At 57.0% G+C, this 52,804-nt stretch carries 27 protein-coding genes (1 of these 27 cut by a window edge); 12 read left to right on the plus strand and 15 right to left on the minus strand.

The window, feature by feature from the left end:
• The 5 genes from HQL44_16065 to HQL44_16085 form a co-directional block, all read left to right on the plus strand.
• Positions 1-1,650, plus strand: the 3' portion of a protein-coding gene (locus HQL44_16065) for an autotransporter domain-containing protein (GenBank protein MBF0270100.1). It extends 669 nt beyond the left edge of the window; the window shows 1,650 of its 2,319 coding nt (coding positions 670-2,319); its start codon lies off the left edge, out of view; the stop codon is at positions 1,648-1,650.
• 90 nt (positions 1,651-1,740) lie between these two features.
• The gene (locus HQL44_16070) at positions 1,741-2,247 is read left to right on the plus strand and encodes an invasion associated locus B family protein (GenBank protein MBF0270101.1); all 507 of its coding nucleotides are present in this window, start codon (positions 1,741-1,743) and stop codon (positions 2,245-2,247) included.
• Between the two features lie 243 nt (positions 2,248-2,490).
• On the plus strand, positions 2,491-5,580 hold the full coding sequence (locus tag HQL44_16075) for a PAS domain S-box protein (protein ID MBF0270102.1): 3,090 nt from the start codon (positions 2,491-2,493) through the stop codon (positions 5,578-5,580).
• 14 nt (positions 5,581-5,594) lie between these two features.
• A complete protein-coding gene (locus HQL44_16080; protein ID MBF0270103.1) occupies positions 5,595-6,728 on the plus strand; it encodes a response regulator in 1,134 nt (377 codons plus the stop codon).
• Between the two features lie 53 nt (positions 6,729-6,781).
• On the plus strand, positions 6,782-7,852 hold the full coding sequence (locus tag HQL44_16085; protein ID MBF0270104.1) for a response regulator: 1,071 nt from the start codon (positions 6,782-6,784) through the stop codon (positions 7,850-7,852).
• A 223-nt stretch (positions 7,853-8,075) separates the two neighbouring features.
• Here HQL44_16085 and HQL44_16090 read toward each other — a convergent pair whose 3' ends face one another.
• Positions 8,076-9,221, minus strand: a complete 1,146-nt coding sequence (locus tag HQL44_16090) for a GGDEF domain-containing protein (GenBank protein ID MBF0270105.1) — start codon at positions 9,219-9,221, stop codon at positions 8,076-8,078.
• A 217-nt stretch (positions 9,222-9,438) separates the two neighbouring features.
• Between HQL44_16090 and HQL44_16095 the strand changes: the two genes are divergently transcribed.
• Together HQL44_16095 and HQL44_16100 are read left to right on the plus strand one after the other, a co-directional pair.
• On the plus strand, positions 9,439-9,642 hold the full coding sequence (locus HQL44_16095; GenBank protein MBF0270106.1) for a hypothetical protein: 204 nt from the start codon (positions 9,439-9,441) through the stop codon (positions 9,640-9,642).
• 7 nt (positions 9,643-9,649) lie between these two features.
• Positions 9,650-9,838 (plus strand): hypothetical protein, encoded by a 189-nt coding sequence (locus HQL44_16100; protein MBF0270107.1) that lies wholly within the window; start codon positions 9,650-9,652, stop codon positions 9,836-9,838.
• 70 nt (positions 9,839-9,908) lie between these two features.
• Here the strand turns inward: HQL44_16100 and HQL44_16105 are convergent, their stop codons facing one another.
• Entirely contained in the window at positions 9,909-11,036 is a 1,128-nt protein-coding gene (locus tag HQL44_16105; GenBank protein MBF0270108.1) for a helix-turn-helix transcriptional regulator, read from the minus strand.
• A gap of 278 nt (positions 11,037-11,314) precedes the next feature.
• On the opposite strand from HQL44_16105, the gene HQL44_16110 reads away from it, so the two are divergent.
• On the plus strand, positions 11,315-26,821 hold the full coding sequence (locus HQL44_16110; protein MBF0270109.1) for a FecR domain-containing protein: 15,507 nt from the start codon (positions 11,315-11,317) through the stop codon (positions 26,819-26,821).
• A 372-nt stretch (positions 26,822-27,193) separates the two neighbouring features.
• Here HQL44_16110 and HQL44_16115 read toward each other — a convergent pair whose 3' ends face one another.
• From HQL44_16115 to HQL44_16140, 6 genes are all read right to left on the minus strand, one after another.
• Positions 27,194-27,628, minus strand: a complete 435-nt coding sequence (locus HQL44_16115; GenBank protein MBF0270110.1) for a hypothetical protein — start codon at positions 27,626-27,628, stop codon at positions 27,194-27,196.
• Positions 27,625-28,797, minus strand: a complete 1,173-nt coding sequence (locus HQL44_16120) for a ThiF family adenylyltransferase (GenBank protein MBF0270111.1) — start codon at positions 28,795-28,797, stop codon at positions 27,625-27,627. The genes HQL44_16115 and HQL44_16120 overlap by 4 nt, the downstream gene beginning before the upstream one ends.
• Positions 28,772-29,518 carry a multiubiquitin domain-containing protein gene (locus HQL44_16125; GenBank protein MBF0270112.1) on the minus strand — a complete coding sequence of 249 codons (747 nt, stop codon included), beginning with the start codon at positions 29,516-29,518 and terminating at the stop codon, positions 28,772-28,774. Before HQL44_16125 ends, HQL44_16120 begins: the two co-directional genes overlap by 26 nt.
• A gap of 82 nt (positions 29,519-29,600) precedes the next feature.
• Positions 29,601-33,002, minus strand: coding sequence for a UvrD-helicase domain-containing protein (locus HQL44_16130; protein ID MBF0270113.1), 3,402 nt, complete (start codon positions 33,000-33,002; stop codon positions 29,601-29,603).
• A gap of 1 nt (position 33,003) precedes the next feature.
• Positions 33,004-33,582: a hypothetical protein gene (locus tag HQL44_16135; GenBank protein MBF0270114.1), complete on the minus strand. Its 579-nt coding sequence runs from the start codon at positions 33,580-33,582 to the stop codon at positions 33,004-33,006.
• Positions 33,579-34,442, minus strand: coding sequence for a DNA-binding response regulator (locus tag HQL44_16140; protein ID MBF0270115.1), 864 nt, complete (start codon positions 34,440-34,442; stop codon positions 33,579-33,581). Before HQL44_16140 ends, HQL44_16135 begins: the two co-directional genes overlap by 4 nt.
• A gap of 1,314 nt (positions 34,443-35,756) precedes the next feature.
• Between HQL44_16140 and HQL44_16145 the strand changes: the two genes are divergently transcribed.
• Complete coding sequence (locus tag HQL44_16145; protein ID MBF0270116.1) at positions 35,757-37,328, plus strand: hypothetical protein; 1,572 nt, start codon at positions 35,757-35,759, stop codon at positions 37,326-37,328.
• A 41-nt stretch (positions 37,329-37,369) separates the two neighbouring features.
• Here HQL44_16145 and HQL44_16150 read toward each other — a convergent pair whose 3' ends face one another.
• Genes HQL44_16150 through HQL44_16175 form a run of 6 tightly spaced genes read right to left on the minus strand, consistent with a single transcriptional unit; the run spans position 37,370 to position 48,185 of the window.
• Positions 37,370-39,442: a biotin/lipoyl-binding protein gene (locus tag HQL44_16150; GenBank protein MBF0270117.1), complete on the minus strand. Its 2,073-nt coding sequence runs from the start codon at positions 39,440-39,442 to the stop codon at positions 37,370-37,372.
• A 14-nt stretch (positions 39,443-39,456) separates the two neighbouring features.
• The gene (locus tag HQL44_16155) at positions 39,457-40,806 is read right to left on the minus strand and encodes an HlyD family efflux transporter periplasmic adaptor subunit (protein MBF0270118.1); all 1,350 of its coding nucleotides are present in this window, start codon (positions 40,804-40,806) and stop codon (positions 39,457-39,459) included.
• The gene (locus tag HQL44_16160; protein MBF0270119.1) at positions 40,803-41,612 is read right to left on the minus strand and encodes an efflux RND transporter periplasmic adaptor subunit; all 810 of its coding nucleotides are present in this window, start codon (positions 41,610-41,612) and stop codon (positions 40,803-40,805) included. The genes HQL44_16155 and HQL44_16160 overlap by 4 nt, the downstream gene beginning before the upstream one ends.
• Positions 41,609-43,249 (minus strand): TolC family protein, encoded by a 1,641-nt coding sequence (locus tag HQL44_16165; GenBank protein ID MBF0270120.1) that lies wholly within the window; start codon positions 43,247-43,249, stop codon positions 41,609-41,611. Before HQL44_16165 ends, HQL44_16160 begins: the two co-directional genes overlap by 4 nt.
• Positions 43,250-43,260: 11 nt before the next feature.
• Positions 43,261-47,469: a DUF4347 domain-containing protein gene (locus HQL44_16170; GenBank protein MBF0270121.1), complete on the minus strand. Its 4,209-nt coding sequence runs from the start codon at positions 47,467-47,469 to the stop codon at positions 43,261-43,263.
• Positions 47,466-48,185: a hypothetical protein gene (locus HQL44_16175; protein MBF0270122.1), complete on the minus strand. Its 720-nt coding sequence runs from the start codon at positions 48,183-48,185 to the stop codon at positions 47,466-47,468. Before HQL44_16175 ends, HQL44_16170 begins: the two co-directional genes overlap by 4 nt.
• A 287-nt stretch (positions 48,186-48,472) precedes the next feature.
• Between HQL44_16175 and HQL44_16180 the strand changes: the two genes are divergently transcribed.
• Complete coding sequence (locus tag HQL44_16180) at positions 48,473-49,129, plus strand: hypothetical protein (GenBank protein MBF0270123.1); 657 nt, start codon at positions 48,473-48,475, stop codon at positions 49,127-49,129.
• A gap of 51 nt (positions 49,130-49,180) precedes the next feature.
• The gene (locus tag HQL44_16185) at positions 49,181-50,329 is read left to right on the plus strand and encodes a hypothetical protein (GenBank protein ID MBF0270124.1); all 1,149 of its coding nucleotides are present in this window, start codon (positions 49,181-49,183) and stop codon (positions 50,327-50,329) included.
• A gap of 3 nt (positions 50,330-50,332) precedes the next feature.
• On the opposite strand, the gene HQL44_16190 is transcribed toward HQL44_16185, so the two are convergent.
• Positions 50,333-51,415, minus strand: coding sequence for a hypothetical protein (locus HQL44_16190; protein MBF0270125.1), 1,083 nt, complete (start codon positions 51,413-51,415; stop codon positions 50,333-50,335).
• Between the two features lie 216 nt (positions 51,416-51,631).
• Here HQL44_16190 and HQL44_16195 point away from each other — a divergent pair.
• Positions 51,632-52,804, plus strand: a 1,173-nt coding sequence (locus HQL44_16195) for a type IV secretory system conjugative DNA transfer family protein (protein MBF0270126.1), incomplete at its 3' end; no start/stop codon positions are given.

Genomic DNA, 52,804 nt, shown 5'->3' on the forward strand with positions numbered 1-52,804 from the left:
GTCGGCGCCGGCGCGGCTGCTCTTAAGAACATCACTGTTACCGGAGGCAGCAATACGGCAGGCGTTCTTGGCACGATCACGGGCGCGGTGAACGCCTATACCTTTACGCTTGGCACCAATACGCTGAACGTTACCGGCGCCCTGACATTGGCAGACAGCACGACAAACGGCGTGATCAACACAACCCTGGCCAGCTCAACCGTCTACGGTAATATCCGTCCGACAGGCGCTACGAATCTTGGCGCGTCGTTGACGATCAACGTAACGGTTCCCACCTCCGCAACATTCCCCGTTGGCACAATATTTAACGTTGTGCAAACGAGGTCAGGAACTGCCCAGAGCGGTACTGACGGATCGGTCGTCACAGTGACAGTCGTTGGCGGCACAAATCCTCTGTATACTTTCGAACCCATTCCAGCAGCAGGAACGGCGATTGGTTTGGTTGCATTTAAAGTTACTGGAACGCCATTGACGGCTTCGGTAACGCCACCGGCTGGAGTTGTTCTACCTGCCACGCAGCCTATAGCGGCAGCAGCAGCAACCGCCCTCGACGAAGCAACGCCGACAGCAGACATATTGACCGTTCAGGCGGCCATCAACGCCATGACCGACGCGTCTGCGATTGTGGATGCAGAGGCTCAACTTGCGCCCTCGGCCCCAGCGGTGGCAACGCCGCTCTTAACTTTCAAAGCATCTCAGCAGTTTCAGAACCTCTGGCTGTCGCGGCTTGATGAAATCATGTGCAATCAGGTCAGCCAGAAATTAAGCGACGAGCAAAAGGCGCTCTGCGCCCAGAACGCCAACAAAAGCGGCTGGTGGGTGAAAGGGTTTGGCGTTTTTGCATCGCAGGAAGAAAGCAAAACATTCGTTGGGTATAATTCAAGAATTCTTGGAACCATGCTTGCTTACGACATGCCGCTGAACAAATACACCCGAGTCGGCCTGGGCGCAGGATATGCTCAGACCGAAATCGAGGGGGACAGGTATGACGCGCGTGTGGATTTCAATACCTACCAGGGAACGGCCTACATCGCCTATGAACCTGCCTCGTTCTTCGTCGATGCCAGCGCCTCTTTCGGTTGGAGCGACTATAAAGGCGAAAGGCATATCGCCTTTCCCGGGGTGAACCGCGTTGCGGAATCTGAATATAGCGGGCAGAACTATACGGGCTTCGTTACGTCGGGCTATCACTTTTTCGGTCCTCGCGGCTTTACGATGACGCCGCTTGCGTCCTTGCAGTACACGCATATGGATATCAGCGGATACAAGGAAACAGGAGCGGGCGACGTAAGTCTTGATGTGAAACATCAGAGGTACAATTTCCTCGAGTCAGGCCTTGGCGCCAAGCTGGCACGACCTATTGCCGTGGGCAACAAAGCCTTTGTGCCAGAGATACATGGTAGATGGTATTATGAAATCCTAAATCCATCGCTTAAGAGCGAGGCAGAATACACAGGCGGCTCTCCGAAGTTTTCAACGCCAGGCTTTAGCCCGGAAAGAAACTTGTACAATGTCGGCGGTGGGCTTACGCTTCTGTCATGCGCTTGCACCGACAAAGTATGGTCGCTTGAGGCTGTCTACGATTATGAGTGGGCGGCCAGCAATTATTCTGCACACGAAGGCATGCTGAGATATTCAGGGAGATTCTAAAGCCGAATCTGAGAGCCCTTAAGCATGCGGGATGCAGAGCGGTGCGTGAAATCACTACCCCGTAGCCTGAACCTTGACTGGAACAAATGCATGAAGATGACGATAATTGCCGCAACCGCAACACTGTCGCTGGCGGCGCCAGCCGTTATGGCCGCTGATCCCTCCGCTCCCGCAAAGCCGCAGCAATTCGAGAAATGGGAAGTCACATGCGAAAAGCATGCTGTCGCCAAGGTTGAGCGCTGCATTGTCACGCAGGTCCAAACCCTAAAGGCGGGTGGACCCAAGTTGATCCAGGTGACTATCGGAAGGCTTGGGCCGCAAGGAGAGCCTGTCATAGTGACGGCTTTGCCGCTTGGCATTTTCATCCCTGGTGGCGCTACGTTGAATATCGAAGGCATGGCGCCAATCCCCTTAACAATAACTCAGTGCACGGCGGTTGGCTGCATGGCGCAGGCGCAGCTCTCCGACCAAACGTTGGCTACCATGTCTGACGCCAAACGCATGGTCGTGAGCGTGCAGCCGGTAGGCGCAGTCCAGCCGCTTGACATCAATTTGCAGACAGAAGGCATGAAAGCCGCCCTGGCAAAACTTAAGTAGTTTTCACCGTCTTATAATAATCACGAATTGACGTGCTTAACGTGCGCTATCGCACGGTGAGAATGGTTGACATTGGGTAAGCTGTGACATGGGTGAAGCCGCCGCCCCATTAATCGGTCGACAGATTGGCTGTCAGCGACAAGCTGTATCGTTCGCAGCCATCCATTGTGTGACAATGGACTTTGGTTAGCGCGGTCGCCTCTCGTCAGCGGGTAAAACCCTAAAATCGAAAACGAGAATCATATGAAAGAGGCATATAAACTATTCGCTTCACTCATTGGCGCCCTCCTCTTAGCGTCACTGGGAATTGAGATTGCCGTTGTGTCGTTTCGGTCAATCGAGATCGCGGCTGAGGAGCGAAACAACACGACTGCATTGCTGAGTGCGGCGACCCACTGGCTTTCAAAACTGAAGGACGCGGAGACAGGCGAACGTGGCTACTTGCTGACGGGCGATGATATGTACCTGGAATATTACTCATCAGCGCGCAGTAGCCTCGGTTCAGACCTGGAGAACATGCGCATGCACACACATGTTCCTCAGGCGCAAAAACGTCTGGACGCCCTTGTTCCCCTAATGAACAGCAAGCTTGCCCACATGGAAAAAAACATTGAACTCCGCCGTGCGCGTGGGCTGGCCGCCGTTATTCCGGATCTGCGAAGCGGCGTCGGCAAAGACATTATGGATGCAATTAGGGACGAGGTGGACGGCTACGTTGACTCTGAGAGAGATGCTCTAAGCGCGCGCGAGCAGAAATTTGAAGAAAATATGCGCAAAATGCTTGCGGTGATCATAGTCTCGAGTGTGCTGGTCTTGCTGCTCTCGCTATTAATCGCCTATGCGACCTATCGCGCGTCGCGTCGAAGAATCGATGAGTATACTATTCAGCAAGCGCGCGATTCGCTTGAATTCCAGACGGAAGCGAACAAGAAGCTGCAGCAAGTCAACGACACCTTGCAGATCAGCGAAGATAAGCTGTCAGTTACGTTGAATTCCATCGGGGACGCAGTGATCGCGACGGACAAGGATGGAAATGTAACGCTGCTGAATCCGCTTGCCGAGCATCTAACCGGTTGGACGCATGCAAGCGCCAACGGCCTGCCAATCGGTGACATATTCAACATCATCAATCAAGAAACGCGCAAGCCATCCACGATTCCGGTTATTGACGCGCTGGCTAAGGGGTCGGTGCAAGGTTTGGCAAACCACACCATTTTGATCTCTCGCGATGGGTCTGAGCGGATAATCGCCGATAGCTGCGCTCCAATCCGTGATCGTTCAGGAGAGGTCGTTGGCGCTGTCCTGGTGTTTCGCGACGTAACGGACGAGTATAATGGTCAGCAGGATGCGCGTGACAGTGCGGCGCTGATCAAGACGATTTTGAATACGGTTGTCGATGGAATCGTAACACTTCACGCGGGCACTGGCGCCATAGAAACTGTAAATCCAGCTGCTGAGCGGATGTTCGATTACACCCTGGACGAACTAATTGGAAAAAACTTTAGCCTGCTTATACCTGAGCTGAACCAGGGTCAGCAGGATGGGGCTTTCGAGACCTTCAGCGAAGGCGATGAGCGCAGCGTCATTGGCATTGGGCGCGAAGTCGTCGGCAGACGCAAAGACGGAAGTGTTTTTCCTTTGGAGATTGCCGTCAGCGAAATGTGGCTTAACGAGCAACGTCACTTTACCGGGGTGTTGCGGGATATCACGGAAAGAAGACTTGTCGAGGCGGAGCAGAAGAAGCTCGACCAGCGCTTGCATGACCTGCAATTCTACACACGCTCTCTTATTGAATCGAGCATTGACGCCCTAATGACGACGGATCCGGCAGGGATAATCACGGACGTCAATATGCAGATGGAATCTTTGACTGGATGCACGCGCGATGAACTGATAGGAACGCCCTTCAAGAACTATTTCACAGATCCAAGCCTTGCGGAAGCGGGCGTCAAGCGCGTGCTTGTTGAGAAAAAGGTTACAAACTACGAACTTACGGCAAAGTCGAGGGACGGAAAGGAAACCAACGTATCGTACAACGCGACGACTTTCTATGACCGCGATCGAGTTCTGCAGGGAGTGTTTGCAGCGGCGCGCGACATAACAGAGCGCAAGCGTCTTGACCTCGAGTTGAAAGAGAAGAACCTTGAGCTTGAGAGCGCAACGGGGTTGGCAGAAAAGGCCAATCTGGCTAAGTCTGAATTCTTGTCGAGTATGAGTCACGAGTTGCGAAGTCCGCTTAATGCCATACTGGGCTTTGCGCAGCTGATGGAATCCGACCCGCTGCCGCCAACAGATCCTCAGAAGGAAAGCATTGCTCAGATTCTGCAGGCAGGCTGGCACTTGCTGAAGCTGATCAACGAAATACTTGATTTAGCAAAAATAGAATCAAGGCAGGTTCCCATGTCAAAGGAACCTGTGTCATTGGCTGAAGTGCTGATTGAATGTCAAAGCATGATCGAGCCGCAAGCGCAGCAGCGCGGCATTGTAATGACCTTTCCACAATTCGAAACCCCTTGCTTCGTTACGGCCGATCGCACGCGCGTAAAACAAGTCATCATCAATCTTCTTACTAATGCGATTAAGTACAATGTTAGGCATGGGCTGCTTAACGTCAAGTGCGATGAATCCGATCAAGATCGCATTCGCGTCAGCATTGTCGATACTGGCGTCGGAATGACTGAGGCTCAGATGGGACAGCTGTTTCAGGCGTTCAATCGTCTTGGTCAGGAGGCTGGGGGCGAGGAGGGAACGGGCATTGGTCTTGTCGTTGCCAAGCAACTTGTCGAGCTTATGGGTGGGGTAATCGGTGTAGAAAGCACGGTTGGCGTTGGAAGCGTATTCTGGTTTGAACTCCCGTCCTCTGCCGCGCCACTAGTTATCGTTCCGGATGACAGTGCGGTTAATCCGCTTTTGAGGCATGTTGCGCAAGGGTCATTGCAGCGCACATTGCTGTATGTCGAAGACAATCCCGCAAATTTAAAACTTGTTCAGCAGATTGTGGCGCGTCATCCAGAATTGAATCTTTTGACGGCGATTGATGGAAATTTGGGCGTGGCATTGGCCCGCTCGGCGCTTCCAGAAGTCATTCTGATGGATATCAATTTGCCGGGAATTAGCGGAATTCAAGCACTGGAGATGCTGAAGGCCGATCCCCAAACGGCCCATATTCCAATTATCGCCATTAGCGCCAACGCCATGCCACGCGATGTTAAGCATGGCATGGACGTCGGATTCTTTCGCTACCTTACAAAGCCAATCAAACTGAACGAGTTCATGGATGCGCTGGATGCAGCTCTGGAGTTTGTGCAGAGTGGCAGCAATCTGGAAAGATAGGGAGGAATGAGCATATGGCAAGTTCCGAAGCCATTTTCAGCGCCAAGATACTGATTGTCGATGATCTGGATGCAAATATACTGCTCCTGAAAAGAATGCTGGTTTCGGCCGGATATTCCTCTGTCACGTCTACCAGCAATCCCCAAGATGTTTGCGATTTGTACAGCAAGAATCGCTATGCACTGATCTTGCTTGACCTTCAGATGCCAGAAATGGACGGCTTCGAGGTCATGGAGAAATTAAAAATAGCCGAGCCTGAAGGCTACCTTCCAATTCTGGTTATTACTGCGCAGCCTGAAAACAAACTGCGTGCGCTGCGGGCCGGCGCAAAGGATTTTATCAGCAAGCCATTTGAGCTGGCCGAGGTATTGGCTCGCGTTCAGAATATGCTGGATGTCCGCCTGCTGCACGATGAGGCCATTGAGCACGGAAAGAATTTGGAGCTGAAGATTCAGGAAGTAAATGCAAGCCACGAAGTGATACGCCGAAAAAATGAAGAGGTCACATTTCTTTATGAGAAAGTCCTGGCTGAGCAGAAGAGATCAGCAGAGCTAAGCCTTCTGCCTGGCGCCATGGTGGGCGTTGAGAAAGAAGAACGCCTTTCCACGAAATGGATTCGCAGCCTTTGGCTTCGTCACCCCTGGCTGCAAATTAATCTTCTGACAGCTTTTGCCGCTGGCGCTGTGGTCAGCCTGTTTCAAGGCACCATAGATAGGCTTTTGATTCTTACGATCTTCCTGCCAGTTTTGGCAGGGCAATCTGGCAATACCGGCAGTCAGGCCTTGGCGATCACGTTGCGTGGTTTCACCTTGGGTGACATGCAGCCAGGAAGAGAGCTTGTCCTGGTAAGAAAAGAGGCCCTGCTTGGCCTGCTTAACGGCGCGCTGGTTGGATTTGTCGCGGCAGTCGGCATGTATCTTGTCGCCAAGACACAGAATTCACCCAATGCCTTTATGTTGGCTTTCGTTGTCCAACTTGCCATGATTGGCAGCTGCGTCATCAGCGGAATTTGTGGGGCTATCGTACCGCTCGTACTTAGACGGTTCGGAGCCGATCCCGTCACCGCTTCAAGCATCTTCCTTACGACAGCCACGGATATCGCGAGCATGGGAATGCTCTTGGGATTGGCAACGCTGATTGTGAAGTAAACGTCGAGAGCCGATGGATGGTCGCCAGAGGTATGAGAAGGACAGAAACCTGCATGTTAAGCTCATCAGACATTCTTATGGGAAATATACTTGTCGTCGATGACATTCCGGCAAACGTTCAGCTGCTTACGCGCATGCTGACAGCGGCGGGATATTTGCGCGTTTCGTCAACAATGAATTCGCAGGAAGTGTGCGCCCTACATTCATTGAACCGCTACGATCTAATTCTTCTCGATCTTCAGATGCCTGTCATGGATGGGTTCGAAGTAATCGAAAAGCTCAAGCTGGTTGAACCAGGTGGATATCTGCCGGTGCTCGTAATCACCGCTCAGCCCAGCCATAAACTTAGGGCGCTACAAGCTGGGGCAAAGGACTTCATCAGCAAACCATTCGATCTAGCCGAAGTGCTGGCGCGCGTTCAGAACATGTTGGAGGTTAGACTCCTGTACACGGAACTGCACAAATTCAGCGATGAGTTGGAGCAGCGCGTCAAGGATAGAACATCCGACCTAAGGGAAAGTTATCTGGAAACGATTTTCACAATGACCAGAGCCGCCGAGCATAAGGACGAAGATACGGGGGCGCATGTTCAACGAATTAGTTATTACAGCCGCGACCTTGCCGTGATGCTAGGAATGGATGAGGGTTTCGTCAATAATGTTTTCTTTGCCAGTCCTATGCATGATGTCGGCAAAATTGGCATACCAGACCAAATATTGCTAAAGCCGGGCGGACATACGCCGGCAGAGTGCGAGATCATGAGAACGCACGCGGCTATGGGCGCCAAAATTCTTGGCAACAGCAAGTCGGTATATTTGAAAATGGGCGCCGAGATTGCGCTTAACCATCATGAACGATGGGATGGTGGAGGTTATCCGAATCGAAAGTCGGGCGATGAGATCCCCCTGGCGGCACGCATCGTGAATATCTGCGATATCTATGACGCGTTAAGAAGCAAGCGCTCGTACAAACCCGCATTCGATCATTTCAAAACCATGGAAATTCTGATTCGCGGTGACGGCAGAACGCAACCCGAGCATTTCGATCCAGCCGTCTTTGAAAAGTTTACCCTAAACCATGCGCTCTTTTGCGATATCTTCGAGAAAAATTCGGGACACCCTTAAGGTTCGCAAGAAACTCAGGGCAATGAGCGGCATGCTCAGGCCGCCATGAGCGCAAACAGAGACAAGTTCCACCTTCGCCCACAAGCAATGCCAATGGTGTGGCCTCCAATCTCTGCCGAGAGCTATGAAGTGGCGCGCTTTACTGGAAAATGATGGCGCTGCCCGTGAGATGTGCCCCCCCCTGCGCAGGGGTTGGACTCAACGCGAACCTTCTCCTGAATTATCAGGCCGTTTCAAGCCCTCTTGGTGCCGCGTTCGCTGCCGCCGCCACTCGTTCTTCCCCCAGTTTGTCAAGGCAGGTGACGCGGTTGCGGCCCTGGCGCTTGGCGACATACATGGCTTGGTCTGCCTGACGTTGAACGTCGGCCACGGCCTTGTGCTGCGGCCCTGCGGCGGCGACGCCGATGCTGGCCGTGATCGGCAGGCGCTGTTCTCCAATGTCCGGCATCAAACCTTCGATATCCTGGCGCAGTTTTTCGGCCAACTGCCTTGCCCCTTCCTGGTCTGTGTCGGGCAGCAGAACGGAAAATTCCTCGCCGCCGATGCGCCCGACGATGTCGCTTTGCCGGACGCTGGAGCCCAGGCAGGCAGCGACGTTTTTCAGAACGGCATCTCCCGCCTCGTGCCCGAAACGGTCGTTGATGCTTTTGAAATGGTCGAGATCGACAAACAGCATGGCGAAATAGTTGCCAGAACGCCTAGCCTGTGACAACGCGTTGTCGCAAAGGGCGTAGTAAGCTCGGGCGTTGTACAGTCCGGTCAGCGGGTCTCTTGCCGCCATGTCAAACAATTTTTGGTTGGCTTCGACCATCGCGTGGTGGAACGAGATCGATCTTGCCGCAAAGGTGTGGAAGAAGACGCTGATATATACCATGCCCAGGCAAATGGTAACGATGGCGTTGATGGAATAGGGCTGTTCGAGATGGGCATTGGCGATGGTGACGAACAGGATCGAAACCACGGTCACCGCGATGCCTGCTATCTGCCCCAGAATCAGATAGACGCCTGGCAGGTTGAGGGCGAACCAGACGATCCGCAATTCGTCCGACGGGTTTAGGAAGAAGACGGCGGCGAATTGCAGCAGCGATTCCGCAGCATAAAGAACCGTGATCGGCGTCATCCAGGAAGGCCGGGCGCGCAGCAGCAGATAGCAGATCAGGCTGGACAGGAAATAAGGCTTGGCGATCAACAGATATCTGGCGTCGAACTGTGTGGCCCCGATATGGGCAGACAGCAGGAACAGCCCTGTTATAACCGTCGAGAAGGCGAGGATGGCCAGGGCGAAGCGGTAGCGGAATTGCTGGAACTCCTCCCCCTCGCGAAAGACCGCAGAGCCAAAGAAAAGACCACTATAACGTGATTCCGCCATGATTTCCCCGCTCAGATTTTAAGCTTCTTTCAGCAATCCCCGTTGCTCGCCTTCCTTTCGACGATGCAGTTCAGCTTGTGCTTTACCCCTCACTTTTCAAGGGGGATTGGCTGGGAGTTCAGGGTGTCGTCTAGTGGGCTAGGAGAAGCCCTCTGCACAACCATTTGATATGTTTTGCTTTTCCATGGGCCAGGATATTTGGCGGAGCGAGGGCCGCATGAACGTGATGGGTAAAATCAAAACCGACCAGCGATGGGTAATCCAGCACCTCCTCGATCACATCCTGCACACAGCAAATGAGAGCTTCAGGGAAAGGCAGCTAGTGCAAATCGGTGTAAATACACAAACAAAAGCGCCAGCAGTGAAGAGTCCTAATGCGAGAGAACACATTGATTCTTTAGTGGCGCTAGCTGGAGTTTGAAGTCAGCATGCTTGGCGGTATCCTGATTGCCGACGCCATCCAAAGAACAATGATTGCCGCCCAATCTGTCGCCATGTCGGTCGTCGTCGTCGATCCCAACGACGAGGCGGCGTTTGTTTTTTATGAGGCCTTCGGATTCCAGCCGTTGCATGGGCCGGAAAGGAGAAAGTTTTTGACGTTTAGGGCAGATTTCTAATTCCAAATTGTGAAAACTGAGCGGGACTGGTCGAAGCCGCCGATTGTTCCACCCTTCTTTACGAATTTCTCTACTTGTGGCCGATTGGCCCCAATTGCATGGACAGCAGGCGCACCAGATCTGACTGGCGCTTGGTGTTGGTCTTGCCGAAGATGGCGCTTAACTGACTGCGCAAAGTCGGCATCGAAACGCCGAAATCGACGGATAATTCCTCAAGCGATTTTCCCGTCAGCATCGCGCCGGCTAAACGCGCTTCGCTGGCCGTCATGCCATACCATTCCATCAGCACCTTCTCGGCGCTTGGTGGGTCGGCGTCGGGATCGGAAATGAAAACGATGGCCGCCGCTTCGGCGCTCATCCCCTCCGGGTGCGAGGAAAGTGGCGCGGTCAGCAGCGTATAGGGTGTTTTCATGGATTTTCTGGAAATGCGCATTCCCTTTCCGGGCCCCATCTGCGCCCGACAGGCAGGATCGACGGCGGCCGCGATCTGCGCCAGCAGGATCTGGTTTTCGCGCTCTGCCGATGCGCACAGCTTCCCTTCCCGCATGACCAGCCCGTCGTTGGAGGCGGCCATGTTCTTGGCGCGCCGATTGGCGAACAGGATGCGCCCGCTGTCTCCGATCAGAACCACGCCAAGCGTAAGGGCGTCAAGGGCCGCTTCGGTCAGGCGCGTTGTCATCGACCTGTGCGCGGCCAGCATGCGCCGGATGCGGAAGGCCCGCTGGAAATAGGGAAGAACGATGGAAAAGGCGTCCACATCGGCTTGCGTGAACGGCCCACTGGCTTCTGGGCGGATCAGACCAAGGAAAGCGCAGGTGTCGCCGTCGGCGGCGCTCATCAGCATGATTTCTTCGGCGCCGAATGGCGCCAGCAGTTCCTTGTAAACTTGGCTGGCCTTGAAGTTTTGACTGGGGCAGGCGTCCGCTGAACTGACAGCCTTGCCGAGATTGGCGAAGAAGTAAGGGGCGCGCGGATCAAGGCGAACATAAAGATTGTTGTAAAGCTCGGCCAACTCGCGAGGATAGCCGACAATAATGGTTTCATAGACCATTAGCGTATTGATGTCGCATTCGACGAATTGCGCACCCTTGGCGCCTAGCCGCGCGGCCAGGACCTCCATGCAATGGGGCCAGATTTCCGGCTGGCAGGCGGAATCACAGATCAGCCCAGCCGCCTTTAACAGTTCAATCTCCGACATTCGCGTCCCCCATGCCTGAATTTAATCCAGGCTTTTTTTTAAGCATCATTCATTTGAATGATGACGATCAATCAATTTTTTCAAATAACTTCAGCAGGGCTTTTAAGCCGCGCACGCGACCATCCATCGCGGAGTAAAATGACGCAGGGAGAAGGTTACCGCCTAATAAATAAGCCATAAGGGCGGAAATGAGAGAACGGCTAGATACTGGGACAATAACAAAAAATGGCAGTTCGTATGTTGGACATGCCGCGCCGCAAAAGGGCGGGCCTGTTGTTGTGCCTTCCGCTCATCTGCTTTCCACCGCCAGCTATGAACGCCTGGGGCCAGACCTGATCCTGCAAGGCGAAGGTGGTGAGCGATTTATCATTAGCGATTTCTTCGCCACCTCCACACCCCCAGATTTAATTAGCGAGGACGGTGCTAGCATTTCTGGCGATTTAGCCGCGCGTTTAGCCGGTCCATTGGCGCCCGGACAGTTCGCTCAAGTCGGCAATGGAATCGACCGGCACGCGATCGGGCGGGCCGACACGCTGTCGGGTGACGTCGCCGTCATCCACGCCGACGGCAGCAAGGCCATCTTGCACAAGGGCGATGCGGTCTTTCAGGGTGATGTGCTGCAGACGCCTAAGGGTGCTTCGGTCGGCCTAGTCTTCATGGACGGCACTTCTTTGGCCTTGGGGTCGAACGGGCGCATGGTCCTTGATCAAATGGTCTACGACCCAGCGACGCAAAGCGGCAAATCAGCCTTCTCGCTGATCCAAGGTTCGTTCTCGTTCATGTCGGGGCAGATCGCCAAGACGTCGCCCGACGCCATGACAATCCGCACGCCGGTTGCAACCATCGGAATCCGAGGCACCCTGGGCGTCGGAGAATACACCCCAGGGCATGGACTGACCGCCGCCATCGTTCCCGAGCGGGGGGAGGTGACGGGCGAAATCGCCATTACCAATGCGGCGGGCACCCAGGTTCTCAACCAGCCCAGCACGGCCTTGCAGGTTGGCACCTTCTTCACACCGCCATCGACGCCCGTTGTGGTTTCGGCGGCGCAGTTGACGAGCAGTTTTGCGCAATCCCTGGCCATATTGCCGCAGTCAAATGCCGCCCAGCCCGTCCAGGAACAGTTGCGCGACATTCGGCCCGACATGCAGGGGCCGCGTCTGGAACTGTTGCGCGATGCGCCGCTTCGCGACAGCAAGGCAGCAACCTCAACCAGTGCGCCAAGGGCCGATGAGGCGTTTGCGCAAACGGCGCAGCAAGCGATTGACCAGGCATTGGAGCGCGGCCTCGCCATCAATGACGCCCAGAACGCCGCGATGCGCGTCAAGTCCGTTTTCGAAAAGGCTGTCGGCTCTGGCCTAGCCTACGACAAGGCGATGCTTCAGGCAGGCGAGATGGCCGCCAAGCTGGGTCTACTGGCGCCGGGCGCCGCCGAAGGAAAAAACCCGTTTCTGACGATGTGGGACATCATCAGCCACGACAGCAAGCCCATCGATGTGGCGACCTTGTCCGCCTTTCGCGTGACGGCGGCGCAAGCCGTCACTGTCAGCGAGTCGGCGGTCTCGGCCATCAGGGCTTCGGCTGCCGTGCAGGGAATTGGCGGAACGGATCAGGTCGGCAACAGCAGAAACGTTTCCTCCACCTCGTCCGATTACCGCAACGACGTGGTATCCAATTCAAGCGGCGGTTCGTCCTCATCCGGGAAGTCCAGCACATCCGGCAAGGCGGTCGATGGTTACATTGAGGGTGCTACCGTTTTCGCCGACGCCAACATGAATGGCCAATGGGACGCTGGCGAAGCCAGGTCGACGACAGGCGTCGGCGGCGCATTTACCCTGACCGGCGGAAGCGGCCCCATCGTCGTCCAGGGCGGTATCGACGCTTCGACGGGAGAGGCCTTCACCGGCGTCCTGACGGCGCCGGCAGGATCGACGGTGGTGACGCCGCTGACCACGTTGATGGACTCGATGATCCGCCACCAGGGTCTATCGGCCGATCAGGCCAAGGCCAAGGTCGCCGAAGCTGCGGGCGTTTCCAGTTCGGTCGATCTGACGAAATTGGATCCGGTGGCGGCCAGCCTCGATCCTGCGCAGGCGTCAGTCGCCAGCCAGATCATGGCGGCGGGCGTCAAGATCCACAACACGGTGGTACAGGCGGCCAATCTGATCCTGGGCGCGGCATCCAGCAGCGGCGTTGACGCCAACGCGGCCGCCCAGGCGCTGTATAAATCAATGGCTGCCACGATGATAGCAAATGGGGCGGCAACCGATCTCAGCAGCAGCACAACGCAGATCGAGAGCCTGATTACCAACGCCGCTGGCAGCGGCGGACTAAATCTGGGCGCAGGAGAATTGGCAAGTCTGGCTGCAGCCAAGACCCAGGCCGCCGAAGTCATCAAGGCCAGCAACGCCGCCATCGAGGAATTGAGCGGCACCGGCACGTCATTCCTGACCGACCTGGCCAAGATTGCCATCGTCGCTCAGACCAGTTCGGCGCAGGCCATCCAGGAAGCCGTCGCCGATCCGACGAAACTGGAAACACTGGTCAACCGGTTCTCGGGCGCTGCGCTGGATGCCGCCGTGTCGCAGGTTGACGCCGCCTCCGTTGGCGCCAGCGCCAGCGCTACGGATGGCGACGACACGCTGTCGGGCACGACAGGCGCCGATTCAATCAGTGGTCTCGGCGGAAATGACCGCATAAGCGGCGGCGTCGGCGACGACAGGCTCTTGGGCAATGCAGGCAATGACCTGATTTACGGCGGTGGCGGCAATGACTGGCTTTCTGGCAGCGACGGAAACGACCAATTGTCGGGCGGCGAAGGCCAAGACAGCGCCGCGTTTTCTGGCGCCATGGCTGACTATTCGGCAACAGTCGTCGGCAAGCGTCTGGCGATCATTGGCGAGGGCAACGATCTGGTCTGGGATGTCGAGCGCCTCGGCTTCTCAGACGGCGACCTAACCCTGTCTTTGGGCGGTGGACAGCGTTTTCAAGTCAACGAGCATGATCACGGCAATCAAGCTCGGCCCAGCATGGCGTCCTTTCAAGATGGTCGCTGGCTGAGCCTTTGGGAATCGTCAAGCCAGGACGGCAGCGGCACGGCGGTCATGGCCCGCCTGTTCGACGCGCAAGGCCGACCGCAGGCGGAATTCCAGGTCAATACGGGCACGCAAGGCGACCAGTCGTCGCCCAGGGCAGCCGTGCTGGCCGACGGTACGGCGGTCGTGCTGTGGCGCTCGGCAGGACAGGATGGCGATCAGGGCGGAATCTACGCCCAGCGCATCGGCAGCGACGGATTGAAGCAGGGTGCCGAGTTTTGCATCTCGGATCAGGGCGCCGGCGAACAACGCATGCCCGATGTGGTGGCGCTTAAGGATGGAGGCTTTGCCGCCAGTTGGGTCGAGGCGTCTGGCCGTGACGGCAGCGGCTCGGGCGTTTACGCCAGGCTTTATACGCCAACTGCCTCGGATGTCTTCCAGATTTCCCAGACCAGCGCCGGAAATCAGGAATCGCCTGTGCTGGCGGCGTTGGCCAATGGCGGCTTAACCGCGGTTTGGACGCAGGCGGATGGTGTCTATGCCAGAAGTTTCGATGCAACCGGCGCCCCCATCGGCGGGGAATTTCGTCTGACCAGTCAGGTGGGCATTCAGCCAGATGTCGTTCAACTGGCCGACGGCAATCTGGTTGCAGCTTGGCGTCAGACGGGGGCGGGCGGCAACATCCAGGGCAAGGGTGTTCTGTTCTCGTCTGACGGGGCCACGGTCGGCAGCGTCTTCGCGCTCGATCTGACGGCAAATCTGGCCGATGCGCCGCTTACGCTGGCCGCGATGAGCGATGGGCGCTTCGCCGCCGCCTGGACCGGACTTGAAACGACGGCGGCAGGCACGGAGATCGAGGGGGTTTTTGCCCGCCGGTTTGAAGCAAACGGCACACCTTCAGCCGCCAGCTTCCGAGTCAGCCTCGATGATGGCGCAACGGCGGGCAACGCAGCCGTCGCAAGCCTTCCCGGCGGCGACTTCATCGTCGCTTGGGAAGATCTCAGCGGTCGTGATGGCGATCAAAGCGGCATTTATCAGCAACGCTACGCCCCGGATGGCACCGCCTATGGTTACACCGTCACGGCATCGGACGACGACAACAATCTGGCGGCTTTGGGAGGATTTGCCACCATCGACGGCGGCGATGGAACCGACACGCTGAATTTAAAGGGCGCCATGGGCCGCTTCAAGATCGAAGCCGCCGATGGCGGATTTGCCGTCGTCGATCGCCTGAAAGACGCGATCTGGGGCGATCTGGGTTCGGCCCTGGTGCTGGATGTCGAAAACCTGTCTTTTGCGGATGGCGAGATTTCCATCATATCCGATGACGGCGGAATTCAACTGGTCGGCGGCGACGGCAACGACATCTTCACGCTGGGCAAGGGAGTAACTCAAGTCTCGGCGGGCGATGGCAACGACATTCTGCGCCCCGATGGCAAGCTGGATTTAAGCGGCCTTGTCTTTGACGGCGGCGATGGACTTGACGCTTTGCATCTAGGCATCGTTCACAGCGTTACCGACGCCGATTTCTCGGGCCTGGGTTCCGTCGAACGGGTCGTGGTCGAAGCCAATCTGCATCAAGCCAGCGTCGGTCTGGGCGAGCGATCTGAGGCAACCGGCGTTGAAATTGTGCAAGTCGCTGCGGGAGCGGGCGACAGCGTCATTGACGCCTCGGCACGAACCCAGACCATCACCCTGGTCGGAGGCGGTGGCGACGACAGTCTGATCGGCGGCGGCGGAAGCGATGTGGCGGTCTTCTCGGGCAACATGTCCGGATATCGTCTGAGGGGCGGCATCAACGAGATTACGGTCACTGACATAAATGCGGCTGACGGAAATCAGGGAACGGATACGCTCAAAGACATCGAAATCCTGCGCTTTGCCGATGGCGATATCCGTCTTGTTCCTGGAAACCAGGAATTCAGGGCCAACACGACAACGACAGGGGCCCAGACGGTTCCCGAAATCACGGGCCTGAAAAATGGCGGTTATGTTGTATCGTGGTCAGGCAATATGCCAGGCGACAGTTATGGCGTCGCCATGCAGATCTACGATGCGAACGGCGTGCCTGTCGGCAACGAAAGCCAAATCAACACCTACACCGCATCCGCACAGCTCTATTCCTCTCACATTGCCCTGGACGACGGGGGCTTTGTCGCGTTGTGGACATCTTATCAGGACGGCAGCTATTACGGCGTGTATGGACAGCGCTTTGACGGAGTGGGCCAGAAGATAGGAAGCGAATTTAGGATCAATACCTATACGTCGGGATACCAGGACCGTCCGAAGGGCGCCCTTTTAGACGGCGGCCAGCTTGCCGTGGTTTGGCAGTCGGATGACCAGGATGGCAGCGGTTACGGGGTCTACGCCCAGCTTCTGGATTACGATGGACAAAAGATTGGCAGCGAGTTCCAGGTTAACGAGCTAACGAACAACCACCAGATCAATCCAAGAATTACCCCGCTTGAGGGCGGCGGTTTTGCCGTTGTCTGGTGTTCTCTGGCCGACGAAGCCACCAACTATAATGTCCACTGCCGCATCTACAACGAAAATGGAACGGCCAGAACGGCGGAGTTCCAGGCTAACGTCTTAAGCCAGGATATTCAGTACACACAGCACGTGGCCGGTCTTGGCGACGGCAGCTTCGTCGTGGTCTGGCAGTCGAATCCCAGCCAGGATGGCAATGGCATCGGCGCTTTCATGCGCCGCTTTGCAGCCGATGGCCAGGCGCTGACCGGCGACATCCAAGTCAACACCTACACAATCAGCTCCCAAGGGTTGGCTGCCGTGGCTAGCTTGGAGAATGGCGGTTTTGTCGTCGCCTGGCAGTCATACGGCCAAGATGGCAGCGGTTACGGCATCTTCGGCCAGCGCTACAACGCCAACGGCGAGAAGGCCGGTGGTGAATTTGCCATCAATACATTTACTCCGGGCGATCAATCTTATTGTGAAATAACGGGTCTGTCTGATGGCGGCTTTGCCGTCACCTGGCGGTCATGGGGCGTCGATGGCAGCGACTATGGCACTGCCGTCCGGCGCTTCGATGCCAATGGCGACGCCGTCGGCTTGCCGGTTCTGGCCGGCGGCGCCGGAAATGACGTGCTGCGCGTGCAAACCGGATTCGACGTTGTTGCAGGCGGAGCGGGGAGTGACAGCCTGCTGGGCAGCACAGGCGCCGATACGTTCCTGTTCGCGGCAGGCGACGTCGAGTTGAACGAACAAATTGACGGCGGGGGCAATGTCGATACGCTTCAGGTGGCAGGCGACAACGACTTCTCATTGGCGTCTCTTTCCAATGTCGAGCGCATGGAATTCGTTGGCGCTGCCAAGGCCACATTCTCTGGCTCTCAGATTGCCGCCATCGCCGAGATCATAGGCAACGAGGCAGGAAATACCGTCGAGGCAGTGGCGGGTCTTGGCGCTACGGTCAGCCTGTCGTCGCTGGTCTTCAATGAATGGACGGCGCTACAGGACAGTATCCTGCTTCGAGGAGCGTCGGGGAACGAGTCACTGACGGGAACGGCCTATGCCGACACGCTGGAAGGCGGGGCTGGCGCGGATAAGCTGGCAGGAGGCGCCAGCGATGATGTATTCACCCTGGCGGCGGGCGATGTAACGGCCGGAGAGACCATCGATGGCGGTTCGGGCACGGATACGCTGTTGCTGACGGGCAGCAACGACTTTCGCCATTCCGAAATATCTCTTGTTTCGATCGAGGCATTGACATTCGCCGCCGAGGATGAGGCAAGCGCCACCTTGCGCGGAAGCCACGGCATGGCGCTGACTCGCGTGACCGGCGACGGCAATGCCAATCACATTATCGTCAACGGCGCGACAGACGGCACAGTTTCCCTGGCGGGCATCGGCACTTTCCTGTCTTGGACGGATGGGGTGGATAGCATCGCGCTGAACGGCGCAACGGGCAATGAAACCCTGATCGGAACCCAGAAATCCGATGTTATCCGCGCCGGCGCCGGTGACGATGTTATCATCTTTGATGCCAACGACAGTCTGGTTGATGGCGAGACCGGTACCGACACGCTGCGGCTTGAAAGCGATGTCGATTTTAGAGCGATTGAAGACGGTGTCATTCTGAACATCGAGGTTTTGGATCTGGCTGGCAGCGGCGGCCGCATCGCGCGCTTGTCCGAAGCCGATGTGCTGGCCTTCTCTGGCGAGACAGATACGCTGACGGTTACGGGTGATTCCAGTGACCTTCTTTATTTGCATGGGAATTGGATAAACTCGGGGGCATCCTGGACGGGCGGCGGCGCCACCATCATCGTGACTGGCGATGTGAATGTGCTGCAAAGCAGTGCTGCCATCGATAGTAGCGGCGGCTCTGAAGATGGGATTGAGCTATTCCTGGGTAGCCGGACCGGCTATCGCATCACCGGCGGCGCCGGTGGCGCCACTGTCACCGACATTGACGCTGGAGATGGCGCCAACGAAGGCAGCCGTTTTGTTGCCGCGGGAACGACACTGCGTTTCCAAGATGGCGATCTGGCGCTTTCGGAAACCGCCGGGGAATTTAGAATCAATACGACAACCGATGGCGTTCAACGCAGCCCCGCCGTGGCGGCGCTGAAGGGAGCCGATGGCGGTTATGTGGCCGTGTGGGATGGCAAATATCCAGATGATTCCACGGCCATTGTTATGCAGCGTTATGATGCCGCAGGCACGCCGGTTGGAAGCGAAACCAGGGTCAACACCGCCCTGCAGTCCAATGCCGTTCCCCCCGCCAACATCGTCCAGTCAAATCCGGCGGTGCAGGGGCTGGCGGATGGCAGCTACGTGGTCGCTTGGCAATCCTCGCCTCAGGACGGCAACGGCTATGGCATCTATATGCAGCGCTTCGATGCCAATGGACAGGCCCTGGGTGTCGAAACCCGGGTCAACAGCTACGTCACCTACGATCAGATCAATCCGGCGATTACAGTACTTTCAGATGGCGGCTTTCTGGTCGCCTGGCAATCAAACGTTCAAGACAGCAGCGGTTACGGCGTTTATGCCCAGCGCTATGACGCCGATGGCGCAGCACAGGGTGCCGAGCGATATATTCCAACCAACACCTCTTACAACCAGTGGGAAACGTCCCTGGCAGGCTTAACCGGCGGCGGCTACGTGGCGGTCTGGTCTTCCATGCAAGCAGGTAGCGGCACGGTCGGCTATGATATCTACTACCGGATCGTCAAGGGCGACGGCACCAACTTGACATCCGGGCTTCTGGCCAACAACACGCAAACCGACGGGCAGACCTTGCCAGCGGTGACGGCATTGCAAGATGGCGGGTTCGTGGTTGCCTGGCAGTCGGCTGGGCAGGACGGAGAAGGAACGGGCATCTATTTGCGCCGGTTCAACGCCAGCGGCACCGCTCAGGGCGAAGAGGCACAAGTCAACGTCACCAGCACCTACGACCAGTCACAGGTGGCCTTGACCACGCTGTCCAATGGCCGTTTTGTCGTGACATGGCAATCGGGCGGCCAGGATGGCAGCGGCAGCGGCATTTTCGCCCGCCTCTATTCAGCCGCCGGTGTGGCTCAGGGCGACGAATTCCAGGTCAACAGCTTTACGAATCTTGATCAAAGCTTTCCCTCAATCTCTGCACTGGCAGATGGCGGTTTCGTGGTGACTTGGCAGTCCGTTGGACAGGACGGTTCCGACAACGGCATTTTCGGCCAGCGCTTCGATGCCAGCGGCCAGCCGGTTGGGTCGGTCAGCCTGACCGGCAGCAATGGCACCGATATTCTTGTTTCCGGCGGCGCCTTCCAAGCCATCGATGGCGGCAGCGGGGCCGATACCCTTCTGGGTGGCTCGGGGCGCGATTACTTCCGCTTTGATGAAGGCGACATCGAGGCGGGCGAAACAATTTCCGGCGGCGGCGGAACCGACAGGCTGCTGGTATCCGGCAACAACGATTTCCGCTTGGCTTTGCTGTCCGGCGTCGAGGAAGTGTGGTTTGAGGACAGCGGAACCATTACGCTTTCCGGGCAGCAACTTTCGGACATGACGGCTGTCAAAGGGGATGCCGGTTCCGGCGTCAATCTTATTCAAGCCCGTGCGTCTTTGGACGGCAGCGCCGATCTGCACAACATCACTTTTTCCTCCTGGAATGCAGGCAACGACAGCATCAAGCTGCTTGGCGGTTCGGGAAATGAAACGCTGGCCGGTTCGGACGCCGCCGAAGGATTCTGGGGCTACGCTGGCGCCGATAGCATGTCGGGTGGAGGCGGCAACGATGTCTTCGCTTTCAATACCGGGGATGTCCCTGCGGGTGAGGTGATCGACGGTGGCGCTGGGATTGACACCCTAACCATGAACAGCAGCACTGATTTCTCGCTGGCAACCATTTCGAACATTGAGGGAATTCGCTTTACCTCATCGGCCTCCTCCAGCAGCACGGCCACCTTCTCAGGCTCGCAAGTCTCGGGTTTCACCTCACTGACCGGAGACGCTTATGCAAACAAACTTGTTATTAATGCTGAAGAAGGCGGAACCGTCACCTTGGCTGGCCTGACCACCTTCGTATCCTGGTCGCAGACCGGCGATTCCATCGCGATAAACGGAAGCGACGGTAACGAGACACTGACCGGCAGCGCATGGCGTGACACGATTTCCGGGGGAAGCGGAAACGACGTCCTGAACGGTGGTGCCGAAAAGGATACGCTGTTGGGTGGCGAGGGTGACGATACCCTGATTCTCGACGCGCAGGATATGTCCGTCGATGGACAAAATGGCACCGATACACTCAGGCTTCTAGCCAGCGCGGATTTTCGCTCGATCGCTGACGGGGTTATCCGAGGGATTGAGCAAATAGACCTTATCACCGGAAGCAACATTACGCTTCGAATGGCCGTGATCGACGCATTATCTCTTTCAGGCACGACCGATCAGGTGCTGATTGCTGGCGACAGCAACGATCACCTGGTCCTTTATGGAAGCTGGACGCTGACTGGGCAGCAGACAATCAACGATGTGTCCTACAACGTCTACGACGCAGGGGTTAGCGCAAGCGGGCATGCCATCGTTCGCACACAGTCGTCTCTTGCAGTAACCTTGGCGCAAAGCGGCGGCTCCGGCAACGACACACTGACAGGCACGTCTGATGGCGATATTCTAGCTGGCGACGCCGGTAATGATGTTCTATCAGGCCTGACCGGCAATGACGAACTGAATGGCGATGCTGGCAACGATACGCTGTCCGGCGAAGATGGAAATGATCTTCTTAATGGCGGCATTGGCGCCGACATCGCCCTTTTTTCTGGAAGCATGTCAGGTTATCGTCTGAGCGCTGGTGTCGGCGTGATCACCGTGACCGATACCGATCTCGCAGACGGCGATTCCGGAACTGATACACTTTATAATGTGGAAACCCTTAGATTCTCCGATGGCGACTTGTCTCTCGCCCGCCGCGATGAATTCCGGGTCAACACCACGACGGATGGCAAACAGCAAGCGCCTAGAATCGCCGCTTTGGCCGATGGCGGCTATGTCATAGCCTTCGATGGCATCATGGCGGATGGCCGCGTTGGCGTCGCGGCACAAAGATATGATGCCTTTGGCGTGCCTGCTGGCGCCGAGGCCCAAGTCAACACCATCGTCAACAACGACCAGTATGCAGCATCCGTTGCAGGGCTGGCTGACGGCGGATTTGTCGTTACTTGGCACACCTATGGCCTGGATGGCAACAGCACCGGTATCGCCTTGCGCAGGTTCGATGCCAATGGGCAGGCGATTGGCGAAGAAACTGCAGCCAACACCTACACGATCGGCGTTCAGAACAACCCGGAAATCGCCGCATTTGCCGATGGCGGGTATGTCGTCACTTGGAGTTCCAATAGCCAGGATGGCAGCGGTTATGGCATTTTCGGACAACGCTTCGATGCCAACGGACTGAAGGCTGGCAGCGAATTTCGCGTCAACGAGACAACGGCCGATTCTCAATATGCTCAGAAAGTTTCCGCCATCAAGGATGGCGGATTTGCCGTCACCTGGGGTTCGCTGTCTACGGATGGCAGCGATTTCAATGTGTTCGCGCGGCTGTACGATGCCAGCGGCAATGCCGCAACGGGCGAATTCATGGTCAACCAAACGGTTGCCGATAGACAGCACTATCCCTACATCGCAGCACTCAATGACGGGCGGATCGCCGTCGCTTGGGCGTCGAATCTTCAAGACGGCAACTATATGGGCGTCTATTTGCGGCTTTACGACTCTCAAGGCCAAGCCTTGGGAGGGGAAACCCGCATCAACACATACATCAGCAGCAACCAGACCTACCCAACCATCGCCAGCCTGGAAGATGGCGGTTTCATCGTCAGTTGGATGTCGTACCAGGATGGCAGCGACTACGGCATCTACGCCCAACGCTATGGCTCCGACGGACTGGCGGCGGGAGGAGAATTTCGCGTCAACAGTTATACGGCGGCTGGGCAGGGCTATCCGCGGGCGACCGGCCTGCCTGATGGCGGTTTCGTCATCACTTGGCAATCGAACTTGCAAGATGGCAGTGGGCTAGGGGTTTACGCCCAGCGCTATGACTCCAACAGCAACCCGATTGGTCTTTATGATCTTACTGGCGGCATGGGCAATGATGTCTTGTATGCCGAAAGCGGCTTCCAGGCCATTGCGGGCGGCGGTGGCGCTGATACGTTGATCGGCGGCGATGGAGCCGACGCCTTCCGTTTTGCCGCAGGCGACGCCGTGGCGGGCGAGCGCATCGACGGAGGCGCAGGCATTGACGTACTGCAAGTATTGGGCAGCAACGATTTATCGCTGGCCACCTTGGTTTCCATCGAGCGGCTGCGCTTCCAAGGCGCTGCGACCATTACCCTGTCGGCGGATCAAGCCGAAGGGATTGCCTTGGCGACCGGTGACGCCAACATCAATGCCATGACCGTCAATGCCGCAACCGGCGGTACGGCTGACCTGTCCGCCATTTCCTTCCTGAGCTGGACGGCGGGCAGTGACAGCGTCATTCTGAATGGCGCGGCAGGAAACGAAACACTGACGGGAAGCAATGAATGCGACATCATTTCCGCAGGTGGCGGCGATGACATCGTCATTTTCATTGGCGAAGATTTCGTTGCGGGCGAATCGGTCGAGGGCGGCGCCGGAACGGATACGTTAAAAGTGCTTGGCGACACGGATTTCAATTTGGGTAGTGTGACCGGATTTGAGGCCCTTGCCTTTGCCGGCGAGGCCGAGGCCGGTTTTGGCTCCGCTCAAATCGTGGACATTTCCACAGTTACCGGCGATGCAAATGCCAACACGCTTGTTGTCATGGTAAGCGAAGGATCATCCATCGAGCTTTCGGGCAAAAACTTTGCAAGCTGGACATCCCAGCAGGACATTATCCTGCTGATTGGTTCGCAAGGAAGCGAGTTTTTGTCTGGATCCAGCCATGACGATACGATTGACGGCGGTACAGGTGCCGATACATTGCTGGGAGGCGCTGGCAATGACGTCTTCCTATTCGCGGCAGGCGATGCCATCGCGGGCGAAACAATTGACGGCGGCTCGGGAACCGACACTCTCAGACTTTCTGACAGCAACGACTTCTCATATGCCACACTGAGTTCCATCGAGTCCCTTTCATTTGCAAGCGCCGCCACCGCCACGCTGCTTGGCAGCCAAGCAGGCACGCTCTCAAAGATCGCGGGGTCGGTGGGCGTCAACAGCCTTGTCGTCACCGGCGCGTCCGACCTGTCCAACCTCGTCTTGGGGACCGATTGGTCAGAAGGAATTGATTCGATCCTTCTGCAAGGTGGAATTGGGGGGGACATCATTATCGGAAGCGGCCTAGACGATACGCTCAGCGGTGCGGCGGGTGCGGATCGCCTGACAGGTGGCGCTGGCAATGATATTTTCACGCTGGCCGCGGGCGATTTCGAGGCAGGGGAAAGCCTGATCGGCGGCACTGGCAATGACAGCCTTGTCGTCTCGGGCAGCAACGATCTGCGCAATGGCGATATTTCAGGCGTCGAGTCAATTGTATATGTGGCAGACGCGACGATTGCGCTCACTCATGCCCAACTTTCAGAAATCACGACCATCTCTGGTGGCGCAGGGGGCGACAATCTCATAATTTCCGCCTCGAATAGCGCCACGATCGATCTATCATCCAAAACATTCCTGTCATGGACCGCGGGCGAGGACGGCATTTCGCTCGTAGGCGCTGCGGGAGCCGAAACCTTGATCGGCAGTGCAAACGCTGACACGTTTTGTTTCGCTTCGGGTGACGCCATTGTCGGCGACAGCGTCGACGGCGCCGCAGGCAATGATGTGCTCTTGCTTCTGGGCAGCAACGATTTCACCAATGCTTCAATGTCCAGCGTCGAATATATCACCTTCCAGGCGGCAGCCACGGCAACGCTGACAGGCGATCAGGCCGAGGCCCTCCTTGGCGTTACTGGCGATGCGGGGCAAAACCGCGTTGCGGTGCAGGCCGCCGCGGGAGAAACCGTTAGCTTGGCAGGAATTGCTGATTTTGCCTCATGGACCTCAAGCCAGGATTGGCTGATTCTGTCGGGGGCCGGTGGCAATGAAAATCTAACCGGCTCAATTCAGGCAGATAGTTTATGCGGCGGTGCCGGAGCAGACCATTTGGCGGGTGGCTCCGGCAACGACGTTTTTGTTCTGGCCGCCAGTGACGTGGCGGCGGGTGAATTAATTGATGGCGGCGGCGGTTCCGACAGTTTGTATCTAACCGGCAGCAACGATTTGCGTCAGGCAACGCTGTCAGGTCTTGAGTCCCTCGTCTTTGCAGGTGAAGCTACGGCGCGCCTGCTGGGCAGCCAGACGGCACAACTCCAGACGATTGCCGGAAATGCGAACGTCAACACAGTGATTGTCGAGGCGCTGGCAGGAACCTCGGTCAGTCTTGCTCATTTCGCCTTTGATTCCTGGTCGGTGGGAAGCGACGCCTTGTCGCTTGTCGGCGCCGCTGGCTCGGAAACACTCATCGGGACCTCGCAGCGAGATACCATTATTGGCGGTACTGGGGCGGATACGCTTTTGGGCGGTGGCGGCAGCGACATATTCCTGCTTTCATCCGACGATATCGCTGCAGGTGAGACGATTGACGGCGGCGCCGGGTCTGACGTCTTGCTGATTTCTGCAGACTGCGATTTCACCCAGGCCAGTCTCGTCTCGATCGAGGGATTGAGCTATTCAGGCGCTGTAACCGCCAATCTGACATCCTCTCAGGTCGGCGGCTTGACAACGGTAACCGGCGATGGAAACGCCAACATCCTTGCCGTCAGCGCCGAATCCGGGGGCTCTGTCAGCCTAGCCGCCATCACCAGCTTCATCTCTTGGACGGATGGCGTTGACAAGATAGAGATCAGCGGCCTAGAGGGCGACGAAACCCTTACAGGCAGCAGCCAGACCGACACCGTTCTGGGCGGCCTTGGCAACGACATGATCAATGGCGGCGGCGGCGCCGATTCCCTTTTCGGCGAAGATGGGGACGACACCTTTCTGTTTGCGGCCTCTTCATTTGCTTTTGGCGAAACAGTCAATGGCGGTGCGGGGACAGATGTCCTTCGCTTGACCGGCAGCAACAATTTCTCCGCTGGCAGTCTTTCTTCAATCGAGATTCTATCCTTTTCCGCCAGCGCGACGGCCACCTTGTCGGCCAGTCAGTTCGAGGCGTTGACGTCGATCAGCGGCGATGACAACGCCAACACTGTTTGTGTTCAACTGGCGACCGACGACAGTTTCGACCTGTCCGACATCAGCAAGTTCTTGTCCTGGTCGGCGACGTCAGACGCATTCTCTCTGATTGGCGCGGGCGGCAGCGAAATCATCACGGGCAGCGTTTATGGCGATTTCATCTCCGGCGGCGGTGGAGCTGACAGCCTGTCGGGCGGGACAGGCAATGACCGGTTTGGTTATGCGGGTGGAGAAGCCGTTAGCGGAGAGGCCATCGAAGGTGGCGAGGGGATCGACGCGCTTGTTGTTTCTGGAAGCGAGAATTTTGCTCTCGTCACCTTGGGCGCGATTGAGGGCGTGGAATTCGCGGGCACGGCCTCTGCCAGCTTCTCGGCCAGTCAGATCGGCCTGGGACTTTCGCAAAGCGCCGCCATCGTCGGCGACAGTCACGACAATACGCTGACAATTTCTGCGCAGGCCGACGAGGACGTTAGTCTGGCGCAATTTGCCTTTACCGACTGGACTGGTTTTGACGACTGGGTCCGCTTGATAGGCGCTTCGGGCAATGAGAATCTAACCGCCACCAGCCAATCCGACAGCATTTCAGGTCTGGGTGGCGATGACGTTTTGATCGGTCTTGGCGGCGGCGACCTGCTTCGTGGCGGCTCGGGCAGCGACCTGTTTGTTGAGCGGACCGGCCAGAACGCTTTATCGTCCAGCGCCAGCTCGTTGGATGTGATCGAGGACTTCAACTGGTTCCTGGAAGGTGACCGCCTTTACTTCCTCGACAATGACGGCAATCATATGACGGTCGCCAATGGATATCATGCGGGCGATTTGTCGCAGTCAGCGCAAGATCTTGAACAGGCCTTGGCGCTCGCTTTCGCCGATGCCAACGGCTCGCTTGGGGGGACTGTGGTTCTTGGCGAGGGCGACGCCGTGATGTTCGATTATTCGGGAACATCGTATGTCGCCGTGGCCGACGCTGCGCCGGGCTATCAGTCTTCCGGCGACGCTGTGGTCGCCGTTGACTGTGACGCCAATCCAGTGGTCGGCGACAATGGCAGCTTCGATCCAAGCCAGCTGTTTGCCTAGTGAACCTCGCGCATCGGACTATCAGAGGCCCGATGAGTCCAGGCTATAAATCATCGGCGGCCACGTCTGGCGATGTGCGCTTCCAAGCCCATGTGGCCCACTTCCGTGTACCAGGGATGAGGCCGCCCAGGTTTTGTGGCTGAAACCTATTGTAGATCGATATATTGTGGGGGGTGGCGGAGAGAGAGGGAATCTCCAATCCGTTCCAAATAACTTTTGAATCACAGTACGTTACGGCACATGTCGAACTGCCTCTCTCTGACACTTTGTACCAGCTTGGCGGCCATGGGCAAGGGGGGAAATTGGGGGCCTATCCCCACCTTACCCACATTCCGGATTCCTAGAGAATGACCTCGAGGCTTGTCGATGCAATTATCGCAATATCCAGTCCCAGACACGGCGCCAGAAATCTGGTGTCGCTTTGGGCTGAGCGGGATGAACAGATGCCTCGGCCTTTTGCTTCTGCCCGTAGAACCGCGCCTTTGCGACTCGATCTCGACTACGCTCGGCTTCGATCTGCTTGTCACTCCAAGGGGCGGCTTCGATCACCTTGCCGCGATCAATTACATAGTGTGACCGGCATTTTAGAGTCCAATTACCGATCGACGGATGAAGTGAAACAGACTCGCCGTCGAATGTCATCTTCCAATCTGTCGGCGTAAATGGCGTGACAACCTCTTCCCCGCAGCCGCAGCAGCAGCTATGGGCCGATGTCGCATATTCCATCGACACATAGAGAATGCCTGGCTCCAAGCGTTCAGGGATGTGTTCGACGAAACGATGTTCGAGTCTCGTGTACCCCATCAGGAAAGCCCCCCGTTAATCAGCATGTTGCCGTCGGTGGTATAGGTGCAGTGGTGCTCGTGCTCAAGGTCGCGATAAAATCCGCGGATTTTCTTCCACTTCACGACCGCGAGGATGGCATTCAGTGCGTTGAGATCAGCGACCTGAATGTTGGACGCATATATGTCCTTAGCGCCACCGCCGACGAAGGAAATGTGCTGTCGCGCGTGATCTCGTCTCTCCGGCGTGCTGGCGGTCACTCGCAGGATGCCGCCAAGCGATCCGTCGTCGAGTTCAAGCCCCATCCCGACATCGACGAACGAAACGCCGACCGTTTCAAGCTTCTCCACGATCAAACGTTTGGCGTCACCCGCGTCGAGGGACAGGAACGCAAAGGTAATGCCATCGAGAAGGGAAAGGTTGTCAGTGCCGAGCGCAACATCATGCGGTACAATGTTCCGGTGCATCCGGCTGTAGATGCGCTTCAGATAATCGACCTTCTTCGGAGCCTCTCGCAGTTCCTCCAGACTTGAGGCGCCTGGTGCCCGAAACGCGTTGTGGGTCAGGAACTCGTCGCTGTCGAAGAGTCGAATTTCGCGTACTGGCGTCTTGGCAACGAAGTCCAGGATGTAGCCGCCGGTCCCCCCGACGCCGATGATGGCGACACGCTCGCTGACGAGCCGTTCAGTCAGGGCGCCGATCCCGATGCGGTCAGAGGCTGTTTCGACATAGTTGAACACGCTGTCTTCCTCAGCTTCCGGCTTCCTGAATGTACGAGGGGTTGCGCCGGGCTTCAGCACCGCTGCCGGACCGGCAATGATGTTCGCATAGCTCGTCATCTTGTGGTGGTAGTTTGTATAGCCACCTTCCGGTTTGCTGGAAAAGCTGTGCGTCGCTTTTAGGCCGTTGCCGAGGTCGAAGGCGCCGGCATGATGAGAAATTGCCTGAATGCGTGAGCCGTCGGCGTGGCAGGGAAAATCGCCATCCCAGTGGACGACATGAGTGTCTGGCTTTTGCGTCTGGTCTCCAGCCAGCGTCAGGCTGGAGATGAGGGAGCCGATGCGTACCTCACGACGCGCATTAACATATGGCACCTCCCGCATGACGAGATTTCCACCATGCTGCTGGACGAAGTATCCCTCGTCCAGTAGCTGTTTGAGGTCAGAATTACGACTGAACAGTTCGCGTGACATTGAACACCGTGCCTTTCTTCTTGACGTCGACTGAGCCACCCGCCCCGAGCTCACCTGCGTGCGGCGTTGACGCTGCATGCCGGTAGGTCATAGAGAAGACGACGTTGGGATCGTGCTTGCCCGGAAAGGCAAGCTGGACAACTTGTTCGAAGGTGACTGTGCTGGCGTTCACCGTGCGCGGCCGCGAATTGACGATGATTTCGAACGTCAATCGCGCGGTGATGAACCGCTCTATGCCGGGCTGGGTCAGATCGATCAGCTGGCCTTGCTCGATCAGACGATTTTCACCGCCTGGAACGACGATGAAGACGGCTTCCCCCTCACCAGGTTTGGCGAGGCCGTAGAGCACTGTGCCGCTGATGACTGGCTTGCCCCAGCGCAGTTCGTCGTCGTTCAGTGTAAGCTTGAAGTCGCGATCCGTCAGGAAGGCGATAAAACGCTCGGCGCCCCGTTCGCGCAGGTCGAATGGTTCGTTCAGCAGCACGTCCTCAAAGTCCCCTGAGGGCAGGATCGCGAACAGGCTATAGCCGTCCCGCGGGTCCAGGGCGCCGGCTTCAAGCAACTGGCGGCCTAGCGGCACGGGATCGCTCACCTGGCGGGACAGGAAGTTAAGATCACCTTGCGCGAGGAGGAAGCGATACCCCCTCGCCGGACGTAGAGCCCGGCCCTCACGCAGGGCATCGCCGAGATCGTCGACTTCAATCAGTTCTTCAGTGTTCATAAGATTGGATCCTTTAGGTTTTGCCATGGCGACGCCGTGGCTCTAAAGGTCCAATCGGAGCGATATCTGCCGACCGGTAAGGTCAGGCGAACTTTTTTTTCAGGGGGCCGGCCGGGGTCTGGCCGCAGATGAAGAAGGCCGGGCAGTTTGGGCAGGTGCGCGACGAGACATCGGCCGGAAACCGTCCCGCCCGAATATTACCGAGAAATTCTTCTAGCTTGTCCTTGCGCCCTTTCAGTTTCCGCTCCGACAACTCAATTGCATGCGTCTTGCCGTCGGCGAGATAGACAAGCTCTGCGACAGCGCCTGGAAAGGCTTGTTGGACTGCGAGCATCAGCGCTGCCGCCCCGACATCCTCGCTCTCGGCCGACCGCATATGGCCCGTGCGGATGTGGCGTACGGCACGAGCCCCGTCTGGCCGCATCAGCACCTCATCCGGCTGAACGATGATCACCTCGTCACCAAAGTTGAGTCTGAGCGCAGCGGGCGGCTCGGCAATTGAACCTGTACGGTTTTCCAGGAAAAAACTCAGCAGTGTCAGGGCTAGTTCGCGGAATTCCATAAGATAGCCATGGCTACCCAGCCCCTGCTCGGCAAGAGCCGCGTTGGTGAGATACTCTAGGTCTTGTTCAGTCATGAGGTGATCCGACGTGATCACAGCCTTGACCACCATGCGAACCGCCTCGTGTAACTGCATGAAGGCGGTTGTGGTCCGACGACCTCCGACCTGCAGGACATGTGTGTAGAAGAAGCGGCGCGGGCAAGACTCATAAAGAGTGATCTGATGTGCTCTGAACTGCAGTCTGCCATCAACAACCAAATCAATATCTTGACTTTCCGCAGCCATGGGAAGAGTCCGCAACGGCACGACCGAGCGGCTCCTCATGGTGGTTCCGAGGTGGTCTAGGAATGGTGAAAGAGGTCGGTTGTAGCCGTTGCTCTTCTCGGTCGGCGCATAAAAGATCAGTCGGTCACGAGCGCGCGACTGCGCCACATAGAATAGGCACTCCTGCTCTTCGGCCATGCCTTCGCGGAACGCTTCCAGTGGGCTGCCTTCAGTCCCTGCAATCATTCCATCTGGTGCGGGACAGGGAGGCGCCTGCGGCTTGCGAGGCAAGGTGTCGCTGTTAAGGCCCGGAATATGGACGCCGCCGAATTCCAAGCCCTTAGCACCGTGAATGGTCATTAGCCGCACAGCGTCGAGATGCTGGGCGCAAGACGGAAGTTGACGCAGGTCGCGGTCGTCGCCGAGCCGCACGAGCCTGCGCACACGATCGAGCAGTTGCGTGATGGGTAGGCTGCGCCCCGTCGGCTGCACTCGCAGGAAGTTAAGGAATTGCCAAATCGCGATACCGCGTGTCTGATCGGTAAGATGATCGGACGCGCTAAGGTGCGCGGCAATACGGGTGCGATCTAGCAGCAGTGTTGCGAGCACGGTCCAGGGCGAGGCTGTTTGGTCAAATCCGCCGATCACGGATGCGAGCCTAGCGAGCGCCTGACGACCGGCATCGCTGATGCCTGGGATTGCATCCCCATGTTGAAGCCAGTCGGCCGGCGCGTAATCGGACACACGCAGATGTTCGAAGATCGCCGCCACGTCTGCAAAAGACATTGTAAAGTCGGGCCAGCAGGCGATTCGTACTAATCCCATGGCTCGCCGATCGACAAGGACAGAGAGAAAAGCCAGGAGGTCCTTGGCCTCGTCCCGCTCGAACAGGTTGCCTAGAAATAAGACCGGAACGCCGAGCCGTTCGAGGTCTTGTCCAATCATCGACAGCTTTTCGTTACCTGTGCATAGGACCGCTTGGTCGCGATAGGCGCAGCCCTCGCGCCGAAGTTCCTCAATTGCGTCGGCCAAAGCAACCTGCTGCTGTTCAGCGCGTTGTACCTTGCGCAACTCCGGCCTATTCCCGTTGGCGTTCCGATCCGCTTCGAGGTCACTGTCTGCATCACCAGCCCGCATCGTAATTGCGAAGCTGGAGAAGCTGGCGACGATCTCTGGTACAGAACGGTAGTTGCGCTTTAAGCGACCCCGCTTGCCACATGGAAAATCCTCCTTTCCGAAGCGGGTCATGTTGAAGGATGATGCGCCGCGAAACCGATAAATCGATTGTTTGGCGTCTCCGACCATCCATAGATTGTTGCCATCTGGCCGTAGTGAGCGCAACAAACGTACGCTGCTACGGTTCACGTCCTGATACTCATCTACCAGGACATGATCATACTGCACCTGTAGCGCCGCGCAGATGGCCTTGTCATTTTCGAGCAATTTGGCCGGCAAGGCGACGAGATCGCCGAAGTCTATACAATGTGCGTCGCGTTTTAGCCGCTCATAGGCCGCATAGAAGCTGGCCACCTCATTTGCACGCTCTGCCGCTTCGCGAGCATCAGGATCCTGCGCTTTTGCCAGCATGTTGCCAGCAAGCCCTGCATAAGATTCAGCGTCGACTACCTCATCCTTCGCTCGTGAGACAGCTGTCAACATGTCTGCAATGATCTGGGTCGGATCATAAAGATTGCGGTATTGCGCGAGCTTCAGACGCGGGAACTCATCCTCAAGAAGTTCGACCGCTTCTGTCCGATCCATCATCCGCGGGTCTTTTGGTAGGCCAAGCTCCGTATGGAAGCGACGGATGATATCGAGGCCGAAGGCATGGAACGTGCCTATCCACATCGCGGCCGCGGCTTCTGGCCGCTTGCGCGCGATCCGCTCAGCCATCTCGCCTGCCGCCTTATTTGAGAAGGTCAACAGCAATATCCGCCTTGGATCGACGTCTTCGTCTAGGAGTCCTTCGACCCGCGCAATCAGCGTCTGTGTCTTGCCGGTGCCAGGTCCCGCTTCAAGCAGATAGGCTTCGCCACGATGTCCTGCAGCCGCCGCTTGCAGCGGATTGAGCGACCGTTCGACATTCTCAGCGTTTGCGGCAGGAGGTGCCGCCGGCAGTAGCAAAGCATCGAACAACTGCTGTGCAACGACTTCGAACGGTGCACCGAGCTTTGCGGCAATGGTAGACGCGGTGAGCCCATCGTCAACATGGAGCTTCCGCGCGACGTTACGGGGGAGCAGTAGCTCGCGCGCGAATAGGTCCATCTGGATCTCTCGGCGTTGCCTGCGGCCATAATCGATAACCCGGTCCATACCGACCGGTGAGGGTTCAGCCGCGCGGGCCGGATCAATGGTTGGCGCCGGTTCGCCAGCTGGATCGTCGCCAAGCTCAATATGGCCGATCTCGTGCGCTACAAGAAAGGCCTGCTCAAACAGAGATCCGATGTTCTCGTGGAGAATCAGATCATCTGCGGCGACAAAGGTTGCTCGGCCACCGTTGAGTACAGTTGCCCCTGCCGCTGTAGGTTCTACGTCAATCCCCCGGCGATTGGCCTCGGCGACAACAAATTTATATGTTGACCATGGGTCAGCGCCGGATGCAACGAGGCGAGCATGAATCTCGGAGGCGACTTGCCTAGCAAGTTCCACGCTGTCCAAGTCAGTCTGCCTCCGCCAACAGCTGGGCGCGCCTCTCGGCCGGAACGTTGGCTTCGATTAGCACTCGCTCGAAGGTGACCTGTTCGCCAACCATCGGCTTGTTGTCGGCTTTATAGCTGCGCGCCCCGGCCATTTGAGCCGAACCCCAAGATGACTCCAACTGCGCGACAGAGCAGCGCATCGTCTCCGCCAGCATCGTCAGGACGCGTCGCGGGACGCTAGCGAGAACGACCCTTCGTTCTCGTAATGAGGTCACAACCTGCCGAGGAATATTCATGCGCTGGGCGACTGTTCGCCAGTCATCGACTGTTAATGCCGCAAAAGGGTCGGCTGCATCTGCTGGGACAGCCTTTGCATGTTTTGACCATGCCGTATCGATCAGCGCTTGATCGGCAGAAGAGAGGGGCGCGGCTTCATCGCAAGCCACGCGGCTGAGTTCATAAGAAAGGTCAATGAGCTCTCCAGCATATTCTGGGTATAACCGCAGATAGTGTTCCAAGGTCGAGCGGCCAGGCTCGCTTTCGACAGCGAATGCATCTAGCACGGACTCAAGGGTTGGACGTTCGCCAGCCGGGCTCACCGCTTTTCTCCATCGGTCATCGCAGCACGCAGGGTAACCACGGCCTTGTCGCGGTAGGTTCGGACGGTTTTTTCGGAGCGGCCTAGGGTCTTGGCAATGGTCATGACGTCCGGTTCCTGGGAGTCGATGGGGAAGCCTAGTCTGAGCATCTGAATGATCCTGCCTTGTTCTGTTGGTAAAGCTTCAATCGCTGTATCTAGGCGTAACCGGTAAGCAGGATTGTCGAAATCTGACACTTCGAATGGTTCGGAGGCTCTAGCGGCGGCCTCCTCTACCTCGGGTGACAGCTCGCCACTCTCTTCGTCATATTCGAGGGGCTGGGACCGATTCGCGTCGCGCCAGGCTTTTTTCTGTGCGTCTCGCCGTAGACTTGCCAGCGCGCCATCGAAGCGAACTTCGAAATAGTCTAGCTTATCAACATAGTTGATTCGATCAGCCGCAAGGAGTTCGACGAATAGGTCGGACACTTTGTCTCGTACAACCCCGCGTGTCAGCGATTCCGTCACGCCATCATTGTTTTCCGCCTTGGGCAAGCTACGCAGCACCCGTTCGATCAGAAGTTTATAGAGGCGTTCGAACCACTTGCCATTGTTATCGTAGCGGCTTGCTCGTATGAAATAGACGAGGCATTCGCTGGGGACATAGCCCGGATCAGAACGATTTGTGATTGCTGCCCTGGCGATTAGCTCTTCCTGCGGCAAGGCAGCTAGTTCAATGATGAGCGTCTCTATCTCAGGGGCACGCTGGTAAAGTTCGCCGTTGCGGAGGCGTCTTTTGCGCAACGGGGTTGCTGTAGCCACACCTCTGCTGGGGGCGTCGGCTACCGGCTTTATGCCGACGGTTCCCTCCAATTGGCTCATCGTCTCCCCTTTCCCTATAGCCTTCTCATCCTGACGCCTTTCTGGCGAGATAAAACCGCCGAGCCGGGCGTCAAGCCCCGGAGATGCTCTCTTTAATTGTAACTATCTTTGGGGTGAAATGCAATCTGGTGCTTGAACCATAAAAATCCAGCGGTGAGAGAGGGGCTTTAGCCCGGCGAGCGAGGCTGGCTGGCATGGGCGTTGGGGCCTGACCTCAGTAATGCTTCCGCCAGTTGAGGATGGTCGCCGTGCGTAGTCAGGTCTGTGGAACAAGGCCGCTCAACGTGGCGGTTTCGATTGGACGGTAGATTGTGGCGTCGGTCTTGGCGCCTTTGCCAGGGTCGGCGAACTGCCTATTCTTTCGGCGCCACGCCAACGGGCGGATGGCGCTCGAACGGTGATCGGCCATCCCAGGCTCCATCGAAACAGGAGATTTCTCCTCCAGATGTGAGAAATCTTGAAAGAGACTGCGCTGTTTAATTATTCAATTACATCGCCTTTTTTTGAATTCCCAACCGATAGCACGTCAATGTTGAAAATGCATACTGCATTTTTCTCGCCCCTCATGGCGCGCCGGATTTCGTGAATCAAAAATGCCGCGCTCATGTCTCAGGTTTTCTTGAGGATGTTCTACTTAATTCACAATAATAACCGACAACCGCATTTTTCTCACGCCCGAGAACCGGCAAGGTGGTTGAAAAAATTAAATGGCAGTTCGGTGGAAAGTGTGAAAAATCGTCGTCAGAAACAATTCAGAAATTCCGCATCATGCATTACAGGCGGTAGTTTTCGGCACACAGCATAAATGCATATTAATACCGCCCCCAAGTTAGGCTTCAACATTTTTTTGCTTCAGCCGCCAGCTCTCATACTCGCCTCTCAACATCTTCCTGGGAGGTCATTGCCGATTCGCTCGCCAACATTAATGACGGCTTTCTTGGGTCAGTGCGCTTCCAATTTTGTCGGTCGCAGCGCGTACTTTTATTCCGATTGCAGTCAGCAAGGCGTTTTAGAAAAACATCATAAAAGTTGGACCCTGCTGCCAGAAAGTAGCAATTCCTAACTGAAATTTGTTGGACGGATTTTTGTATTTTTCTGTCTTAAAACACTTGAGGGTGCTTTCCTCTGCACCAAAAGTAAGGTGGCTAATCTCGCTTCTTGAAAGAGAATTTTATGTCTCTTGACGTTAAAAGTAAAGGATGTTATTAAAATCTTAGTGACCGACTAAGATTTCGTATTTATCTACTGATTATAACGAAATCGTCGGCCAGGGGAAATTCCCCTGGACCCCTTTTTCCGCGGAAGGAGAAACTCGTGGGCGGCTTTCAGTTTGCGCACATCAGCACCTTTTCCCTTCGCGGAAATCGGGTGCCCCACAAAAATGTAAAGCGCCCCGTCGCTGATGGCGCACGTTCCGCACGCGACATTATTCTTGAATCGATCCGCGCTCCCGGAAATGCGCCCCACGTCCTAAATCCTCAGCCACCGAATTGTTTATTTATTGGAGCGGACACCTCCACAGGTAACCTTCTCAACGTGTTTGAAAATATCGTTGAAGAGGCGAATGCCAGATTAAAACTGAAGGGGATGCCGAAAATCAGAAAAGACACTCATGTCCTCGAATCGATGGTGTTTTCGCACCCGGCATATACTCAAGCGGCACCGCTTGGCCATATAGGCGAAGAGCGTCCATGTCTCAAAAATCCAGACGATGTTAAGAGTTATTCTTCGTGGCGCGACGACACTGTTGAGTGGGCTCAGAAAAACGCGAGGCTGCGCGGACTGGAGGTGTTAATGATTCTGGAACACACAGATGAGGCGCATCCACACGTACATGTGCTTTCGGTTCCAATGGCAGATCCAAGGCTAAATGCCAAAAATACCCACCCGGGATTTTCCGCAAAGCAAGAGGCGATCCAAAATAATGAGCCCGGAAAAATTCCAAACCAAAAATACCGCGAAGCGATGCTGGGCTGGCAAAAAGACTATTATGAAAATGTCAGCATAAAACACGGCCTGACTAGGTTCGGGCCTCGCCGCCGCCGACTGACACGTCAGGAATGGCGGATGGAGAAGGCCGCCGCTGAACGCACTGCCCGCACACTGAAATTGGCAAGGGAGACGGAAAGAAAGGCAAATGAAATTCTGACCAAGGCAAAGGACGAAGAAGAATTTGTGGCTGAGTATTCAAGAAACGAAAGGTTAAATCTGGATAGTGTGGCCACGACGACAGAATGGCTCAACAAACAGGCATCGAAGGCAAAGAGTGAAGCAGAGAATTACGAGAAACAAGCCCAGGCACTCTTGGAGACACAAAAGGGCAAAGAACTGGCGATGAACGCGTGGATAAGAGACGACTTGTTTTTTGACAAACAGGGTCACCCTAAACTTCGTTCGGAAGCTAAGCAAGATGCGGGTGCCCAACAGCGCCATAAACTCATTCTGGCCCAAGCATCATGGGTCAAGTCTGACTTGAAGACCCTAGACCAGCGCGTCAGTGAGGTCGTGACAGCTAAGGCTGAGCAGGCGGCTAAATTGGCGGCTGCCGAGGCAACTGAGAAAGCCCAGGTTGATGCACAAGTTGCGTTCGCCTATGCCGCCCAGCTTTGGGCGCAGGGGGGACTTCTTAGGCGCAAGAAGAAGGATGAAAGCGGCAAGAATTTTTTCATCTATGGCAATACGGCGCCTGAAGAGGTTGCGAAGATAGAAGCAATGTCTTCTGAAACCAAAGAAAGGATCGCCAATTTCCTCGACGGCCTTCCCAATCGCGAGAAAATCGCCGAAGCGGAACGGCTGGCAACTGAACTGGCGCCTTTTGTGCAAAAGGTGATACGTGAGAAAGCAGCTAATATTAGCAAGCGTTTGGGCAGCAACAGTCTTGCATAATTCTATTCTTGCAAATTTGCTGATGCTTGTGGCTCAGGTCATCAAAACCCGCTCTCCCTCAACACCACGGCCATGGCATGGCGCAGGGTGGAAAGAAGCAGGGACTGCCTGTCCGCGTCGATGCGTACCGTGCCTCGAATGGCCCTTGGCGGCAGGCTGGCAACTTCCGTCGGCTTCAGACGCACCCTGAAAACAGTCTCCCGGGGTATCAGGTTGCCGGTGCCGGGTTCTTCGTCCACCGCCACGCCCCCGCCGTGGATCGAAGCCAGATAGGGCAGCGTCAGACGCTTCTGGCTGCCGGGATCGATGGCCTCAACCTTCGCCTCCACGTGGGGCAACGCCGGGTCTTCCGGAATAAAGGCGGCGCTGGCGGATTCAATGATCCGGCCCATGTCAGACTCGCTAACCATGGCCTCGATTCCATCGCCAGCAAACCCTGCCAACAGAAACAGCGGCTCGTCCGGCCCCAGCCAACGCCCAGGGGAAAGGCTGTTGTTAAGGTCGAGAACGCGCGCCGCGAAGGGGGCAACGATCTTTCCTTGCGACAGCAAGGCTTCGACGCCTGTTTCGTCCGCCTTCGATGATTCAAGGCCGCTCTCGGCGACGCGCCGTTCTTCAAGATGGTCTGCGCTGGTTCCGGAACGCTGAAGCCGCCAAGTCATTTCATGGGCGCTTCGCGTCGCCTGATCGCGCTTATGGACCAGATCGGGGGCGTCCAGTTCCAGCAACAACTGGCCTGGCGCTACATCCTGGCCTTCCTTGACATGCAAGGCGACAACGCGGCTGGCATGCGCCGCATGCACCGTCTGCCGTTGCGACACCTGTAGCAAGGCGGGAGCTTCAACGCTGGTGCGCCAGGGCAGCAAAAGCAGCAACAGGACCGCCCCGCCAAGAATTGCCGAAGTCCGGTTGCGCTTGTTCCAGGAAAGATGCTTGCGACTGTCCCACCAGACTTTGGCTTCCCGGTAGATGGGAAGGCCGATAAACCAGCCAATTTCAACCGCCATCAAAATGATGCCCAGTGCCTTGAAAGCCATGTAGTAGACCAGAAGCGCAATGCCGAAGAACAGGATGAAGCGATAGACCCAGGCAGCAACCGACCAGATCAGAAAGACGGCTTCCCGCTTCGGGGGAAGAGTTTCCGGCGCTTGTTCAGAAGTCCCCAGCAGTCCTTGGCGCAAGCGCCATCTGGCCAAGGCAAAGCCGCGTTCCTGAAGATTGGCGATGCCGAAGACGTCCGAAAGAAGATAGTAGCCGTCGAAGCGCATCAATGGGCTGGCATTGATGGTGAGCGTTCCGGCCAAGGTAACCGTGGCCAGCAGATAGGCCGCCATCCGGGCCGGGCCATCCGGCAGCAAGCCCCAGGCCAGCACGGCCCAGGCCGCCAGAGCCAGTTCAACCAGAATGCCCGCCGCCCCCACGGCCAAGCGGTCGCGCTTTCTGCGCAGCAGCCATGAGGAGCTGGTTTCCGTATAGAGCATCGGCCAAAGAACCAGGAAGGCGACACCCATGGTGGGCACTTGCCCCCCTAACCTTCGCAAGGTCACGGCATGGGCCAGTTCATGCAGCAGCTTGGCCAGAGTGAGCGCCAGCCCGTACCAGACGATTCCTTCCAGGCTGAACATGTAGAGAAAGGTCGTCTTGAAACTCTCCCATTGCCGCATGGCAAGAAACAAACCGGCCAGCCCGGCCATCGCTGTCGCCATCCAGAAGCGGTGTTTGAAGAAGAGGCCGCATTTTGGGGCCAGACGCTTCAGCCAAGACTCGGGCCTTAGCAAGGGAATGCGAAAGAACAGATAATGATGCAGCAGCCAGAGCAGCCAGTTTCGCTTGTCGGGTTCCGGCGGCACCGGCATGTCGGGCGATGGTTGCAGCAAGCCATAGCGGGCCAGAAAAGCGGACATGGCCTTGATATGCTCTTCGTCCAAGGACAGGGTGGTTTCAGAAGTCAGGCGCTTCAATAGATCGGCAACGGTTCCGCCCCAGCGGACCAGGATTTCAAATTCGCTCCAGCCCAGACGGTAGAAGCGATGGCGCACCGGATCGTGCAGCGTATAAGTGGGCCAGCCGTGATCGTCCATCGGCCCCGGCACCAGGGCGATGTCGGAGCGCAAGGGCGGAAGTTGGGCTACAGTCCCGACCATTGCCGGGCCACCGCCAGGGGACGGCGCAACAGGTAATAGATCAAGGGCACGCGTGAGCCATACAGCTTGGCGGTGCCCTTTAAGCCGACACGCGGCACATCCTCGCCAGCGTCCAGAACGGCGCGCACCCGGTAAGCCAAGATACGTTCTGGCGTCAGCGTCGCTTCATAGGCGGAACTTGTGGTCGTGGCCGACAGGGGCGATAGCGGCGCTGTGTTGAGATACATCCGCACATCAGCGCCGGGTTCCAGAACGATTGCGTCGGCCACCGGCACCCAGGCTTGGATTTCCGCCTTGGATGAATCTGCCAGGGTGGCGATCCGCTCGCCGGTGCGCACCGGCTTGCCGATCCAGTCGTTGGGATCGGAATAGACGGCGATTCCCGCCTTGGGGGCGCGCACGAGGCCGCGTTCCAGCAGGCTTCCTGCGAATTCCGCCTCGGCCCTGGCCTTGGCGATGCGGCTTTCCAGAACCCCCAGTTCTGCCTTAGCTTGCGGGCTTTCAAAGGCCGAGAAGCTGGCCTTCTGATGCTCTGCCTCGGCCACTGCCAATTCTTTCAGAGCCACTTCATGGCGGGCCTTCAATTCCGTATCGTCCAGGCTGAAGACGGGATCGTTCTCGGCTACGGCTTGATTGGGGGCGACATGAAAGGCAGCCACCACGCCTTCACGGGGGGCGGCCAGAACGATGGGATCGCGGGGCGCTATCTCGGCCTGCGCCACCACCGATTGGCGGACGGGAAACAGCAGCACGGCGACGGAAAGGCCTAGCGCCCATAAACGCGCCCGCTTGGTCTTCAATTTCGGAAACAATCGATGCTCGCGCGGAAGAAATCGCAGCAGGGTTTCGGCGAAACCGCTGGCCAGACTCTCGGCCAGCACCATTTCGCCCTGCGGCCAGGGATCGCTTCGCGCCAAGACAAGGCCGCCGATCAAATCGCCGGTGCCGGGATGCAGGAAGGGCACCCACAAAAGGTAGGGGGGTGACCACTCAGGCCAATCCTCAGCGGCCAAGCCGGAAACCATGCCAGCGGTAAGGACCGAGATTTTCTTGACGTTTTCAAGCGTCTTTGCCGAAGCGACCAGCGCCTTCAGCCATTGCACGAAAGGCGCATCGGCATCGGGCGTCGGCACGCCGGAAACGGAAATCACCTGAACGCCTAGCGGCCCCGCGATCCACAATGAGGCCATGGAGCAAGGAAGCAGGCGCTGAACGCGGTTGACGGCGATGAAGCCAAAGCCGGTCAATCCACCCGCCCCGCGCGCGTCCCTTTGCAGCCCCAACAGAACCGCCAACCTGTCTTGTGTTTGGTTCTGGGGCGCTTGGTGGTTCATGGCTTGGCGAACACCGCTTCACCGCTCATGCCGGGCATCAATTCCGCTGCCCTGGCCTTCAGCCCGCCGTAAATCTTGACCGATTGGCTGACGGCATCCACCCTGGCTCCCAGCTTGGTCACTTGCGCGGCATAGCTTTTGCCCGTCTCTTCGATCTTGATGGTGAAGCCAGCCCCCGGCTTCAGCCATTCCAGCCAACGCGATGGCACGATAGCTTCAATCTCGGGATCGGATTCCTCGACTATCTCCATCAGCTTCTGGCCGGGCTGGGTGCTTTCATGTGCCCTGGCCCGAACCTCGACCACGCGCCCATCATAGGGCGCTTTCAGCAGACATTGTGCAATGACGGCGCTGGCCAGCGCCACCTGGGCTTCGGCCTTGGCGGCGTCTGCCTCGGCCAGTGCCACTTCAAGCTGACTGATGGAATTCAGCTTCACCAGTTCGCGCTTCACGGCCAAGGTTTTGCGCGCTCCCACCGCTTCGGCCTGCGCTTTTTGCTGCTCGGCCTTCTGCATCGAGCAATCGAAGCGGACCAACTCGTCGCCCTTCTTGAAACGCTCGCCGGGGCGCACGGGCATTTCGGCAATGATGGCGGCGATCTGGACAGAAAGGGCGGATTCATTGCGCGGCACCAGCAGCGCTCGGATGCGAGACGGCGCATCGGTTGCCAGCACAGGAGCGGAAGCTGGGGCTTGAACCGAAGAGGCCGGTTGAGCGCCGGGCTTCGGAGCGACCGTCTGCGCCTGGCCCTGAAAGGAAATGGACAGGGCCGCCAGCGCCAAAACCGCAACCGAAGGACGGATCATTTCAGGCCGATCCAACCCGCCATGTCATCGAAGCTGTAGGCGGCCTGTCCGCCAAGGGGGGCTGTGGATTTGGCCGGAACCGTCTTTGCGTCTTCCACCTTGGCAGGCTCAGCAATCGCTACTTTCGCCGCTTCGCTTTTGCTTGCCAACTGCCCGCGCTCCCAGCCAGCCAGCATCTTTTCCACTTCGGCTGTCACCGTGGGCAGATCGTTGGCGGATAGTTTTTCAGGGAGAGGATCAAGGCCAGCCGAGGCATACATGCGCCCGGCGGCATTTTGAAGTTCGGCAAAGGCCACATCACGCTGCAATTCGACAAACATGGCCTTGCTGGACCGCCGTATAGCTTCCAACCCGCTTTCCCCCTGCGCTTTTTGCGCCGCTTCCGATTGAACGCGCAGCTTGCCTGCCACATCGTTCATCTCGCGGGCCAGATTGAAATCCTCCAGCGCCATGCGATAGCGCATCCAGGACACATTCACCTGGGTCAGCACCGCCATGCCTAAGGCCTGACGCTTCGACTTGACCAGATCCTCCCTGGCCTCGTTCAGCTTGTAATTGGGATAGGCGCTGGCCAGACTCATCAGATTCCAGGTCAGCTTCAGCCCGCCCTCGATCCAGCTTTGGTGATAGAGGAAGGAGTTTCCGCTGTATTGCAGATCGCTGCTTGCTTCTAACCCAGGCAACAGGCGCAACAGCGCCTTGTTGGTTTCGGTGGCCGAGATGCGCTGGTTGTAGTCTTCCTCGCGCAGTTCCGGGCGGTTCATCAGCGCCGTCTGCTGGATATCGGAAAGATTGCCCGGCGGTTCCGGTACCACGAAGCCCTTGTCTCCGGGATCGGCAAGACCATAGGAAGTTCCGGGGGCCAAATTCATTAGCGCCGCCAATTCGGCCTTGGCCAATTCCAGATCGCGCTTCAACTGCCCCACCTGACGCAGGGTTTCCAAGAGCGTCATTTGGTAATCGAGCGCCTGGGCGGGCGAGGCCAACTGGCGGCCAACGGCGGCCCGCGAATCGGCCAATGCTGCCTGGGTCTGCTTTTGCAGATTGTCCACCTTGGGCAACAGACGCTGGGCACTCAAGGCCCGCCACCAGGCATAGCGCACGTCCTGCACGATATTGTGGACCACCTTGCGCTTGCGTTCCTCGGCGATCAGCTTGCGATCCGCCTGCTGCTTCGAGCGCAGATAGGTGACGCCAAAATCCAGCACGTTCCAGGCCACCGACAGATTGGCGGTCTCGAAGGCTTTTTCGGTCGAGGTTGAAGATTCCAGCGATTGCGACCCCGAGATCAGCGACTTCGACGAAGCGCCCGCCTCGTTCGAACGCGCCGTATAGCCCGCATTGGCTGCCACGCGGGGCAACATGTCCCAGCCCACGATATCGGCCTCGCCCTGGGCCAGGGCGGTTTCCATTACCTTGAGCTTATGGTCGAGATTGTATTTGAGGGCGCGGGCCGTCGCCTCGGCCAGCGAGATAGACCCCGCCACCGGCTCCTGGTTGGTAAACAGGGCAGAGCGGTCGGAATCGATACGGGCCTGGATGTCGGTTTCCGTAAGCGGGTTCAGCCCAGCGCAGGCGGAAAGCCCCAAGACCAGAACCAAGGCGGTTCCTGTTTTCAGCAACGATTTCGAACGCACGGTCATTCCCCCTAAAGAATCGATGCTTGAACGGTTGGCGCATCCAGCGACGCCACGGCAGCCAGCAGGGCAGCCGTATCCGCCTCATGCGCGAAGGCCATGTTGCGCAACTGGGTCTGGAAGGCGATGGGACCAGATTGCATTTCAGGTGCCGACAACGAAGCCTGCGGGCCAAGCCCGGTCGCTCCGCCTGCGGTGGGGGCTGGCTGGGTGCCACGCTCCGCCAACGGCCCCTGATTTTCTCCGCCCTGGATTCCATTGCCCAGGCTGCTGAACAGCGAGGGAACACCGCCCATGCCGCCCGTACCACCCAACAGGCCGCCGGTGAAATTCGATCCGCCAAAGCCGCCGCCGCTCATCGGCGATGGTGCCGAGAAGGCGGAACCGCCGCCGCCTGTTCCGCCACCTGCTGGCGAGCCAGAGCCGGGCGCAAAGGCGGAAGGCCCGCCGGAGGAATTGGAAGAAGGTGCCGTGATCGACTTGGCGAGTGCCCCCACAAGGCCGCTGGGTGCCTCGTTGCCCATGGCGAAACTGCCGGTGATGGTGGCAGGCGGTGCGGCAAGGGAAGAAGACACGGACAGTGGCGAGCCAAAGGATGCGAAGCTGCCAAAGCTCATGCCACTGATCGAGGCAGAGAAGGGGCCAGCATCACCCATCCGGCCACCAAAATTCCCGCTTGGCCCATCACCGCCCATGCGCGCAAATGCAGGTGAGAAATTAAAGGGCTGCGTGGCCGCCAAGACGACGCCCGCATTGTTTGATGTTGTGTTTGATGTCGCCGTTGGGGCAACCCAGAGATTGCCGGATGAATCAAGCTTGTTAACAAATGCTGACCAACCACTCGTTGTCAGATTTGCCGTTCCTGCTCCTGGATCAAAATCTGCGGTCTTCCTAATCCACCCGGATATAATCACGTTTCCGGTGCCATCCAAAGCAATACCCTGCCCATAATCAGAACTGGTGCCGCCCATCGACTTCGCCCAAACCAAGTTACCGCCGGAATCAAGCTTTTGGACAAAAACATCGCCAGCCCCCGCACTGCTTAGATTGCTAACTCCTACACCGGGATCAAAATCTGCCGTGCCCTGGAAAAAGCCAGTTGTGAAGATGTTCCCTAATCTATCAACCGCAATATCAGTGCCTCTGTCAGAGACATCATCACCAAAATCATACCCAGTTCCCCCCATGCTCTTGGCCCAAACAAAATTCCCTGAGGAATCTAATTTTTCAATAAAGACGTCTCCCCACCCAGCGGAGGTTAAATTATTTGTCCCCGCTCCGGTGTCGAAGTCCTCTGTGCCGTAAAATTCTCCTGTGAAGTACACATTTCCGGAGGAATCAACAGCAATGCCATAACCATCCTCTCCCACACCCTTGACCCAAATCAGGGCACCCAAAGGATCAAGTTTTATGACGTATGCATCCTGGCCTGAACTTACTAAGTTACTAGTTCCAGCCCCAGGGTCGAAGTCCACCGTACCGTAGAAAGCCCCTGTAGCGTGAACATTGCCTGAATCATCAACAGCAATACTTCGCCCATAATCATGGCTCAGGCTTCCACCAAAACTGTCAGCCCAGATTAAGTTTCCTGATGAACCCAGCTTGAGAACAAAAGCATCATAGCCTCCATTACTAATGAGATTAAATGTTCCCGCGCCTGGATCGAAATCGACCGTGCCCAGGAAATTTCCCGTTGTGTAGACATTGCCTGCGTTATCTACCTTGATATCAAGGCCAGTGCTATAAGCGCCTGTATTAAAAGCCTTTGCCCAAACCATACTTCCTGATGAGTCAAGCTTTAAAACAAACGTACTTGCTCCACTACCAGGGGCACTAGAAAGATTTGCAACAGCAGATCCTGGATCAAAATCAACAGTGTCATAAAATGAACCTGTCGCATAAACACAGCCAGCGCTGTCAACTGCGATACCATAACCATTATCGGAATCAACACCGCCAAAACGTTCCACCCAAATCAGCTTGCCGTACCGGTCCAGTTTTTGGATAAAAACGTCATATATACCGTTACTAGTAAGGTTATATGCTTCTGGCCCTGGGTCGAAATCGTACGTTCCTCGAAAACTCCCGATCGAATAAATATTGCTTTCAGAATCGACAGCGACTTTCCGCCCAAAGCTTAGCTGTTGATTAACAGCGGCATCCGCCCATAAATAACTCCCACTGCTATCTAACTTTAGAACGAAAACACCTGATCCACCTCCATCGTATTGAGCAATCCCTGCCCCAGGGTCAAAATCAACTACATTGCGGAAGGTTCCAGTAGTAAGGATACAGCCCATATTATCTACGGCAATGCCGTATCCGTATTGATAATTAACATCGTTCCAAGCTGTTGCCCCGAAGCCATTTGCCCATGAAAATCCACCACTTGCATCAAGCTTCGAAATATAAAAATCCCAAGGATGGTGGCTAGAAAGGTTTGTAACGCCTGCGCCTGGGTCGAAATCAGCCGTGCCAGAGAAACTCCCTGTCGTGTAGACATTACCAAATCCATCGACCGCGATGCCCGCGCCAGAGTCTCCTCCCGTGCCGCCCATGCTCTTAGCCCAGACCAGATTGCCACTGGAATCCAGCTTCTGGACGAAGATATCGGAACTGCCATTGCTGGTCAGGGTCGTCACCCCGGCCCCGGGATCGAAATCAGCCGTGCCCTCGAAGCCGCCTGTTGTGTAGACGTTGCCCGCGCCGTCCACCGCGATGTCATTGCCAGCTCCGCTAGCCCCACCCATATTTTTGGCCCAGACAAGGTTACCGTCAGTATCCAGTTTCTGGACGAATTCCCGGCCGTTTCCAGCGTTGAGATTTGTTACCCCGGCCCCAGGATCGAAGTCGACCGTGCCAGAGAAATACCCTGTCGTATAGACATTACCCGAACCATCGACGGCGATGCCTTGGCTTCTGTCTTCACCCGTGTTGCCCATGCACTTGGCCCAGATCAGATTGCCGCTGGAATCGAGCTTCTGGACGAAGATGTCATTGTAGCCGCCAGCGCTGCTTATCAGATTACTTGTCCCCGCCCCGGGGTCGAAATCAGCTGTGCCGTAAAAATACCCTGTCGTGTAGACATTACCCGAACCATCAACTGCGATGCCTTGGCTTCTGTCTTCACCCGTGCCGCCCATGCTCTTGGACCAGACGAAATTGCCGCTGGAATCCATCTTCAGGACGAAGATATCGTAGCTTCCAGCGCTGGTCAGGCTGGTTACCCCCGCGCCCGGATCGAAATCTCCTGTGCCTTGGAAACGCCCCGTGATGTAGACATTGCCCGAGCCATCCACCGAGATGCCAGTACCAATGCCATTGGACGTACCACCAATCGACCTAATCCAAACCAAGCTGCCACCGGTATTGAATTTTTGAATGAAGATGTCACCGTTTCCCGCATCTGTCAGGCTGGCAGTTCCTAACTCTGGTGCAAAATCAACGGTGCCATAGAATCCTCCAGTAACATAAACGTTGCCAAATGCATCGGTGGCAACTGACCTTCCCTCAGAAGATCCCGCAAAACTCCCGATTTCCCCCACAGGAAACGCCAGATCATGCCCATAGGCCATTTGCGTCGAGGCGGTAACCACGATGCCGGACTCAATAGAGCCGGTGGATTTCTCCAGCGTCCAGTTGCCGGGCGTGCCAGTGGTGTCGGTCGAAGCGGCGATGTCGGCCCCGGTGATCAAGCCCAAGCGCTCGACGAACACATTGCCGATGGCGCCGTTCGCCACATCGCAGCCATAAAGCAGAATGTCGCCGTTCGCGGAAAGCGACGAGGCGATTTGTTGCAATTCCGCCCCGCGCGGATCGAGGTTGGAGAGCGACAGCGCCATATTGCCCAGTTCCACTTCTCCCTCGGCCCCATGGCTGACGATATGGATGGCGTCGATATTGCTGCGCCCGTTCAGCGCCTCGGCAATTTGGCTAAGGCCATCCTGGTTGGCATCCAGCACATGCACTTCCACCCCTTCGCGCATGCCCGCCACCAGCGTCTGCCAGTCCTGCACGTTGGAATCGACGAAGGCCACTTCGACAGGGGCGGTGGCGGGTGCCGCCTCGGGCACAGGCGCCGGTTCAGGGGCAGGCGCTTGCGCCGCCACATCCTGCGCCGTATCCACCGCCGCACCATCGAACATGATGCGCGGCTCAAGCGCCATGGCGTTCAGGCGAAGGACGCTCGGTGTCTGAAACTCCCGCCAGCCGTGGGTCATTTCGTGGGTTCCTTCTTCTCGGGAAGCTTCTTGACCTTCAGCCAGATGTACTTATACCCCTCGCCCATATGGGTCGGAATTGCAGCGAATTCTTGAATGACTTTGACTTTCCCACCCTTCTTCACGTAGTCCACGACATCTCCCCTAACCCAAACACCTTCACTAATTTTTCTTGGTTCACTGGTGCGTATGTTCAAATCCTCAAGAGGTGAAATCGTATCCCCAACGGATGGAATCTTTGACTGTGCAAAAAATTGTGAAGTGACTTGACCATAGGCTTGCGTACCAAAATAAAGCCAGCCTGATGACTCGACTACAGGAAGGGTTGGCTCGACAGCCGGTGAAGATGTATCCCGAGACGCCATAGCAAGCCTAGCTTGGTCTTCAGCAGCCTTTTTTTGATCCATAATTGCGGCAAAATCTCTGGGAGTAGACACATCAGCGAGAGTCTCCCCAACCGTTTTGACGGATTGTGATAGATTAGCAACGTTCGAAGAAAGCGCATCGATAACAGGGCCTAATGCCGCCTTACCTTCAACTAAGGTGAACAATGCGAAGACAACAGCGACTGGCAAACTGAGAGAATAATGGAAAGCTGATGCCGCCTCTTTGAACTTTGCAAACCATGAGGCATCTCTCAAAGATGCGCAGAACAAAAAACACAGGCACGCGATAAGAAGCGCCATACTCGCAATTATCCAGCCTGCCAATCCCATGGTTTTCTCCCCTTTACACCCCAAATGCCCACCCTTTTTGGAGCAATGCTTAAGTAACACAACCGGGGGGGTGACAACTTACATATTACACGCGAAAAAGACTTGAATTTCGGCCCTCTCGCCAACCTGCCGCCGGATAACTCCTATCGCCCCGCCCATTGCGAATCGTGAAACACCTTTTGCCATCTATCCGTATTCAAGAAATCCACCGTTTGGTGGATTACCCCGCTTTTTTCGCGTGTTACCTGGACCTGGGAAGAAAAAGTCCGAGAGGGGAGGGGTTTGCGATGGATAAAATGGAAACAGAGGAAGCAAGCCGCAGGCCGCTGGCCTCGGAATTCCTGGGCACCTTGGCGTTGGAAGTTCTCAATCGTTTGTCGCTGGGCATCATCCTGGCCGACGAGTTGGGCCATGTGCGCTATGCCAATCTGGTCGGGCGCGAGGTGTTGAATCGTGGCGAGGGGCTTTGCTTGCAGAACGGGCGGCTGTTCGCCCAGCAGCGGGCCGAAACGCCAAGCCTTCGCAACGCCCTGATCTGCGCCTGCCGAGATCAGGATGAGGTTAACTCATTCTCAGGCGGCTTAAGCCTGTCGCGTGACCAGGGCGAGCGCCCGCTGCCCCTGCTGTTGATGCCGGTGGGTGGTCCGAAAAGCGGTCTGGCCGCCCTGCTGCTGGGCGAACCCAGCCGTTATCGCCACCTGACCCAGGCCCAGTTGCAAGACATGTATGGCTTTTCGCAGGCCGAGGCGCTGCTGGTGCTGGCCCTGCTTGCGGGCCTGTCGATCGAGGATCACGCCGACGCCAGGGGCATCAAGCGGGCCACCGTGCGCACCCAGTTGCTCAGCATTTTCAGAAAAACCCAAACCCGGCGTCAGGCCGAGTTGGCCTTGCTGCTGGCCTCGATTCCGCCGGTTGAAGTTGGGATAAGTAAAAACGGCCCATGACAGGCGGCTTGGTTCTTGCCATAGTTGCATGCGCCTGACAACGAAAGGGTTGTGCGTTTGGGTCTGCCGGGGAGCGACGATCTCGATGAACTGATCGAGCAGTTGTATGACTGCTCGGTTGAGCCTGACCTTTGGTTCAAATTCTTGAACGATATGGCGCAGCGCTTTGGCGCCGGGCACGCCAATTTCTATATCGCCAATCTGCCCGATTTTTCGATGGTTCTGAATGTGTCGAACCAGTCCATGAAAAACGAGCTTGAGGACTATTCCCATAAATACGCCGCCAGCGACCCCAGGGCCTCCGTGGGCATTGAGCATGCTGGCAACACAATCACTTGCAGGCAGCATATCCATGAGGATGAGCTGCGTTCCAGCGATCTGTACCGGCATTGGATGCGCCCCTTCGATGTCGAATATTCGATGTGGACGCCAGTTAATCTGACCGACAACATGATCACCATGATGGGCGTGTTCCGCTCGCGCCGGGGCCAAGCCTTTGATCCCGAAGAATGCCGCCGGTTTGATATCTTAAAGCCGCACATGGCGCGCACCGCAAGGCTGGCCGGAAAACTGACGGCCTTGGCCCGCGAGCGCAACGGCGCCTTCGCCGCCATGGCGCAGATGGCCTTCGGCGTCTTGCTGCTGGATGCCAAAGGCAAGGTGGTTCACCAGAACCCCGCCGCCGAGATTATTCTAAGGCAGAAGGATGGCTTGAGCCTTGCCAATGGCCGCCTGCTGGCCGCCCGCTCGAACGAGAACACGATGTTGCAAGGCATCATCCAGGCGGCGGTGCAGCGGCGCAAGCTGGCGTCTCCTGCGGATCGCGGTGGGGCCTTGGCTCTGCCTCGTCCCTCGGGCAAGCAGCCGCTTTCGGTGGCCGTGATGCCGCTTTCCAGGATGGAGGGCGAGGTGACAGGCCTATCCGCCTCGGCTGTTCTGTTCGTGACCGACCCCGAGGCCACGCCGCTTCCGCCTGAAAACCGACTGGCCGCACTTTATGGTTTGTCGGTGGCCGAGTCTTCGCTGGTTCAGTCGCTGATGAGCGGCCAAAGCCTTGAGGATCACGCGCAATCCAGGGGCATCAAGCTGTCAACCGCCAAGACCCAGCTTCTGGGGATTTTCCGCAAGACCGAAACGGCGAAGCAAAGCGATCTGGTGCGCAAGCTCTCGACCAGCGCCGTTACCTTGCTGCGCGACTAGGCGCTATTCCTTGCGCCGGATCAGCGGCCAGAATTCGAAACCCTGACAGTAGGCGATCATCAGCGGGAAGGTGACCGACAGCATGGCGGTTGCAAGCCACAATTCCAGAACATGGCCGGGCGGGCCTTTGGGCAACGACCCAGCGATCAGCCCCGCCGCAAAGGCATAAAGATAATACATGATGACGGCAACGACGATGCCGCAACCGATCAGCAGCAAGCCTTTGCGCGGCTGCTGAGCCGTTTGGAAGGGTGCGGTCTGAAACAAGACGAGCATGACCACGGTGCCGAAAATGCCCGATACCGGCACCCGAACAAGATAATCCACCTTGTCCATGCCAAGTAGGATGGCAAAGCCCCACCAGATGGCACCTGAAACGGCCAGCACCAGCAATCCGGCGGTTAGGCCGAAAATCGGCTGCCGCTGAAGGCTAGGATGTTTCGCAGCCAGGGCGGAGACTGGCCAGAAATCCAGAAGTGCCAGCATCATGATTGTGAAGGCCGTGGTGACCGTGAAGGAAAGCGCATTCCAAGCCGGGAACGCGCCTTGTGGGTCGAGCGATAGCGAATAGTAAGGGGCTGCGGACATGGCGCTGTAATCGAAGGCGAAGCGAAACACCAGCCAAGCCAGAAGATAAGCCATGGCCATCACACCAAGCCCAACGGCCAAGGGTGGCCTGCCAATGCCGCCAATTGGCCATGTCTGAAAGACCACGACGACCCAAAGCGAGGAAACGACCGTCAGCACGGCATACATGATGGCGAACGGGGTTGGCATGGATATGCCGCCATTGGTGACCATCAGCACCAGGGGCGAGATGATGGCCGAGGCCAAGGTCAGCAATCCCAAATTCGCCAGCCCCTTCCAGGGCTGCGCCATGTCTTTCAGGCATGTTGGATAGGCGTTGTTCCACACCAGCCCCATGACCATCTGTGCCGGAATGGCGCAGGTGGTGACAAAGGCAACCCAGGTTAGAAAGGGCAGAACGTCGAACAGGGCGCACAGGCCTAGGGACAGCGTAATCGTGATGGCGCTTGCGGCAAGGCCGAGGAGAGGTTGGGGGACATTTGAGCTCGAAGTTTTCATGTTTGATGATCAAGCAAATCGAAATGTGGTCCAAGCCGGAAGCAGAAGAGCTTTCTTCACGGCAATAGTATCAACTTGCCTAGCAGATGAAATAGCATTCTTCAGCCTTAAGAACCTCTCGGTACACTGCCCTAAGCTGGCAAACGCGCCATAAAGCGCGTGCGGGGTCTTTATTGAATTTATTCAGTGTAAATAATTTTAAGAAAGGTCTCTTTGATGTATTTCAGTGATCCCCTGTCGCAGATTTTTGACGATGCCCGCGCGAAGCAGGGCGAGCCGGACGAGATGGTTCAAGAGGCGGTCGAGCCGCCCGTTGCGGGCAAGTCTGAGCGGCGCAAATTGGTTGCCGATGATGTCATTCTCGATGCGCTGGTCTATCAATATAATTACGCATTGGACGATGTTCCGCCCTGGTTCGAGGCCGACGACTGCATCAATCAGATCGTCGAGGATTGCTTCAAGGAATCCGTCGATCCCGGCGTGCCGGAAGGGACGGGCGATGAACTGGACTGCTCCATAATTGACCAGTTTTCAATAGAGCCGCGTTCGTATATTTCTTCGGGCACGAACCTGTATCACGGCACCTCGATCTTGCTGGGTTATTCGCGCCCGGACAACAAGCAGCCGATGGGTTTTTCCCATTCTGCAAACCCCCGGACACAGGCGGAAGACGAACCCGTTCTGTATGATGGCGAAGGTCATTTGTTGACGCTGGGTTCGACCGGTTCCGGCAAGGGTGTTTCCTGTGTGATTCCGACCCTGTTGTCCTATTCAGGCCCAGTGGTCGTGGTCGATCCAAAAGGAGAAGCCGCCAAACTGACCGCCGGATATCGCAGAGACATCCTTGGCCAGAAGGTGCTGATTATCGATCCCTGGCGTTTGGTGACCGAGCAAACGCAGGCGCTGAATCCGCTCGATGCCGTCGATATGAACCGCCCGGGATATTTTGAAGCGGCGCAGGCCCTGGCAAATTTGATTATCGCAACCGATTCCGGCGAGCAGAGGGTCGATCCCCACTGGAACACGCGGGCACGGCAGATCGTCACCAGCCTTCTGATGCTGATTGCCAAGCATTTTCCGGCGCATTTGCGCAATCTGGAAATGTTAAGCCGGATATTCTCGCTGAACCCCCAGGATTTCGCAAAGCTGATGGTGGCTGCCGAGCGCTCGCCGGTGCCGGAAATCGCACGCATGCCCGGCCAGGTGCTGATGGCGGCGGACAAGGAACGGTCGTCGATTTTCTCTTCGGCCTTGCGTGGCCTCGGCGTCTGGGCGTCATCGTTCCTGTTGCCCGCCATCGGTCATTCGGATGTCCGGTTGGAGGAGATTATCGACGGCGCGCACCGACAGCACGATCAGCGGCATGCTGTGCGATTGGCGAATGGTGGT

The sequence above is a fragment of the Alphaproteobacteria bacterium genome, from assembly GCA_015231795.1.
Lineage (GTDB): Bacteria > Pseudomonadota > Alphaproteobacteria > Rhodospirillales > WMHbin7 > WMHbin7.

What these genes read in the sequence shown, in the direction of transcription:
- HQL44_16170 (MBF0270121.1), bottom strand. Translation starts at nt 47,469, where the DNA reads ATGACCCACGGCTGGCGGGAGTTTCAGACACCGAGCGTCCTTCGCCTG.
- HQL44_16105 (MBF0270108.1), bottom strand. Translation starts at nt 11,036, where the DNA reads ATGTCGGAGATTGAACTGTTAAAGGCGGCTGGGCTGATCTGTGATTCC.
- HQL44_16090 (MBF0270105.1), bottom strand. Translation starts at nt 9,221, where the DNA reads ATGGCGGAATCACGTTATAGTGGTCTTTTCTTTGGCTCTGCGGTCTTT.
- HQL44_16140 (MBF0270115.1), bottom strand. Translation starts at nt 34,442, where the DNA reads ATGAGCCAATTGGAGGGAACCGTCGGCATAAAGCCGGTAGCCGACGCC.
- HQL44_16095 (MBF0270106.1), top strand. Translation starts at nt 9,439, where the DNA reads ATGAACGTGATGGGTAAAATCAAAACCGACCAGCGATGGGTAATCCAG.
- HQL44_16070 (MBF0270101.1), top strand. Translation starts at nt 1,741, where the DNA reads ATGAAGATGACGATAATTGCCGCAACCGCAACACTGTCGCTGGCGGCG.
- HQL44_16175 (MBF0270122.1), bottom strand. Translation starts at nt 48,185, where the DNA reads ATGGGATTGGCAGGCTGGATAATTGCGAGTATGGCGCTTCTTATCGCG.
- HQL44_16075 (MBF0270102.1), top strand. Translation starts at nt 2,491, where the DNA reads ATGAAAGAGGCATATAAACTATTCGCTTCACTCATTGGCGCCCTCCTC.
- HQL44_16080 (MBF0270103.1), top strand. Translation starts at nt 5,595, where the DNA reads ATGGCAAGTTCCGAAGCCATTTTCAGCGCCAAGATACTGATTGTCGAT.
- HQL44_16125 (MBF0270112.1), bottom strand. Translation starts at nt 29,518, where the DNA reads ATGAACACTGAAGAACTGATTGAAGTCGACGATCTCGGCGATGCCCTG.
- HQL44_16120 (MBF0270111.1), bottom strand. Translation starts at nt 28,797, where the DNA reads ATGTCACGCGAACTGTTCAGTCGTAATTCTGACCTCAAACAGCTACTG.
- HQL44_16180 (MBF0270123.1), top strand. Translation starts at nt 48,473, where the DNA reads ATGGATAAAATGGAAACAGAGGAAGCAAGCCGCAGGCCGCTGGCCTCG.
- HQL44_16190 (MBF0270125.1), bottom strand. Translation starts at nt 51,415, where the DNA reads ATGAAAACTTCGAGCTCAAATGTCCCCCAACCTCTCCTCGGCCTTGCC.
- HQL44_16085 (MBF0270104.1), top strand. Translation starts at nt 6,782, where the DNA reads ATGTTAAGCTCATCAGACATTCTTATGGGAAATATACTTGTCGTCGAT.
- HQL44_16155 (MBF0270118.1), bottom strand. Translation starts at nt 40,806, where the DNA reads ATGAACCACCAAGCGCCCCAGAACCAAACACAAGACAGGTTGGCGGTT.
- HQL44_16100 (MBF0270107.1), top strand. Translation starts at nt 9,650, where the DNA reads ATGCTTGGCGGTATCCTGATTGCCGACGCCATCCAAAGAACAATGATT.
- HQL44_16160 (MBF0270119.1), bottom strand. Translation starts at nt 41,612, where the DNA reads ATGATCCGTCCTTCGGTTGCGGTTTTGGCGCTGGCGGCCCTGTCCATT.